This is a genomic window from Streptomyces alboniger (assembly GCF_008704395.1).
Lineage (GTDB): Bacteria > Actinomycetota > Actinomycetes > Streptomycetales > Streptomycetaceae > Streptomyces > Streptomyces alboniger.
In genome coordinates, this window is sequence record NZ_CP023695.1 from 2,559,742 (window position 1) to 2,616,270 (window position 56,529).

The window sequence follows — 56,529 nt, forward strand, 5'->3', positions numbered from 1 at the left end:
CCGTTCCGCCGTCTCCAGCATGGCCGTCCCGGCGGTGTAGCGGGCGTAGTCCGTCACGATCCCGCCACCGTAAGGAGCGATGGTCTCACTCTGCGTGCACAAGGGGAGACCGCGTCCGACGAGTTCGCTGCCGCGCGCGAAGAACTGCACGTCGACGTGGGAGAAGGGTTCGAGGCGCGCCCCGAACTTGGACTTGGTGCGCCGCACCCCGCGCGCCACCGCGCGTACGCGCCCGTGACCGCGCGTGAGCAACGTGATGATCCGGTCCGCCTCGCCCAGCTTCTGGGTGCGCAGCACGATGCCGTCGTCGCGGAACAGACTCATGGGGCCATTCTCGCGTACGGCGGGGGGTGCGGGATACGCCGTACGGCGGAGGGTGCGGGGTACGGCTGAACGTCAAGGCACCTCCCCCCGGCTCCGGGCGTTCGCGTACGCCGTCGCCGCGCGCAGGCGCTCCGCGGCGGTCGCCGTGCGGACGGCCTCCGGGTCGCAGTCCCATTCGCGGCCGCCTCCGTAGGGGCGCAGCTGGACGTACGGGCCCTCGTGACCCATCACCCTGCCGACGCGCCCGTTGCGGGTGTCGACGACGTACGAGCCGACGGGGAGGTTCGCGGGAAGGTTCACGGCGCACTCCTGAGCGCGGCGGCGAGGCGTGCCGCCACGTCGACGGAACATCCGCCCAATTCGATGCGCGGGCAGGGTGCCTCCCTCGCGATCGTCGCGGGGTCGATCCGCAGGGACGGCAAGGTAATTTCCGCTCGCGCGAGTGCGGCGCGCAATTCCCTCAATGTTTCCTCCGCCTGTTCGACGCATGCCACTGCGTGGCGCTTCGATTCCGCCGTCACGTGACTCCCCTTCGCTTCCGGATTTCACTCTTCGCACCCCTACGGTGACGCCCGGCGCCTACACTCGGCAGGGGTCTGCCCGCTACAACTGCGGGGCAGTGGAAGGCGGTTGGCCGTGGCCAATGGTTCACGACAGGCGGCGTGGGAGTTCTTCGGCGCGGAGCTGAAGCGGCGCCGCGAGGAGGCCGGGATGACCCAGTCGGCGCTGGGTACGCTGGTTTTCGTCTCCGGCGGTTACATCGGCCAATTCGAACAGGCTATTCGGAAACCGCAGTTGGATGTGGCGCAGCGGATCGACCAGGTTCTACAAACCGGCGGCATTTTCGAGCGGATGTGCCGGAAGCTGATCGACGACAACCGCTACGCGGATTACTTCGCTGCGGTCGTGGAGCTGGAGGCGCAGGCGACGCGCATCTGCGAGTTCGCGCCGACGCTGATTCCGGGGTTGTTGCAGACGGCCGAGTACGCCCGTGCGGTCACGGTCGCGGCCAACCCGTTCGTCACGGATGCGTACGTGGAGGACATCGTGACGGCTCGTCTTGAACGATCAGGGATCCTCAAGGACGCTACAAGGCCCGAGTATTGGGTGGTGCTGCACGAGAACGTGCTGTACATCCCGGTGGGTGGGCCGGCGACCATGGCGCAGCAGCTGGACCAGGTCGCGACGCTGATGCGTGAGCGGCAGGTGTTGGTGATGCTGCTTCCGTACGAGGCGGGGGCGCACGCCGCCATGCTCGGGGCGCTGAAGCTCATGGACTTCGAGGACGCACCGCCAACCGCCTATACAGAGACATCGTTTTCGGGAACCCTGCTCGACGATCCGGCAGTGGTGAAGCGCGCACAGCGCGCATACGATCTACTCAGGGGCGCCGCGCTGTCGCCGAAGGTGTCCCTCGCCCTGATCGAGTCGGCGGCTGAGGACTACAGACGATGCGCGAGTACGACCTGAGCAACGCCCGCTGGCGCAAGAGCAGCCACAGCAACGGCGAAGGCGGCGACTGCGTCGAAGTCGCCTACGACTTCGTGGGGGCCGCCCGCTGGCGCAAGAGCAGCTACAGCAACGGCGAAGGCGGTAACTGCGTCGAGGTCGCCGACGGAGTCCCCGGCGTCGTCCCCGTAAGGGACAGCAAGGTCCCCCAGGGCCCCGCCCTGATCATCGGCGCCCCCGCCTGGCAGGCATTCCTCACCGGCACGCTCAGGTCAGTTCCACGACCAGCATGACCACCGCCCCGACCAGCACCAACACGCCCATCGCCCGCTCGATCCGGTAACCGGAGCGATTGGGTTCGGTGGCCTCGTAGTCCTTCACGAACGGCTTCTGTAGAGGACGGTTCGCCTTCCACAGAAGCCGCGGCTTCACTACTTGGACCGCCGCCACCACGATGAACACGCACAGGAACGCCACAAGCATGAAGGGGACCTCTCTCCAGTCCTTCCGGGCTCGCACAGCCCGGTGAAGACCACGGTGCCCCCGATCAGGTCCCTGACACGCCGCAGCTGTCAGGAGAAGCTGTCGGACAGCGCCTGCGTGTCGGCGTAGGACGGGATGCCCGCCGGGAGGACCGCGCCGTCCCGCACCGCCTCGGCCGCCGCGACAGCGCCCCGCAGCGCCGCGCGGAACAGCAGCGACCCGCAACTGACGCGCCGCACACCGGCCGCGGCGAGTTCGGGGAGGGACGGCCCCTCGGGCGAGTGCAGGATGTTGAGAGGTGCGGCGAACTTCGAGGCCAGCCGGGTGATGACCCGCACGTCCCGCAGGCCCGGCACGAACAGGCCGTCCGCGCCCGCCTGTTCGTACGCGGCGAGCCGGTCCTCGGTCTGCGCCGCGTGGTCCCCCGTCAGCCAGTACGTATCCGTGCGGGCGTTGATGAAGAGGCGGCCGTCCGTCGCCTCCTTCACGGCCCGGAGCACCGCGCACTGCCGTTCGAGGTCGGCGAGCGTGCCGTCCGCGCGGCCGTCCTCGATGTTCACGCCCACGATCCCCGCGTCCGCCAACTCCACCGCGAGGGCGGCCACTTCCTCGGGGCGGTCGCTGAAGCCGCCCTCGATGTCGACGCTGACCAGGACGTCGAGGCGGGCGAGTCCGCGGGCGAGCCGGAGGGTCTCCTCGCGGGCGGCGCCCGACCCGTTCCCGTCGGGCAGCCCCGCCGCGGCGGCCACCCCGAGACTGGTCGTCCCGACCGCCCGGAACCCGGCGGCGGCCAGGGCGGCGGCCGACGCGTGGTCCCAGGCGTTGGGGAGCAGGAGGGGCGCGCCGGGCGAGCGGTGCAGGTCGCGGAAGTGCTCGTAGCGAAGTGTCATGGCCCGACCGTACGGGCGCGCCTCAGCGACCGGCGCCGAAACCGGCTCAGTAGCCGATCGTGAACCGGCGCTGGACGAACCGCGGCAGCTCCGCCTCGTCCACCAGCGCGACGGCGGCGTCCTCCACGGATATGCGGCTGCGCCCGTCCGCGTCGAGCACCGGCTGGTCGCCGCCCAGGCGGAATCTGCCGGTGCGCGGCCCGGGGGCGATGTCCTCGGCGGGACTGAAGTACGTCCACAGCCGGTTGGACATACGCAGCACGTTCAACGCGTCCCGGTGGCCGCGCACCGCCGCCGCGTAGGACCTGGGCAGCCCGAGCCGGTCGAGGCTCTCGTACAGATGCTCGTCGGAGTCGGCGTGGACCAGGCCGGGTTCGACCTCAAGGCTGCCGGCCCCGCCGATCACGATCAACCGGACGCGGGGGTGGCTCTCCAGTGCCTTCAGCAACGCCTGCGCGGCGGTCACGAAGACCGACGGGTCGGCGACCGAACGCTCCACGGTGGCGGCGAAGTCCGCAGCGGCGTTGCCGGGCTGATAACCGCTGATCAGTACGTCCATTCCGGGCAGCGCCGCGGCGATGCCCTCGGCGTCGAACACGTCGAGGCTCCGCCATGTGACGCCCGCCCGCTCCTCGCGGACCCGCGAGGCGTCACGGGTGAACGCCGTGACGTGGTGCCCGCGTTCGACGGCCTCGGTGACGACCCGGCTGCCAATGGTCCCGCTCGCTCCGATGACTCCGATGTGCATGGCTCTCCCTCTGCTTCACGTCGTGACAGCGATGACACCACAATGGTGGTGACGCCGTGCGGAAACTATACGGTGTGAAGTTTCAATACGCGTCACGTTTTCGAGACGCTGTACGGTGGCGGGTGTGGAGAGCGTGACGACAGGATGGACGAGCGGGACGGCGGGCCGCGCGAAGGGGCCGGGGCGCCGCGAGCGTCTGCGCGCCGAGACGACGGCGGAGATCAAGAAGGTCGCCCTCGAACTGATGGCCTCCGGCGGGCCCGACGCGATCACCCTGCGGGCCATCGCGCGCGAGATGGGCATGACCGCCAACGCCATCTACGGCTACTTCGCCACCCGCGACGACCTGGTCACCGCGCTCATCAACGACGTCTACACCGCGCTGGCCGACGCCGTGGACGCCGGCTGGGCCTCGGCCTCCGCCCAGGGCCCGGCCGACCGGATCCACGCGTGGGCGCACGCCTTCCGCGACTGGGCCCTGGCCAACCCCGAGGGCTTCCGCCTGATCTACGGCGACCCCGTCCCGGGTTACCGTGCGCCGGACGGCGGCGCGGCCCCGCAGGCCGCGCACCGGGTCTGCACCGGCCTCGCCGGTCTCGCGGACGCCGCCTGGCCCAACGCCCAACATCTCTACGCGGGCAGCGAGTTCGACTGGCCGGACTTCGATCCCGGCCTGCTCGCCAAGGTCCGCCCGGCCTACCCGGACCTCCCGCCCGCCGCCGTGGCCCTCGCGCTGCGCATCTGGGGCCACCTGCACGGCCTGGTGTCACTGGAGATCTACGGCCACCTGCGCACCCAGACCGTCAGCCCGGACAAGTTGTTCCGCGCGGAACTGGCCGCGCTGGTGCGGTCCCTGGACCTCCATGGCCCAAGATGCCCTCATGAAGAGTGACTTGTTCTCCAGTGACCACATGGCGCAGCCGGCCCTCGCCCCCGGAATGACCCTCCAGAACGCCAAGTCGATCAAATACGCCGTGCACGGCGAGATGCTCGCCCGGCAGGGCGCGATGATCGCCTACCGGGGCGATCTCCAGTTCGAGCGCAAGGGTCAGGGTGTGGGCGGCCTGCTCAAGCGCGCCATGACCGGCGAGGGGCTGGCGCTGATGGCCGTGCGCGGCCAGGGCGAGGCCTGGTTCGCGCACGAGGCGCAGAACTGCTTCATCGTCGACATCGAACCGGGCGACATCCTCACGGTCAACGGCCGCAACATCCTCTGCTTCGACGCGACCCTCTCGTACGAGATCAAGACGGTGAAGGGCGCCGGCATGACCGGAGGCGGACTGTTCAACAGTGTCTTCACGGGCTCGGGCCGCCTCGGCCTGGTCTGCGAGGGCAACCCCCTGGTGATCCCCGTCTCCCCGCAGCAGCCGGTGTACGTCGACACGGACGCGGTGGTCGGCTGGACCGCCGGCCTCTCCACGTCCCTGCACCGCTCGCAGTCCCTCGGTTCGATGATCCGGGGCGGCTCGGGCGAGGCGGTCCAGCTGATGCTCCAGGGCGAGGGACACGTCATCGTCCGCCCGAGCGAGGTGACCCCGCAGAAGGCGCAGCAGCACTGAGCGTGCTGCCGCGCCGAGGGCCGGTCAGGCGGCCTGGCGGGTCCGCTGCTCGTATCCGGCGAGGCGGACGCAGACGGTCAGGCCGTGCATGGCCTGCTCCAGGTCGGCGAGGCCGGGGTAGCTGGGGGCGATGCGGATGACGGCGTCGCGCGGGTCGTCGCCGTAGGGGTGCGTGGCGCCGGCCGGGGTGAGCACGATGCCGGCCTCCGCGGCACGGCGCACGACGTCCTTGGCGCAGCCCTCGGGGACCTGGAGGGTCACGAAGTAGCCGCCCCGGGGCGAGGTCCAGGTCGCGAGGCCGGTGCCGCCCAGCTCGGTCTCCAGGATCCGGGCGACCGTCTCGAACTTGGGCTGGAGCAGGGCGCGCTGGCGCTCCATGTGGGCCCGCACACCGTCGGCGTCCTTCAGGAACAGCGCGTGCCGCAGCTGGTTGATCTTGTCGGGGCCGATCGAGCGCTTCTGGTTGTTGGCGAGGAGCCACTTCACGTTGGCGGGCGAGGAGCCGAAGAAGGCGACGCCCGCGCCCGCGGCGGTGATCTTGGAGGTGGAGCCGAAGACGAACGCGCGGTCCGGGTTCCCGGCCTCGGCGCAGGCGCCGAGGAGGTCGGCGATCCCGGTGGGCTCGTCGGTGAGGTGGTGGACGGCGTAGGCGTTGTCCCAGAAGATCCGGAAGTCGGGGGCCGCGGTCTCCATGCGGGCGAGCCGGGCGACGGTCTCGTCGCTGTAGGAGACGCCGTCCGGGTTGCTGTACTTGGGCACGCACCAGATGCCCTTGACCGCGGGGTTCTCGGCGGCGAGCCGCTCCACGGCGTCCATGTCCGGGCCCTGCTCGGTCATCGGCACGGGGATCATGTCGATGCCGAACCGCTCGCAGAGCGCGAAGTGCCGGTCGTAGCCGGGCACGGGGCACAGGAACGCGATGGGCTCCTGGTCCACCCAGCGGGACTCGGCGCCGGGCAGCTTCCCGAGGAGGGCGTGCACGAGGCAGTCGTGCATCAGTTCCAGGCTGGAGTTGCCGAGCGCGAGCAGCTGCCCGGCGGGCACCTGGAGCAGCTCGGCGAAGATCTCGCGCAGCTCGGGCAGCCCCTGGAGGCCGCCGTAGTTGCGTACGTCGGTGCCGTCGGCGGCGGTGTGCCGCTCACCGGGCAGGCTCAGCAGGCCCTCGCTGAGGTCGAGCTGCTCCGGTGCCGGCTTGCCCCGGGTGAGGTCGAGGGAGAGCCCGCGCGCGGCGAGGGCCTCGTAGTCCTTCCGGGCCCGCTCCAGGAGCCCGTCCAGGGCCGGGGCGTCGGGGCTCAGCTCGGTGGTCATGGTGTTGCCTCTCGCAGGTACGGCTCGGGGGGCGCGTCGGTGGGGCCGCCACCGTGCGACCGGGATCGCTTCGTCGCGCCTGCCGAGAATACAAACCGGCCTCCCCCGCGCGCCCGGCCCGCCCGCTCCACGAGACGGGCGGCCCGGCCCGGACGAGACCGGCGGTGCCCCTGACCCGCCGGACGGCCCCACTCATCAATGGGGGTGAAATGCCGTGTGCGGGGCCTTGACCGGCCCCCCCGCCCCTCCTATGGTCGCCACGCCACCCACGACGTAGGACGTGGGATCTCTCAAGGGAGACAAGGGAGACACCGTGAGCGACCTGATCCCTCGAACCTCCGCGCGGCACGACCCCGGCCCGGACCGGCGGTCCTTCCTCAAGTACACCGGCGCACTGGGCGCGGCCGCCGCCGTCACCACCACGCTCTCCGCCTGTTCCTCGGGGCCCGAGTCCACCAACGAGTCCGGAGGCGGCGGCCAGGGCGGCGACTCCACGCTCACGGCCGTCATCGGCTACGGCAACGACGGCAGCTGGGACCCCACCCAGACGGCCTCCGCCTTCGCCATGGCGGGCAACGAACACATCTACGAGGGTCTGCTCGGCACCGACCCGATCACCCGTGAGCCCTATGCCGCGCTCGCCACCGAGGTCCCGGACGACCTCAAGGCGACCACGTGGCAGTTCGCCCTGCGGCCGGGCGCCAAGTGGCACGACGGGAAGCCCGTCACCGCCGACGACGTGGTGTTCGTCTTCGACCGGATCCTGGACCCGAAGACGCAGACCCTGGCCAAGGGGTTCTTCGCGAGCTGGCTGAAGGAGGTCAGGAAGGTCGACGCGACGAACGTGGAGCTGATCCTGAAGTTCCCCTTCCCCGACGGCGCCGCCCGCCTCTCCCTCGCGAAGATCATGCCGAAGCACGTCTTCTCCAAGCCCGGGGCCTGGGAGGACGCGACGAAGGGCAAGGCGGTGGGCTCCGGGCCGTACCGGCAGACCGCGCACCACCCGAAGTCGAACACCACCTTCGAAGCCTTCGAGGACTACAACGGCCCGCGCAAGGCCGCCTTCAAGAAGATGAACTGGCTGACGATCGTGGACGCCGCGCCGCGCGTCGCGAAGATCTCCGGGGCCGGCGCGGACGCGGAGATCGCCGACAACATCCCGTACGCCAACATCGGGCAGCTCAAGAAGAGCGGCATGACCGTCGAGGGCGGCGCCGGGATGAACAACCTCTTCCTGCTCTTCAACACCGCGCACAAGCCGTTCGACGACGTACGCGTACGCCAGGCGCTGCACTACGCCGTCGACCGCGACAAGATGATCGAGGCCGCCCTGAGGGGCCACGGCAAGGCGGCGACCTCGTTCCTCAACGAGGCCAACCCCTCCTACCGGCCCGCGAAGACCGTCTACGCGTACGACCTGGCGAAGGCGGAGAAGCTCCTGAAGGAGGCGGGGGTCGGCGATCTCAAGGTCAACCTCATGGCCGTGAACGTGAGCTGGATCGTCGACTGCCTGCCCACCATCCAGGACGGCTGGGAGAGGATCGGCGTCGAGGTCACCCTCGACCCGCAGGAGACGACCGCCGTCTTCACCAAGCTCGACCAGAAGAAGGACTTCCAGGTCGTCGCGGCCGCCTCGAACCCCAACCAGTTCGGGCTCGACGCCGACCTGATCATGCACTACAACTACGGCCCCGAGAACCTCTGGATGGGCTACGCCCGCTGGGCCCGGAACCCCACCGCCAAGAAGCTCTTCAAGGACATGGCACAGGCCACCCGCGAGCCCGAGGCGAGCCGCAAGAAGGCCATGATCCAGGAGTACATCGACGTGATCGCCGAGCAGGCGGTGCTCTACCCCGTCGTACACAACGAACTCATGACGGCCTGGGACCCCAAGAAGATCACCGGCGTCCGGGCCCAGCCGTACCCGGGGATCAACCTCCTCCAGGCCAAGTGGGCCTGACGTACGACCGGTTCGGGAGGCGCACGCCGTGACCGCAGTCCTCAGAATCCTCGCCCGCCGCATCGCCCTGCTCGTCCCGCTGCTGCTCGGCATCGTGCTCTTCGTCTTCCTCGTGATGCGGTTCTCGGATGTCGACCCGGCCTCCGCGTTCTTCCAGGGCGCCAACCCGACCCCCCAGCAACTGCACGATTTCCGCGAGGAGAACGGGCTCCTCGATCCACTGCCCGTGCGCTATGCGGCGTTCGTGGGGGACCTGCTCCAGGGCGACATGGGGATCAGCGTCCTCAACCGCTCCCCCGTCCTCGACCAGGTCACCACCGCCCTGCCGCTCACCATGCAGCTGACGTTCCTCGGGCTCGGCATCGCGGTCGTGCTCTCCCTCACCCTCGGCGTGACCGCCGCGATCTACCGCGACCGGCTGCCGGACCAGCTCATCCGCGTCGTCTCCCTGACCGGCGTCGCGGCGCCCGGCTTCTGGCTGGCGCTCCTGATGATCCAGTACCTCGCGGTGGACCTCGGCTGGTTCCCGACCGGCGGCTACATCAACCCCGCCGACTCCCTCACCGGCTGGCTCAGGACCATGACCCTGCCCGCCCTCGCCCTCTCCCTGCCGGTGGCGGCCGGCCTCACCCGCATCATCCGCACGGCCGTCGTCGAGGAGCTGGACAAGGACTACGTCCGTACGGCCATCGGCAGCGGCCTGCCCCCGGTGGTCGTCGTCGGCCGGAACGTCCTGCGCAACGCCCTCATCAACCCGCTCACCGTGCTCGGCCTGCGCGTCGGCTATCTGCTGGGCGGCGCCGTCGTCATCGAGACGATCTTCTCGCTGCCGGGCATGGGCAAGCTGATGATCGACGCCGTGAAGAACGGCGACCCGGCCGTCGTCCAGGGCGTCGTCATCACCACCGCCGTCGGCTTCGTCGTCGTCAACCTCGTCATCGACATCCTGCACCTCCTGGTCAACCCGCGCCTGAGGGGGACGAGTTGATGCTCATGTCGCGCAAGAGGCGCACGGACCGGCTCTCGGTCCCCGGCATCCGCCTGCGCTCGCTGCGCAAGCTGCCCGTCCTGTCCCGGGTCGCGGTCGGCGTCATCGGCGTCGTCGTCCTGGTCGCGCTCCTCGCCCCGCTCATCGCCCCGCACGACCCGCTCGACCAGCAGCCCCAGGCCGACGGCACCGGACACCCCTCCGCCCGCCACTGGATGGGCCAGGACAGCCTCGGCCGCGACATCCTCAGCCGGCTGATGTACGGGGCGCGCTGGTCGCTGGCCATCGGGCTCGGCGCGACCCTGCTCGCCCTGATCGTCGGCGCGCTGGTCGGCGCGGTCGCCGCGACCTCCCGCAAGGCCGTCGACGAGACGCTGATGCGCTGCCTGGACGTCGTCATGGCGTTCCCCGGCATCGCGCTCGCCGCCGTGCTCGTCGCGGTCTTCGGCGGCGGCATCACCGTACTGATCTGCGCGATCGCCTTCCTGTTCACCCCGCCGATCGCCCGGGTCGTCCGGGCCAACGTCCTCGACCAGTACGGCGAGGACTACGTCACCGCCGAACGCGTCGTCGGCGCCCGCACCCCGCACATCCTCGTCCGCCACGTCGCCGTGAACTGCGCGGCGCCCATCCTGGTCTTCTGCACCGTGCAGGTCGCCGAGGCCATCGTCTTCGAGGCCTCGCTCTCCTTCATCGGCGCGGGCGTCCGGCCGCCCGACCCGTCGTGGGGCAGCGTCATCGCCGACGGCAAGAACATGGTGCTGATCGGCGGCTGGTGGGCGACGGTCTTCCCCGGCCTCCTCATGCTGATCACGGTCCTCGCCCTGAACATCCTCTCCGAGGGCGTCTCGGACGCGTGGGCGGCGCCCTCCACCCGCGACGTGCCGGGCGCGGCCCGCGACGAGGACCCCCTCGAAGCCCCCGAACCGGGTACGGGCGAGGTCCTCGGACTCCCCGGCCTCGCCGAGGCCTCGGACCGGCTGCGGGAGCGGGCCCGGCCCCTGCCGTCCGGGGCGCCGGTCCTCGACGTGCGCGACCTGCGCATCGCCTTCCCCGGGCGGCACGACGGCGTGGACATCGTGGACGGCATCTCCTTCGACGTACGCCCCGGTGAGGTCCTCGGCCTGGTGGGCGAGTCGGGCTGCGGCAAGTCGCTGACGGCCCTGACCGTGATGGGCCTGGAACCCAGGGGCGCCCGCGTCCGGGGCGGCGTCACCTTCGACGGCCAGGAGCTGACCGGCCTGCCGACGCGGGCCCGGCGCCGCCTGCTCGGCCACCACATGGCGATGATCTACCAGGACGCCCTGTCCTCGCTGAACCCCGCGATGACGGTCCGTTCCCAGCTCAAGCAGGTCGTACGAAGAGGTGGCCGCCGCACGCCCGCCGCCCTCCTGGAGCTGGTCGGCCTGGACCCGGAACGGACGCTGCGCAGCTACCCGCACGAACTGTCCGGCGGCCAGCGCCAGCGCGTACTGATCGCCATGGCCCTCTCCCGCGACCCGAAACTGATCATCGCCGACGAGCCGACGACGGCACTCGACGTCACCGTGCAGGCGCAGATCATCCAGCTGCTGCTGAGGCTCCGCGAGGAGCTGGGCTTCGCACTGATCCTCGTCTCGCACGACCTGGCCCTCGTCGCCGACATCACCGATCGGGTGGTGGTGATGTACGGCGGTCAGATCGTGGAGACGGGCGTGACCGCCGACCTGGTGGGCGCCCCCTCGCACCACTACACGCGGGGCTTGCTCGGCTCGGTGCTCTCCCTGGAGTCGGCGGCGCAACGGCTCACGCAGATCAGGGGCGTGGTCCCCTCCCCCGTGGACTTCCCCCCGGGCTGCCGCTTCACGGACCGCTGCCCGATGGCGTCGGAGACGTGCCGGGAGGAGGCTCCGGCGCTGGCGGGCCCGGCAACCCACGAAACGGCGTGCCACCATCCGGCGCCCCGCAGCGGAGCGCCCCGCAGTGGAGCGCCCCGAAGGGGCGCGGGGAACTGCGCGCCCAGCCCCCACAAACCCGCACCCGGGGAGCACACGTGACCACCCCCCTGCTCTGGTTGAACGACGTGCACGTCACACACCGGGCCCGCTCTGGAGGGCTGTTCTCCCGAGACCAAGTCCACGCCCTCACAGGGGCAGACCTGACAATCGCCCCTGGCGAGACCCTCGGCGTGGTCGGCGAGTCGGGCTGCGGCAAGTCGACACTGGCGAAGGTCCTCGTAGGCGTACAGCGCCCCACCCACGGAACGGTGACCTTCAGAGGCAGGGACCTCTGGACGATGGCCCCCGCCAGGAGGCGGACGGAGATCGGCACCCGCACCGGCATGATCTTCCAGGACCCGTCGACCGCCCTGAACCGCAGACTGTCGATCAGACAGATCCTCCGCGACCCCCTGGACGTACACAGACGCGGCACACCTGCCGAACGAAACGAACGCGTGCGGGAGTTGATGGAGCTGGTCGGCCTGCCCAAGGCTCTCGCCGACGGCCTCCCCGGCCAACTGTCCGGCGGACAACGCCAACGCGTCGCGATCGCCCGCGCGCTGGCCCTCGAACCGGAGCTGGTGGTCGCCGACGAACCGACCAGCGCGCTCGACGTGTCCGTACGCGCCCAGATCCTCAACCTCCTCCTGGACCTGAAGGAACGCCTCGGGCTGGCCGTGGTCTTCGTCTCGCACGACATCCAGACCGTGCGCAGGATGAGCGACCGCGTCATCACCATGTACCTGGGCCGGATCGTGGAGGAGGCCCCTGCCGCCGAGATCCTGGACCGCGCCCGGCACCCGTACACGCGCGCCCTGTTCTCGGCCACGCCGGGCCTGCTCGACCCCATCGACCCGATCCCGCTGGCCGGCCCGGTGCCGTCCGCGACCCGGCCGCCGAGCGGCTGCCCGTTCCGTACGCGCTGCTGGAAGGCGGACGGCGTGTGCGCCGAGGTGATGCCGGACGCGGAGCCGGCGGGCGTCGGGCACCTGTTCCGTTGCCATCACCCGGTGGACGAAGGAGAGTCGACCCACGAACTCGCCACGCAGGCCGCCGCCACGGCTCAAGGCCCCGCCGCCACGGCTCAAGGTCCCGCCGCCACGGCCAAGGATCCAAGGGAGCGCCCATGACCCTGTCCACCCCGCTGACCGGTGTCGTCCCGCCCGTCTGCACCCCGCTGACACCGGACCGCGAGGTGGACACCGCCTCCCTCGTCCGGCTCGTCGACCATCTGCTGGACGGCGGCGTCGACGGTCTTTTCGTGCTCGGCTCCACCTCGGAGGTCGCATACCTGACGGACCGGCAGCGGGCCCTCGTCGTCGACACGGTCGTACGCCATGCGGGCGGACAGCTCCCCGTCCTCGCGGGCGCGATCGACATGACCACGCCCCGCGTCCTCGATCACGTGCGGGCGCTCACCGAGGCGGGCGCGGACGCGGCCGTCGTCACCGCGCCCTTCTACACGCGCACCCACCCGGCCGAGATCGCCCGCCACTTCCGGCTGGTCGCGAGCGCGTCCGCGGTGCCGGTCCTCGCGTACGACCTGCCGGTCTCGGTGCACACGAAGCTGAGCGCGGAACTGGTCCTCGAACTGGCCGCGGACGGCGTGCTCGCGGGCCTGAAGGACTCCAGCGGCGCCGAGGGAGCCTTTCGCAGCGTGCTCCTCGGCAGGCGGGCCGTGCCGGTCCCCTTCAGTGTGCTGACCGGTTCGGAGGTGACGGTCGACGCGGCGCTCGCGATGGGCGCGGACGGCGTCGTGCCGGGCCTCGGCAACGTCGACCCCGCCGGGTACGTGCGCCTCTACGCCGCCTGCCGCGAGGGCGACTGGGAGCGGGCGCGGGCCGAACAGGAGCGGCTGTGCGGCCTGTTCGGGATGGTGACGGCCGGCGACCCGGGCCGGATGGGCGGCAGCTCGTCGGCGCTGGGCGCCTTCAAGGCGGCGCTGCACCTGCGCGGCGTGATCGCCTGCCCGGTGACGGCGGAACCGCAGATCCCGCTGTCGCCGAGGGAGACGGAGAAGGTGGGCAAACACTTGGCGGCGGCGGGACTGCTCTGAGCCGGGCTCCAGGGGCCGCTTCCCGTGGCAGCGAAGGCGCCCTCACACCCCCGGCGCCACCAGCCCCGACTCGTACGCCACGATGACCAGTTGGGCGCGGTCCCGCGCGCCCAGCTTGCCCATGATGCGGCTCACATGCGTCTTCGCGGTGAGCGGACTCAGGCCCAGCGTCTCGGCGATCTCCGTGTTGTTCAGGCCCCGCGCCACCAGCGCGAGGACCTGCCGTTCGCGGTCCGAGAGGCCCTCGGGGCCGCCGGTCGCCCTCAGTCCGGGGGTGTCCGGCGACCGCAGCACCCGGGCGATGAGCCGCGAGGTGGGCCCCGGCGAGAGCAGGGACTCACCGGCGGCGACCGTGCGGATGGCCTCCAGGAGTTCGGCGGGCCTGGTGTCCTTGACCAGGAAGCCGGACGCGCCCGCCCGCAATGCGTCGACCACGTGCTCGTCCGTGTCGTACGTCGTCAGCATCAGCACCTTCACGCCCGCCAGGTCCTCGTCCGCCGCGAGCAGCCGCGTCGCCTCGATGCCGTCGAGGTCGGGCATGCGGATGTCCATGACGACGAGGTCGGCCCGCTCGGAGCGGGCCAGGTCGACCGCCGAGCGGCCCGTGCCCGCCTGGCCCACGACCTCCATGTCGGGCGCCGAGTCGACGAGCATCGCGAACGCCGCGCGCACCAGTGTCTGGTCGTCGGCGAGCAACACGCGGATGGTCATGTCAGGCCTCCCAGGGACGCGGGCGCGAGGGGCAGCACCGCGGACACCAGGAAACCGCCCCCGGGCCGCGGCCCCGCCTCCAGGGTCCCGCCTACGGTACGGGCCCGCTCCCGCATGCCGACGAGGCCGTAACCGGGGGTGCCCGCGGGCTCCTTGGCGCCGACGCCGTCGTCGGCGACCGTCACGTTCAGCGCCGCGTCCCCCGTGCTTATGTCCACCCGGACGGTGAGGTCGGGGCCCGCGTGCCGCACGGCGTTGGTCAGCGCCTCCTGCACGATGCGGTAGGCGGCGGCGCCCACGGCGGGCGGCGCCTGGCACTCGGCCACGTTCAGCTCGACGCGGGCCCCCGCGGTGCGGGCCGCGTCGGCGAGGTCGGGCAGGGAGCCGAGGCCGGGCAGCGGGCCCCTGGCCTCGTCGCAGCCTCCCTCGTCGGTGCCGGACCGCAACACCTCCAGGGTGGCGCGGAGTTCACCGCGGGCGGTGCGGCAGGTCTCGGCGACGTCGTCCAGCGCCTTGGCGACGGCCGCGCGGTCCAGGCGGTCCGGGTCGGCCGCCAGGACGTGCGCGGCGACGGACGTCTGGACGCCGACGAGGGTGATGCTGTGCGCCAGCAGGTCGTGCAGATCGCGGGCGACCCGCAGCCGTTCCTCGGCGACCCGGCGGCGCGCCTCCTCCTCCCGCGTGCGCTCGGCCCGCTCGGCGCGTTCGACGACGGAGGCGACGTACTGGCGGTGGATGCGGACGTACACGCCGAGCAGCAGGAAGGAGACGATCCAGCCGGTGATGCGCAGGGACTCGGCGCCCTCGGCCATGCCCTCGGAGAACTTGACGCTCAGCATGATGCCGATGACCCCGGCCCCGACGAGGACGGCGTTACGGGGCCGGGTGCGGGAGGCCACGGTGAAGAGGCCGGCCATCGAGACCGCCATGGGAGCGGTGTGGTTGGCGTCGAGCGAATGGTAGGTCAGCAGGATCGCCATCAGGACGAACATGACGCGTATCGGGGCGCGGCGCCGCCACACGATGGTGATGTGGGCGGCGAGCAGCAGCGCCCAGCCGAGCGGGCCGGGCGGGTCGCCGTTGTCCCGCACGACCCGCACGACGACGACGGCGCTCGCGGCCATGGCCAGCGCGAACAGGGCGTCGGTGCGCAGCCGTTCGCCGGGGGCGGCGGGGCCGAGGACGCGCTCGATGAGGCTGCGGCGGGCGGGGTCCTGCGCGGTGCCCTTGCCTATGGCGGGTGAGTCCACCGGCCCATCCTCGGGTACGCGGGCGCCCCTCCGGGAGAGGAGGGGCGCCCTCAGGAGGGACGGGATCAAGGCGAGGGCACCCGAACGCGGTCGGCCTCGGGTGCGGCGGGGGCCGCGGGGCGGGGCCGGGACAGCGGGCCGGGCCACCACACCTTGCGGCCGAGCGCCACGCTCGCGCTCGTCACCAGGTACGTACGCACCAGGAAGGTGTCGAGGAGTACGCCGACCGCGATGACGAAGCCCAGTTCGACGAGTTGGACGAGCGGCATGTTGGTGAGCACGGCGAACGTCGCGGCGAGGACGAGTCCCGCGGAGGCGATGACGCCGCCGGTGGTGCGCAGGGCGGTGAGCGCGGCCGCCCCCGGTTCGGCGCCCTTCAGGCTCTCTTCCCTCATCCGGTGCATCAGGAAGATGCCGTAGTCGACACCGAGGGCGACGAGGAAGACGAAGGAGAGCAGACCGAGCCCCGGGTCGGTGCCCTCGAACCCGAGGAGCGGTTCGAGGACGAGGCCCGCGATGCCCAGCGAGGCGCCCCATACGGCGACGACCGCGGCGAGCAGCAGCAGGGGGGCGACGAGGCTGCGCAGCAGGGCTACGAGGACCAGCAGCACGGCCGCGAGGACGAGCGGCACGACGAGGGCGCGGTCGCGGGAGTTGGTGTCCTTCAGGTCGAGCTGCTGGGCGCTGGATCCACCGACGTACGACCCGTCGAGTCCGTCCCGCAGCGCCTTGATGGTGGCGGTCTCCCCCGGGGTCTCGGGCGCGGAGGAGGCGAGGACGGAGATCTCGGTCCAGCCCTTGGCGGTACGTCCCTTCTCCGCGCCGACGACGCCCTTGGTGCCCCGGATCTCGGCGAGGGCGCCGAGGGCGTCCCCAGCCGGGGTCATGACGGTGATGGGCTGGGTGCCGCGTTCGGGGTAGGCGGCGGCGAGGGTCTCCATGGCCGCCACCGAGTCGGGGGTCTTGGTGAAGGAGTCCTCCTGCTTGAGGGAGCCCGGCAGGTTGAAGGCGCCGAGGGCGAGCGCGCCGAGCAGGACGGCTCCCGAGGCGAGGACGGTGAACGGCCTGCGTCCGGCCGAGCTGCCCATGGCGGCGAAGAGCGAGCGCCGCTGCTTGGGCGCGCTGCCGTAGGCGGGGATCAGCGGCCAGAACACGCGCCGGCCGAGGAGCACCAGGACGGCCGGCAGCAGCGTCAGCATGGCCACGAGCGCGCTCAGTACGCCGACGGTGCCGAGCGGGCCCATGCCCCGGCTGCTGTTGAGGTCGGCGGCGAGCAGGCAGAGCAGCCCGGCGGCGACGGTCCCGGAGGAGGCGAGCACGGCGGGCCCGCAGCCGCGCAGGGCGGCGACCATGGCGTCGTAGGGCTGTTCGATCCTGCGTAGTTCCTCGCGGTAGCGGGCGACGAGGAGCAGGGCGTAGTCGGTGCCCGCGCCGAAGACGAGGATGGTCATGATGCCGCTGCTCTGCCCGCTGACGGAGGTCCCGAAGGCCTGGTTGAGTCCGTAGGCGGCGGCCATCGCGAAGTAGTCCGCGACGCCGGCGACGGCGAGCGGTACGAGCCACAGGAACGGGCTGCGGTAGATGAGGATGAGCAGCAGCGCGACGACGCCTGCGGTGGTGTAGAGCAGGGGGCCGCCGAGCGCGTTGTAGACCTCGCTCGCGTCGGTGTCGAAGGCTCCGCCGCCGCCGACGTCGACGCTCAGCCCGCCTTCGTCCCTGGCGACGTCCCGCACGTCGTTGACGAGGGCGTCCCGCTTCTCCTCGTCCTGTCCCGGCTCGGTGGAGGCGACGGGGTACATCAGCGTGGTGCCGTCCTTGGAGGGCACGCCCTTGGGCTCGGCGACGAGCTTGTGGGCCCCCGCTATCTCGGCGATCTGCTTCCCCGCGGTCTCGCGGTCGGCGGGGGTCAGCCCGCCGTCCCGGTGATAGACGAGTACCAGTTCGGTGGCCTCGCCGCCCGGCAACTGGTCCTGGATCTTGGCGACTTCGGTCGAGTCCGCGCTCGCCGGGAGATAGTCGACGGGCCGGTCCTTCTGGACGTCGGAGAGCTTGGCGGCGAAGGGCGAGGCGAGCGCGAGGACGACGATCCACAGCCCCAGGAACACCCAGGGAACGGCGCGTCGCCGCCGGCGTGGTGTGGTGATGGACGGTGCGGCCCCCATGACGGGCCTCCTTCGGCAGGGGTGACGTGTTCGGGGTCAACCCTTCCGGGGAGCGGCCCCCGTGCCGTCGGGCGCGGGGCCGAGGTGGCGGCTACGCCGCGGGGAGGCCGGGGGCGGCGACTACTCCCGGCGGAGTACGCGCGGACTAGGGTGCGCGGACTGTGGCGCGCGGACTGTGTTGCGCGGCGTGTCAGGACGGCGTGCGCGCCGCCACCAGCAGGCGCGTCACGTCCTCCGCGCAGATCGTCAGCGCGCAGCCCGCCGTGGCGAGCACATCGCGCTCGGCGGGGGTGTAGGGCCCGTCGGCCAGGGCGATCCGCGCGCCCTGGAGGAGCAGCGCCTCACGTCCCGCGGGGGCGAGGTGCGGGGCCAGGGGGCCGAGCGCCTCGTGGAGTTCTATGGCGAGGCCGGGTCCGCAGTCGGGCTCGGTGGCGCGGCCGGTGTCGGCGGCGAGCGCGTCGACGAGGGCGACGAGCTGCTCGTCGGTGCAGTCCTCGTGGCCCGCGGCGCGCAGCGTGGCGACGGCCGTGTCGAGGGTGGGGCGCGAGGTGGTGCCGCCCGTGGAGAGGACGGCGATGACCACCGTGTGCACGGCGTCGCGGAGCATCGCGGAGAGCCGCGTGGTGGTGGGGTGGTCCAGGACGTCGGGGTCGAAGAGGTCCTGGCAGGCGGCGCACTGGACGACGGGGCCCGCGGCGCCGCGCGGCACCAGGGGCAGGCCGAGCAGGACGAAGCGGCGTCGGCCGGTGAGCCGCTGGTAGTTGCGGTCGCCGCCGCAGGCGGGGCAGAAGAACTCGCCGTCGCCGACGGCGTCCCAGGCGGTGTTCATGCCGATCACCCGCCTGCACAGGGCCCGCCCGCGGGATACCGGTTTGGCCGAGATGCGGGCCTGTCGGCCGTTTCGTCCATGATCTGGCAGCACCACGCACCTCCGTAACTCCCCGGCTGCATTGCCGTGTTGGCGTGATGTTAGCCACATCGGTGATGCGGCGTCAGCACCCTCGCACAGGAGAGCGAGCCGGAGGTGGCCGGGAGACGACGCGGCCCCGCCCGCCGAAGAGGCGGACGGGGCCGGTGGAGCACCGGGGTGCGGACTAGCGTGCCGCGCGGTTGACGGCGGAGACGACGGCCTTCAGGGAGGCGCGCGTGGTGTTGGCGTCGATGCCGATGCCCCACAGCACCTTGTCGCCGATCGCGCACTCGATGTACGAGGCGGCCTGCGCGGACGCGCCCTCGCTCATCGTGTGCTCCTGGTAGTCCAGCAGGCGCACGTCGATGCCGATGCCCTGGAGCGCGTCGAAGAACGCGGAGATCGGGCCGTTGCCGGACCCGGTCAGCACGGTGTCCGCGCCGTCCAGCGTGGCCTCGACGGTGAGGGTGTCGACGCCGTCCGTGTCGGTCGTCGTCTGACCGTTCTTGACCTGAATCCGCCCCCAGGGGTTCTCGGGGTTGGGCAGGTACTCGTCCTGGAAGACGCTCCAGATCGCGCCCGGGGTGACCTCGCCGCCCTCGGTGTCGGTCTTCACCTGGATGATCTTCGAGAACTCGATCTGCATGCGGCGCGGCAGGTCCAGCTTGTGGTCGTTCTTCAGGACGTACGCGACGCCGCCCTTGCCGGACTGCGAGTTGACGCGGATGACGGCCTCGTAGGAGCGGCCGACGTCCTTGGGGTCGATGGGCAGGTAGGGCACGGCCCACTCGATGTCGTCGACGGTCTTGCCCTGGCTCGCCGCGCGCTTCTCCAGCGCGTCGAAGCCCTTCTTGATGGCGTCCTGGTGGGAGCCGGAGAAGGCGGTGTAGACAAGGTCGCCCGCGTAGGGGTGGCGGGGGTGGACCTCCATCTGGGTGCAGTACTCGTACACGCGCCGCACCTCGTCGATGTCCGAGAAGTCGATCTGCGGGTCGACGCCCTGGCTGAAGAGGTTCATGCCCAGGGTGACCAGGTCGACGTTGCCGGTGCGCTCGCCCTGCCCGAACAGGCAGCCCTCGACGCGGTCGCCGCCCGCCATGACGGCCAGTTCGGCGGCGGCGACGGCGGTGCCGCGGTCGTTGTGCGGGTGGATGGACAGGCAGACGAACTCGCGCCGGGAGAGGTTGCGGGACATCCACTCGAAGCGGTCCGCGTGGGTGGAGGGCGTGGAGCGCTCGACCGTGGCGGGCAGGTTCAGGATGATCTCGCGCTCGGCGTCGGGCTGCCAGACGTCCATGACGCCCTCGCAGACCTCCAGGGCGAAGTCCAGCTCGGTGTCGGTGAAGATCTCGGGGCTGTACTGGTATCCGAACGTCGTACGGTCGTCCAGCAGCTTGTCGGCGTACTCCATGACCAGCCGGGTGCCGTCGACGGCGATCTGCTTGACGGCGTCGCGCGAGCCGCGGAAGACGACGTCGCGCCAGACGGGCGCGGTCGCGTTGTACAGGTGGACGGTGGCGCGGCGGGCGCCCTTCAGGGACTCCACCGTGCGCTCGATCAGCTCTTCACGCGCCTGCGTCAGGACGGAGATCGTCACGTCCTCGGGGATCGCGTCCTCGTCCTCGACGATCGAACGTACGAAGTCGAAGTCGGTCTGGCCCGAGGAGGGGAAGCCGACCTCGATCTCCTTGTAGCCCATGCGTACCAGCAGGTCGAACATGGCGCGCTTGCGGGCCGGGGACATCGGGTCGATCAGCGCTTGGTTGCCGTCGCGCAGGTCCGTGGAGAGCCAGCGGGGTGCGACCGTGATGCGGTTGTCCGGCCAGGTGCGGTCGGGGATGGCGACCTGCTCGTACCGGCCGTACTTGTGGATCGGCAGGGAGGTGGGGCGCTGGAAGTTCGGCATTTGCGGGGCTCCTCGGAAGTGTCCTGAAGGACGGCCGACGGTCTTAGCGCAACGCCGAACTCCGCGGGGAGGGGGTCGGCCTCGACTACAGGCCCTCGCCGCGGCAGCTAAGGAGAAGCAGCCCGAATCGCATGATGTGCCGCAGCCTAGCCGAGCCGCGCTCTGTGCGCGGGCCCGTATCAGTATGCGGGACCGCGCCGGATTAAACGCCTGGTGGTGATCTATCCCTCTATTTCAGCAATCATGGTGGCAGGTAGTGACAGCGGCATGACCCAGTGCCACATTGCCGCCATGACCGCCAACCCGACGGGCTTCGAGCCTGTCTTCTGCACCATCGTTCCGCCCCACGTCCTGGACGAGCTCGCCCGCAGCCAGGACCCCGCACTCGCCGTGCCCGCCCGCCGCACCCTGGAGCGGGACGCCGCCGAGCGCACCCACCGCCGGCTGACGACCGTCATCGGCGCGCCCGGCGTCGCCGCGCCGAAGGACGCCGCGGCGGACAAGCCGCACCGCACGATCCACGACGCCAAGCACCGCACGGAGCTTCCCGGCCGCAAGGTGCGCGCCGAGGGCGAGAAGCCCGGCAAGGACGCCACCGTCAACCGCGCCTACGCGGGGCTCGGCGCGACCTTCGAGCTGTTCCAGAAGTCGTACGAGCGCAACTCCATCGACGGCAACGGCCTGCCGCTCCTCGCGACCGTGCACTACGGCGAGGACTACGGAAACGCCTTCTGGAACGGCGAGCAGATGGTCTTCGGCGACGGCGACAAGGAGATCTTCCTGGACTTCACGATCCCCGTGGACGTCATCGGCCACGAGCTGACCCACGGCGTCGTGCAGTACACGGCGAACCTCACGTACTTCGGCCAGCCCGGCGCCCTGAACGAGTCGATGGCGGACGTCTTCGGCTCGATGATCAAGCAGTACACGCTCGGCCAGACCGCGCACGAGGCCGACTGGCTGATCGGCGCGGGCCTGCTCGCCCCGCGCGTCACCGGCAAGGCGCTGCGCTCCATGAAGGAGCCCGGCACGGCGTACGACGACGACGTGCTCGGCAAGGACCCGCAGCCCGCCGACATGGACCACTACGTGCGCACGGGCCGCGACAACGGCGGTGTGCACATCAACTCCGGCATCCCCAACCGCGCGTTCTACCTGGTGGCCGACGCGCTCGGCGGCCACTCGTGGGAGCGGGCGGGACACATCTGGTACGCGGTGCTGACCGGCGGCGAGCTGGCGCAGGACGCGTCGTTCGAGGACTTCGCGAAGCTGACGGTGGCCGCGGCCCGCCAGAAGTACGGCGACGGCGAGGAGCTGAAGGCCGTCGTCGACGCGTGGTCCACGGTCGGGGTACCGGCCACCAACGGCTGACGGCGCGCTACCGACCGCTCGCGCGGTGGAGTAGACAGGACCCATGCGTATCCAGGTGAAGCGCACAGGAGGTTTCGCGGGCATCGACCGGTACGCCGAGGTGGAGACCTCGACGCTGGCCGATGCCCCCGAATGGCACGCGCTGGCCGAACAGGCCTTGGCCGACGGCCGCGGCACGCCACCCCTAGGGGTGCCGGACGGCTTCAACTACCAGCTGACGGTGGACGGACGCACGGTGTACTGCTCGGACCCGCGGCTGACCGAGCCGCAGCGGAAGCTGATCTCCCGGGTCCTGAAGGAGGGCACGTAGCGGACCCGGCAAGAAACCTGAGCTTTGTTCATCTTCTCGGCGCACGCCCATTGACTTCCGTACTCGGCGGTACGGAGGATCCCGCCCATGGCAGCGACCGCGGCGAGCCCGATACCCCCCTTCCCCCGCGACTTCCTGTGGGGCGTGGCCACCTCGGCCCACCAGATCGAGGGCGCCGCCGCCGAGCGCGGCGCCTGCGTCTGGGACGCGTTCACGGCCGTGCCGGGGAACGTGAAGGACGGCACGACCGCCGCCGTGGCCTGCGACCACTACCACCGGTACCGCGAGGACGTGGCGCTCGTCCGCGGCCTCGGCGTGGGCGCCTACCGCTTCTCGGTCTCCTGGCCGCGCGTCCTGCCCACGGGCGCGGGCCCGGTGAACGCGGCGGGCCTGGACTTCTACGACCGCCTCGTCGACGAGCTGTGCGCGGCGGGCGTACGCCCCGTCCCCACCCTCTTCCACTGGGACACCCCGCTGGCCGTGCAGGAGGCGGGCGGCTGGCTGAGCCGTGACACCGCCGAGCGCTTCGCCGCGTACGCGGCCGTGGTCGCGGCCCGCATCGGCGACCGCGTCACGAAGTGGATTACCCTCAACGAACCCGCGGAACACACCCTGCTCGGCCACGCCCTCGGCGAGCACGCACCCGGCCGGCGGCTCCTGTTCGACGCGCTGCCGGCCGCCCACCACCAGCTGCTCGCGCACGGCCTCGCGGTACGGGCGCTGCGCGCGGCGGGCGCGCGGGACGTCGGGATCGCCAACTCGCACGGCCCGACCTGGCCCGCGTCGGCCGCCGACGAGGACACGGAAGCGGCCGGCCTCTACGACGTACTCCTCAACCGCCTCTTCGCCGACCCCCTGCTCCTCGGCCGCTACCCGGACGGCTTCGGTGAGTTGATGCCGTCGGACGACCTCGCAGCGGACCTCGACGTCATCTCGGAGCCCCTGGACTGGTACGGGATCAACTTCTACCAGCCGACGAAGGTGGGCGCCCCGCTCCCGCACCCCACCGAGTACTCCGGCCTCACGCTCCCGCCGGAACTCCCCTTCGCGCCACGGAGAATCGAGGGCTACCCCGTCACGGACTTCGGCTGGCCCGTCGTCCCCGACGCCCTCCCGGAACTCCTCACCGCCTTCCGCGACCGCTACGGCGACCGCCTCCCGCCGCTCGTCATCACCGAGAACGGCTGCTCGTACGAGGGTCTCGACGACCAGGAGCGGATCGCCTACCTGGACGGCCATCTGCGGGCCCTGCACCGGGCGCTGGAAGCGGGTGTGGACGTACGCGGCTACTTCGTCTGGTCGCTGATGGACAACTTCGAGTGGGCGGAGGGGTACCGACGGCGCTTCGGACTCGTCCACATCGACTACGCCACGCTGGAGCGCACCCCGAAGGCGTCCTACCACTGGCTGCGCGAGGTCCTGCGGGCGCAGCGCGCATGACCGCGGGGCGCTCGACGACCGCCACCGCCCTGCGGGAGCCCACCGAGCGGGTCGGCGGGGGCTGGACGGGCGCCCTGTCGCTGGCCAACGGCGCGATCTGGGTGGGCTGGTACGGCCCGCTCCAGATCCTGCTCGCCGTGCAGGCCGAGGAGCTGGCCCCGGCGGGCACCTCGAAGGAGACGGTGCTCGCCTGGGTCACCGGCGTCGGCGCGGTCGTCTCGCTCGCCGCGAACCCCCTGTTCGGCGCGGTGTCCGACCGCACCACCTCGCGCTGGGGCCGGCGCACCCCGTGGATCGCGGCGGGCACGGCGGGCGGCGCCGCCTCACTTCTGCTGCTCTCGGCGGCGGGCTCCCTGTGGGCGATGGCGGCGGGCTGGTGCCTGGTGCAGCTCACCCTGAACGCCGCGTTCGCCGCGGTCACGGCGGCCGTCCCCGACCGTGTGCCGCGCGGCCAGCGCGGCTCGGTGGGCGGCTGGCTGGGAGCGGCGCAACTGCTCGGCGTGGTCGTGGGGACGGGCCTCGCGACCCTGGCGGGCGGCACCGTCGCGGGGTACGCGGCGTGCGCGCTCTTCACGGTGGCGGGCGTTCTGCCCTACGTCGTACGCCACCGTGACCTGCGCCTGGCCGCCGCCGACCGGCCCCCGTGGAAGGGGCGGAGCTTCCTCGCGGGCTTCTGGCTGAGCCCCCGCCGCCATCCGGACCTGGGCTGGGCCTGGCTGACCCGCTTCCTGATCAACGTCAGCAACTCCCTGGTGCTGCTGTATCTCCTCTACTTCCTCCGGGACCGCCTGCACCACGCGGACCCGGAGGCGGGCGTGCTGATCCTGACCGCGGTGAACGGCGTGACGATGCTCGCGACCGTCGTGGCGGGCGGCGCCTGGTCGGACCGGGTGGGTCGCCGCAAACCGTTCGTGATCTGGTCGGGCACGCTGATGGCGGCGGCGACGGGGCTGCTCGCCCTCTGGCAGACCTGGCCGGGGGCGATCGTCGCGGCGGCGCTCCTCGGCGTCGGCTTCGGCGTCTTCACCTCGGTGGACTTCGCCCTGATGACGGACGTCCTGCCCAGGGCGGCGGACCGCGGCAAGGACCTCGGCGTCATCAACATCGCCAACTCCCTCCCCCAGGTGGCGGCCCCGGCACTGGCGGCCCCGCTGGTCACCCACCTGGGCGGCTACCGGGCCCTGTACCTGACGGCGGCGGTGCTCGGCCTGGCGGGGGCGGTGCTGGTGACGCGGATCAAGGGGGTGCGCTGAGCTAGAAGCCGAGCTTCCGCAGCTGCCGAGGGTCCCGCTGCCAGTCCTTGGCGACCTTCACGTGCAGGTCGAGGAAGACCGGCGTACCGAGAAGTGCCTCGATCTGCTTGCGGGACTTGATGCCGACGTCCTTGAGCCGCTTGCCCTTGGGACCGATGATGATCCCCTTCTGGCTGGGCCGCTCGATGTAGACGAACGCGTGGATGTCGAGCAGCGGCTTGTCCGCGGGCCGGTCCTCGCGCGGCAGCATCTCCTCGACCACCACCGCGATCGAGTGCGGCAGCTCGTCCCGTACGCCTTCGAGCGCGGCCTCGCGGATCAGCTCGGCCACCATGACCTGCTCGGGCTCGTCCGTGAGGTCGCCCTCGGGGTAGAGCGGCGGCCCCTCGGGAAGCAGCGGCACGATCAGATCGGCGAGCAGGCCGACCTGCTGGTCGCCCACGGCCGAGACCGGCACGATCTCGGCCCACTCGAAGCCCAGCTCCTTGCCGAGCTGGTCGATGGCGATGAGCTGCTCGGCGAGCGTCTTGCTGTCGACGAGGTCGGTCTTGGTGACGATCGCGATCTTCGGCGTCTTCTTGATGGACGCCAGTTCCTTGGCGATGAACCGGTCGCCGGGGCCGAGCTTCTCGTTCGCGGGCAGACAGAAGCCGATGACGTCGACCTCGGCCCAGGTGGTGCGTACGACGTCGTTCAGCCGCTCGCCGAGCAGCGTGCGCGGCTTGTGGAGCCCGGGGGTGTCCACCAGGATCATCTGGGCGTCGGGCCGGTGCACGATGCCGCGCACCGTGTGCCGCGTGGTCTGCGGCTGGTCCGCGGTGATCGCGACCTTCTTGCCGACCAGAGCGTTCGTGAGGGTGGACTTGCCCGCGTTGGGGCGGCCGACGAAGCAGGCGAAACCGGCGCGGTGGACGGCCTCGGACGGCTCGGCTGATGACGGGGTACGAACGCTCATGGCGCCCATTGTCCCTGATCCCGCGAGCCCCGCCGTACCGCGAGGGCGACGGGGCCGCCGAAAACGGCCTCAGCCCGCCGCGAGCCGCTCCCGCACCTCTCCGTCGGAGCCCGCCAGAAACACCGGCGTACCGGCCCCGCCGAGGTCCCGCACGGCGGCCAGATCCTCCGCGGGGAGCGCCTGCGCCCCGGAGACGACCGCCGCTGCCTCCAGCGACTCGGCCCCGGAGGCGACCGCCATCGCCACCGCGGTCCTGAGCGCGGAGAGCTGGAGGGACTCCAGAGCCACGGTCCCCGCCACGTACGTACGCCCCGTCTCGTCCCGCACGGCCGCCCCCTCGGGCACGCCGTTGCGGGCGCGGGCCGAACGGGCGAGGGTGACGATCTTGCGGTCCTCGGGACCGAGGTCGGTGCTCTGAGTCATGGCACGAGCATAAAGAGCACCCCGCCCGCCCCGGGAGTCACCCCGTGACCGAGCGGATGGTCTCGCGCCGCCCCTCCGCCGAGGCCAGCCACTCCAGCTTGGCCGCCGTGTCGGCCTCGGCGTGCGGCAGCGGGGTGTGCAGCACGATCGTGAGGTCGGGCCTCGCGGGCACCTTCAGCTGCGTCGACTCCAGGAAGAGCGTGCCGACGACCGGGTGCTCGATCTCCTTGGTGACCTGCCCGCCGGGCTTGACGTCCCGCCGCTCCCACAGCTCGGTGAACTCCGGGCTCGTCGCCTTCGCCTCGGCGATCACCGCGGCGAACCCGTCGTCGTCGGGGTGGTCCGAGCACGCGGCCCGGTACATCGCCACCACCTGCGGCGCGTTGCGCTCCCAACTGCTCGCGCGGGCGCGGTAGATGGAGTCGGCGAAGAAGGTGAGCAGACAGTTCTCGGAGGTCTCCGAGCGCATGCCGAGCACGGACGCGGCCGCGTCGTTGTACATGACGCAGTTCCAGTACGCGTCCATGATGTGCGCGGGGTACGGCATCCACGTGTCGATGAGCCGGTGCAGCCCCTCGCACATGTCCCGGTCGTCCCGCGCGACTTCGGGCGGCGGCGGGTTGAGTCCGGCGAGCACGTACAGATGGCGCCGCTCGGCGCCGTCCAGCTTCAGGACGCGCGCCACGGAGTCCAGGACCTGCGGTGACACGGAGATGTCGCGGCCCTGCTCCAGCCACTGGTACCAGGACGCGCCGACGCCGGCGAGCACGGCGACCTCCTCGCGGCGCAGTCCGGGCGTGCGTCGGCGGCCTCCGCCGCCGGGGAGCCCGGCCTCCGCGGGGGTGACCCGCGCGCGGCGGCTCATCAGGAACTCCCGCAGCTCCCCGAGTCTGCGCGCCTTGGAGGTGCCTGCGGGGTCCGCGGTGCCTGCGGTGTCCGCGATCGACGCTGATGACATATGGCGCTCCCCCAGGCCCTGACTGGTGTTCCGACCACCAGCATAAGTTCCCGCTCCCCACGGCCGTTTTGGCCGCCGCAAGCTCGTGACCATGGCGATCGACACCTCACCCGCTCCCTCCCCGCAAGCCGCTCCCTCCTCACCGGCCGCTCCCCCGGCGCCGCGTCCACAGAACCCCCGGCTCTCCTCCCGCGACAGACTCGTCCTGTTCGTCCTGTGCGCCGCGCAGTTCATGGTCGCGCTGGACTTCTCCGTACTGAACGTGGCGCTGCCGGTGCTCGGCGCCGACCTGGGGATGAGCCAGTCCGCACTCCAGTGGGCGGTCACCGCCTTCGCGCTGCCCTCGGGAGGCTTCCTCCTCCTCTTCGGTAGGATGGGCGACCTGTTCGGGCGGCGCAGGCTGTTCCTCGCCGGGCTCGCGCTCTTCGGCCTGTCCTCGCTCCTCGCCACGTTCGCGTGGGACCCGGCCTCGTTCCTGGCCGGGCGGGCGCTGCAAGGCGTGGGCGCGGCGGCCATCGTGCCGACCGGCATGTCCCTGCTGACCACGACCTTCCCGGAGGGCCCGCAGCGCGACCGGGCGCTCGGCATCTCCGGCACGCTGCTCTCGCTCGGTTTCACGATCGGCATGGTGCTCGGCGGCGTACTTACCGACACCCTCGGCTGGCGCTCCACGATGGGCCTGCTGACCCTCTTCGCGCTGATCGTGCTGCCGCTGGCGCCCGGCCTGCTGCGGGAGTCCCGCACCCCGGACCGCCCTCGCCTGGACGTGCCGGGGGCCGCGACGGTCACCGGCGGCCTGCTCGCCCTGATCTACGCCCTGTCCACAGCCGCCGAGCGCGGCTTCGGCGGCACCGACGTGATCGTCACGCTGGTGGCGGGCGTCCTGCTGCTCGCGGCGTTCGGATACGTCGAGACGCGCGCCGCGGCCCCGCTGGTCTCGCTGCCCATGCTGCGGCGGCGCACGGTGGCGTGGGGCAATCTGGGCGGCCTGGTCACCTTCTCGATGATGTCGACGGTCGTCTTCGTACTGACCCTCTACCTCCAGGAAGTCCTGCGCCTGTCGGCCTTCGAGACCGGCATGGTCTTCGGCGTGCAGGGCGTCCTCTCGGTGGTCGCCGGGGTCTACGCGCCGAAGGTCATCGGCCGCTTCGGGGCGCGCCGCACACTGGTCGGATCACTGCTCGGCCAGGGCGTGTTCGTGGCGGCGCTGCTCGGCATCGGCGAGAGCGGCTGGTCGGTGTACCTGGCCACGGCGGCGGTCTCGGTGGCGAGCATGTTCCACCTGGGCGCCATCGTCTCGTACGGAGTGACGGTCACCTCGGGGGTCCCCGACAGGGAGCAGGGCCTGGCGACGGGCCTGGTCACCTCCACGCAGCAGGTGGGCATCACGATCGGCATCCCGCTGCTGGGCGTCCTCGCGACCACGGCCCCGGACCTGCTGTCGGGCACCCGGACGGTCCTCGCGACCGACGCGGCGGTGGTCCTGGCGACCGCGGTCCTGACCGGCCTGGGCCTGCGCCGCGGCCGCGCCTGACACAGGCTCCGCGGCCGCGTCCGGCACAGGCTCTCAGGGGCGGTCCAGGCGCAGCCGCAGCGCCCGCGGCAGCCCCGCGACCACCAGGTCGTACGAGTCCTCGATGAGTTCCCCGAGCTGCTCGTCGGGGAGGTCACCGTCAGCCGTGACGGTGTTCCAGTGGCGCTTGTTCATGTGGTAGCCCGGCACGATCTCCGGGTGCGCGGCCCGCAGTTGGACCGCCAGGTCCGGGTCGCACTTGAGGTTGACGGTGAGGGGGCGCCCGCCGAGCGCCGAGAGCGCGAACATCTTCCCCGCCACCTTGAAGACCGAGGTCTCCGGGTTGAACGGGAAGTCCTCCACCACGTCGTTGAAGGACAGGCAGAACGCCCGCAGCTCCTCGGGGCTCATCCGGACTGCCCCTCCTCGGTCGAGCCCGCGGGCTCGACCGGCTCCACGAGCACCGTCACGATCTTGTTCCGGCGGCCCGCGGCGGACTCCGCGGTGAGCGCGAGCTCGCGGCCGTCCGGCAGCGGTACGACCGCCGAGGCGCCCGCGATCGGGACGCGGCCCAGCCGCTTGGCGAGCAGTCCGCCGACCGTCTCGACGTCCTCGTCGTCGAACTCGTCGAGGCCGAACAGCTCCCCGAGGTCGCCGATGTCGAGCCGGGCCGTCACGCGGTAGCAGCCGTCGGCCAGCTCCTCCACGGGCGGCAGCTCACGGTCGTACTCGTCGGTGATCTCCCCGACGATCTCCTCCAGGATGTCCTCGATGGTGACGATGCCGGCCGTGCCGCCGTACTCGTCGATGACCACGGCGACGTGGTTGCGCTCCTGCTGCATCTCGCGCAGCAGGTCGCCCGCGTTCTTCGTGTCGGGCACGAAGGTCGCCGGGCGCATCGCCGTCGAGACCAGCTCGGACTCGGCGTCGCGGTTGATGTGCGTCTTGCGGGCCAGGTCCTTCAGATACACCATGCCGACGATGTCGTCCTCGCTCTCCCCGGTGACGGGTATGCGCGAGAAGCCCGAGCGCAGCGCGAGGGTGAGGGCCTGGCGGATCGTCTTGAACCGCTCGATGGCGACCAGGTCGGTGCGGGGCACCATCACCTCGCGCACCAGGGTGTCGCCCAGCTCGAAGACGGAGTGCACCATGCGGCGCTCCTCGTCCTCGATGAGGGACTCCTTCTCGGCGAGGTCGACCATCGCGCGCAGCTCGGCCTCGGAGGCGAACGGGCCGCGCCTGAAGCCCTTGCCGGGCGTGAGCGCGTTGCCGATGAGGATCAGCAGGGGCGGGATCGGGCCCATGACACGGGCCAGCGGCAGCAGGACGTACGCCGCGGCGGTCGCGGTGTTCAGCGGGTGCTGGCGGCCGATGGTGCGCGGCGAGACGCCCACGGCGACGTAGCTGACGAGGACCATCACGCCGATGGCGATCGCGAGGGCCTCCCAGGTCTTGTCGAACTCCTTCAGGCAGGCGTACGTCACCAGGGCGGCCGCGGCCATCTCGCACGCCACGCGGACGAGCAGCGCCACGTTGAGATAGCGGGTCGGGTCGGCGGCGACCTGGGCGAGCTTCGCGCTGCCGCGCCGCGCGGAGCGGACGGCCTCGTCGGCGCGGAAGCTGGAGACGCGGGCGATGCCCGCCTCGGCGCAGGCCGCGAGCCAGGCCACGACGACCAGGGCGACGGCGCCCGCGATGAGCTGGAGGCTCATGGCGCTACGAGACGGTCGGCGCGGGAGAGGGGCCGGTCAGGCCCTTCTCCGCACGCCAGCCGTCGACGATGGCCGCCTGGAGGCCGAACATCTCGGCCTTCTCGTCGGGCTCCTCGTGGTCGTAGCCGAGCAGGTGCAGCACGCCGTGGACGGTGAGGAGCTGGAGCTCCTCGTCCATGGAGTGCTGCGTCGGGGCGTCCTTGCCCTGCTGGGTGGCGACCTCGGGGCAGAGCACGATGTCGCCGAGGAGGCCCTGCGGGGGCTCGTCGTCGTCCTTCATGGGCGGGCGCAGCTCGTCCATGGGGAAGGACATGACGTCCGTGGGCCCGGGCAGGTCCATCCACTGGATGTGCAGCTGCTCCATGGCGCCGGCGTCCACGACGATCACCGACAGTTCGGAGAGCGGGTGGATGCGCATCCGCGCGAGGGCGTAGCGGGCGATGTCGAGGATCGCCTGCTCGTCGACCTCGGTTCCGGATTCGTTGTTGACGTCGATCGACATGGTGGTGCTGGTCTACTTCCCGTCGCGGCTGTCGTGCTGCTCGTACGCGTCGACGATACGGCCGACCAGCTTGTGCCGTACGACATCGTGGGACGTGAGCCGGGAGAAGTGGATGTCCTCCACGCCCTCCAGGATCTGCTGGACCTCGCGCAGGCCGCTCTTGGTGCCGCCCGGCAGGTCGACCTGGGTGACGTCACCGGTAATGACGATCTTGGAGTCGAAGCCGAGGCGGGTGAGGAACATCTTCATCTGCTCGGCGCTGGTGTTCTGCGCCTCGTCGAGGATGATGAACGCGTCGTTCAGCGTGCGGCCGCGCATGTACGCGAGGGGGGCGACCTCGATCGTGCCCGCCGCCATCAGGCGCGGGATCGAGTCCGGGTCGAGCATGTCGTGCAGCGCGTCGTAGAGCGGGCGGAGGTACGGGTCGATCTTCTCGTACAGCGTGCCGGGCAGGAAGCCGAGGCGCTCGCCCGCCTCGACCGCGGGCCGGGTCAGGATGATGCGGTTGACCTGCTTGGACTGGAGCGCCTGGACGGCCTTGGCCATGGCCAGGTACGTCTTGCCCGTGCCCGCGGGGCCGATCCCGAAGACGATGGTGTGCTTGTCGATCGCGTCGACGTACCGCTTCTGGTTCAGCGTCTTGGGGCGGATGGTGCGGCCGCGGGAGGAGAGGATGTTCTGCGTGAGGACCTCGGCGGGGGTCTCCTCCGCGCCGCTGCCGCTCTCGTCCGCCCTCAGCATGGCGATCGAGCGTTCCACTGCGTCCTCCGTCATCGGCTGACCGGTGCGGAGCACCAGCATCATCTGGTCGAACAGGCGCTGGATGAGGGCGACTTCGTGGGCCGCGCCCACGGCGCTGATCTCGTTGCCCCGGACGTGGATGTCGGCCCCCGGGAAGGCCTTCTCGATCACTCGCAGCAGGGCGTCGCCCGAACCGAGGACGGTCACCATCGGGTGCTTCGCCGGAACGGCGAAGTGGGCTCGCGCCTGGTCCTGTGCGGCGGTGTGAGTTGTCGGTGTCTGAGTCATGGGCCGGCTCTGAAGGCCTGCTCATCCTCCTCGTACGGGGCTTGGTGGCCGCGTGAACCTTGCACTGCCAAGGGTACGACGCGGCACTGACAGAGCCGTAGGGCTTTTCTCTGCCGTCCGGGCTACGCGGCGCCGTCCCGGGCCACGCGGCGCCGTCCTGGGCTACGCGGATCGGAAGCCGATCGTCGGTACCGCCCTGCGCAGGGGCCACGGACGGCTCGCCGCCGGGAGCAGGGCCTCCAGGAAGCTGTACCGGCGCAGCGCCGCCGGGTCCTGCTCATCGAACTCCCGTACGCGTCGCCACCACGCCCCCACCTCGGCCCACCCGGGTGCGGACAGGGATCCGCCGAACTCCTGTACGGAGAGCGCCGCGGTGAGCCCGGCGAAGGCCAGCCGGTCGGCCAGCGGCCAGTCCGCCAGCGTCCCGGTGACGAAACCCGCCACAAAGACGTCCCCGGCCCCGGTGGGATCCAGCGCCTCCACCTCGATCGCGGGCACCTCCGCAGTCTCCCCGGTCCGCCCGTCCACCGCGTACGCCCCGTCCGCGCCGAGGGTCACCACGGCGAGCGGCACATGCTCGGTCAGCGCCCGAGCGGCCGCCCGCGGGCACGACGTACGGGTGTACCGCATGGCCTCCTGCGCGTTCGGCAGGAACGCCTCGCAGTGCTCCAGGTCGGGCAGCGCCGCGAGGTCCCAGCGGCCGGTGTCGTCCCAGCCCACGTCGGCGAAGATCCGCGTACCGCTGCGGGCGGCCCGCGCGATCCAGGGGGCGTGCGTGCCGGGCGTCAGCGAGGCGATGGCCGCACGCGCGCGTGGCGGGCAGGAGGGGGCGCCGCCGTCCGGTGCGTCGGCGTCCGGCGGCGGCTCGTGGCCGTGGCTGACCATGGTCCGCTCGCCCTCGTACGCCATGGAGACGGTCACCGGGGTGTGCCAGCCGGGCACGGTCCTCGACGAGGTGAGGTCGATGCCCTCGCCCCCTTCGAGGGTGTCCCAGCAGTACTCCCCGTAGTGGTCGTCACCGAAGGCGGCGGCCAGTGAGGTGTGCAGGCCGAGCCGGGCGAGCGCGGTCGCCATGTTGGCGACGCCGCCGGGGCTGGACCCCATGCCGCGCGCCCAGGACTCGGTCCCGCGCACCGGCGCGGAGTCGAGGCCGGTGAAGATGATGTCGAGGAAGACCGTGCCGGTGAGGTAGACGTCGCAGTCCGGGTCGCCGGCTCTGCGGGCCGCCTTCAGCGGGTCGACGGTGGGCTGTACGGGTACGACCATGCAGGCAACGTAACGGACGATCCCCGCCGGGGTCCGGGCTTACCGGCGGTGCCGCCGCGTCAGCGCCCCGTCACGGGCGCGGGGAACTGCGCGACCGGCCACGGCGACGCCGCGGCCGGTCAACAGCCCAAGCAGCGCGGCGCTAGAGCTCGGCCTCTATCAGGTCCGCCGCCCGCGAGGCACCTCCCTCGCCCCGCACCTCCGCCCTCAGCCGCGCGCAGCGTCCCGCGACCTCTGGATCCGAGGTCAGCCGCAAGAGCGCCGCCCGTAGCGTGTCCGCCGTGGCGTCCACGGTGTCGATCCTGCGGGCGACGCCCAGCTCCACCAGCCGGTCCGCGTTCAGCGGCTGCTCGGCCCCCTGTGGCACGGCGATCATCGGGACCCCGCAGTACAGCCCCTCGGAGCTGCTCCCCATGCCCGCGTGGGTGACGAACGCGTCGGCCTGCTCCAGGACGGCCAACTGCGGCACCCAGGAATGCACTTCGATGTTCGAGGGGATGTCCCCCAGCTCGACCGGGTCCACGTGCCTGCCGACCTGGAGGACGACATGCCAACCCGCCAGCCCCCCGAAGGCGCCCACGCACCGCCGGTAGAACTCGGGTTGCTCGGTGTACGCCGAGCCGAGCGAGACCAGCAGCACCTTTTCGGCGCCCTCCGGACGCGTCCAGCTCCCCTGCCTCGCGAGCCGGTCCCCGAGGCAGGGCCCGACGAAGTCGACGTGCGGGCCGACCGTTTCGGCATGCGGCTGCATGGCCCGCGGGATCGTGGCCAGCGCCCGCGGCGGTATGCCGGAGAACCGGGCGACGTCGAGCGTGGTGGCCCCGCACCCGGCGAGCCAGTCCTTGAAGCGGGCCTCCAGGGCAGCGGCCCCCGGAAGCCGCGCGAGGGCCGCGCCGATGTCCTCCTGGTACCCGCCCCAGGCCACGTAGGTCGGCGACAGCTGCACGAGCGGTCGCCCCTGGGCCTCGGCGAGCGCCCGGGCGACGTAGGCGCCGATGTCGTAGAGGTAGAGGTCCGCGGGATCGTCGTCGTACGCCGCGCGCAGCCGCGGGAGCACCGCCATCGCGTCGTCGAGGAAGAGCGCGCCGGTCTCGATGGGGTCGTCGGGCCAGATGTTGTCGCGGTGCGGGAGCGTCGAGTCGTACGGGACGAGTTCGGCGCCGGTGGGCTCGATCAGGTGGGCGACGGCCGGGTCGTTGGCGTACGTCACGCGGTGGCCGCGTGCGGCCAGCTCACGGACGATCTCCAGGCCGGGCAGCACATGGCTGACCATCGGGACGCCGATCATGGCGATATGGGCACGGCGGCGGGAGGGACCACGGGATGACATGAGGGATCCTTCGGCTACAGAAAGCTACGGGTGCGGACACGGCACGGCGGGCCGCCGCCCCGGCCCCGAAGGGCGGGCGGGGCCACGGGAGGCCGTGTCAGCCGTAGATCTGCGCGATGGTGTCCATGCCAGGACCGTAGCCCCGGGCCCGTCGGTCAGTCGAACGAATAAGCCTCGACCTCGGCGAGGTACCGCGCCCGCAGCGCCTCGTCCGCGGCGTCCCGGTCGAGGAAGGCCGCCTCGAAGGAGTTCCGCGCCAGGGTGCGCAACCGCTCCTGGTCGATGCCGAGCGCCTCGCGGACGGCGTGGAAGGTGTCGTCGACGTAGCCGCCGAAGTAGGCGGGGTCGTCGGAGTTGACCGTGCACATCAGCCCGGCGTCCATCATCCGCGCCAGCGGGTGCTCTTCGAGTACGTCGATGGCGCGCAGCCGGACGTTCGAGAGCGGGCACAGGGTGAGCGGCACCCGCTCGCGGACCAGGCGCTCGACCAGCTCCGGGTCCTCCATGCAGCGCAGGCCGTGGTCGACGCGCTCGACGCGCAGCACGTCCAGGGCCTCGGTGATGTAGGCGGGCGGGCCCTCCTCGCCGGCGTGGGCGACGAGCCGCAGCCCGAGGGCGGCGGCGGCCTCGTACACCTCCTTGAACTTGGCCGGCGGGTGGCCGACCTCCGCCGAGTCGAGGCCGACGCCGATGATCCGGTCGAGGTGGGGCCGGGCGGCGTGCAGGGTCTCCATCGCGGACTCGGCGGACTGGTCGCGCAGGAAGCACATGATGAGCCGGGTGGAGACGCCGTGCCGCTCCTCGCTCCGGTCCAGCGCGCGGGCCAGGCCCTCGATGACGGTGGCGATGGGGACGCCGCGCGCGATGTGCGCCTGCGGGTCGAAGAAGATCTCCGCGTGCCGTACGCCCTGGGCGGCGGCGCGCGCGAGGTAGGCGTCGGCGAGGTCCTCGAAGTCGGCCTCGGTGCGCAGCACGGCCATCAGGCCGTAGTAGAGGTCCAGGAAGGACTGGAGGTCGTCGAAGAGGTAGGCCTTGCGCAGCTCCTCGGTGTCGGCGTAGGGCAGTTCGACGCCGTTGCGCGCGGCGAGTTCGAAGGCGAGTTCGGGTTCGAGGGTGCCTTCGATGTGGAGGTGGAGTTCGGCCTTGGGGATCGGCATGGTGCGGTCTCGCTCGGGTCGTTCGGGTGGGGGGTTCAGGTCCGCTTGGGCAGCGGGACGCGCAACAGGTCGCGCGCGATGGTGAGTTCGCCGTCGAACCCGGCGGCGCGGGCCTGCTGTTCGTAGACGCCCGGGTCGGAGTAGCGCTGGCTGAAATGCGTCAGTACGAGATGCCGCACCCCCGCGTCGACGGCGACGCGCGCCGCCTGACTGGCCGTCAAGTGACCGTGGTCGATGGCCAGTTGCTCGTCCTCGTCGAGGAACGTCGACTCGATGACGAGCATGTCGCAGCCCTCGGCGAGCGCGTACACGCCGTCGCAGAGCCGGGTGTCCATCACGAAGGCGAACCGCTGGCCGCGCCGCACCTCGCTGACCTCTTCCAGCGTGACGCCGCCGAGGACGCCCTCCTTCTGGAGCCGCCCGACGTCGGGTCCCCTGATGCCGCGCTCGGCGAGCAGCCGGGGCAGCATGCGGCGTCCGTCCGGTTCGGTCAGGCGGTAGCCGTACGACTCGACGGGGTGGGAGAGCTTCATCGCGTCGAGGGTGTACGAGGGGGCGGCGGCCAGCGGCCCGTCGGCGGCGACCGGGGCCTCGGTGAGCGCCACGGTCTCGCGGTAGGCCGTGGCGTACCGCAGCCGGTCGAAGAAGCGCTGCCCGGAGGCCGGGAAGTGGGCGGTGACCGGGTGCGGGACCCGGTCGAGGTTGATGCGCTGGATCACCCCGGCGAGGCCGAGGGAGTGGTCGCCGTGGAAGTGCGTCACGCAGATCCGGTGCAGGTCGTGGGCGGCGACCCCGGCGCGCAGCATCTGCCGCTGCGTGCCCTCGCCGGGGTCGAAGAGGATGCCCTGGCCGTCCCAGAGCAGGACGTAGCCGTTGTGGTTGCGATGCCGGGTCGGGACCTGGCTGGCGGTGCCGAGCACCACCAGTTCACGTGCGGACAAGAGGTGGTGGCCCCGCTATCCGGGAGGCCACTGGAGGCCGCGGCCGCCCAGGACGTGCGCGTGCGCGTGGAAGACGGTCTGGCCGGCGCCCGCACCGGTGTTGAAGACGATGCGGTAGCTCTCCGCGCCCTCCTCGGCGGCGACCGCCTGGGCCTCCCGCAGCACGTCCGCGGCGATCTGCGGCTCGGCGGCGGCCAGCGCGGCGGCGTCGGGGTGGTGCGCCTTGGGGATCACCAGGACGTGGGTCGGTGCCTGCGGGTTGATGTCGCGGAAGGCGATGGTCGTCTCGGTCTCCCGCACCACGGTCGCCGGCACCTCACCCACGGCGATCTTGCAGAACAAGCAGTCGCTTCGCGCTTCGCCCGCCATGGGTCCGGCCTCCTCGTGAACAGTGATCGGTACGCACGGAATGCTATCCCTCGGCGCGACGCGGGGCCTATGGCGCCCCGGGGAGGTCCGGCGCCGTCCTGGCGGGGTGCTCCGCCAGCGCGGCGAGCGCGAGCCGCACGGCCTCGTCCAACTGCGGGTCGCGGCCCGCCGCGTAGTCGTCCGGGGTGGTCACGACCTCGACGTCGGGGGCGACGCCGTGGTTCTCGACGCCCCACCCGGGGCCCTCCATCCAGAACGCGTACTTCGGCTGTGTCACCAGCGTCCCGTCGACCAGGTGGTAGCGGCTGTCGATGCCGACGACGCCGCCCCAGGTGCGGGTGCCGACGACGGGGCCGATGCCGAGCGCCCTGATCGCGGCGTTGACGATGTCGCCGTCGGACCCGGAGAACTCGTTGGCGACGGCGACGACGGGGCCGCGCGGCGCGTCCAGGGGGTAGCTGAGGGGCCGTGAGCCGCGGGGCAGGTCCCAGCCGACGACGCGGCGCGCCAGCTTCTCCACGACGAGCTGCGAGGTGTGCCCGCCGCGGTTCTCGCGGACGTCCACGACCAGGCCCTCGCGGGCGACCTCGACGCGCAGGTCGCGGTGGATCTGGGCCCAGCCGGGCGCCTGCATGTCGGGGACGTGGAGGTAGCCGAGGCGGCCGCCCGAGCGCTCGTGGACATAGCGCCGCCGGTCGGCGACCCAGGCGTGGTACCGCAGCGGCTCCTCGTCGTCGACGGGGACCACCACGGCGTGCCGCGGGTCTCCGCCGCCCGACGGCGAGACGGTCAGCTCGACGGGCTTGCCCGCGGTGCCGACGAGGAGCGGCCCGGGGCCCGTGACGGGGTCGACGGGCCGGCCGTTGACCTCGATCACCGCGTCCCCCGGGCGGACCGCGACGCCGGGGGCCGCGAGCGGCGACTGCGCGGCGGGGTCGGAGGTCTCCGAGGGGAGGATGTGGTCGATGCGCCACTGGCCGTCGGCGCCGCGCGAGAGGTCGGCGCCGAGGAGGCCCTGGCGGTGGGCGGAGCCGCCGCCCCCGCCGGGGGTGACGTACGCGTGCGAGGTGCCCAGTTCGCCCTGGACCTCCCAGAGCAGGTCGACGAGGTCGTCGTGGGTGGCGACGCGGTCGAGCACCGGGCGGTAGCGGTCCAGTACGGCGTCCCAGTCGACGCCGCCCATGTCGGGCCGCCAGAAGTTGTCCCGCATGAGGCGGCCCGCCTCCTCGTACATCTGGCGCCACTCGGCGGCCGGGTCGACGGTGTGGCGGATCCGGGAGAGGTCGACGGTGATGTTGGACTCGCTGTCCTCGTCGCCGGAGGCGCGCCGGTCGCTGGGCACCACCTTCAGCTTGCCGTCGGTCCACAGCAGGACCCGCTTGCCGTCGCCGGTTACCGCGAAGTGGTCGGCGTCGGCGGCCAGTTCCTCCACGCGGCGCTGGGCGAGGTCGTAGCGCTCCAGCTCGGTGTGCGGCTCCGGGTCGGAGGGGGTGGCCCGGGAGGCGCCGAGCACGCCGCGCACCGGGTGGCGCAGCCAGAGCAGGCCGTCCTTGGCGGCGCGCAGCGTGGTGTAGCGGGCGGCCTCGACGGGGAACGGGACGATGCGGTCGGCGAGCCCGTCGAAGTCGATGCGGGTGACGGGCGCGCCCTCGCTGTCGGGTGTCTCGGCTCCTGGGCTGTCCTGCCCCTCGAAGGGCCTGCCGTGCCGCTGCGGCCCGAAGGGGGAGGGGGTGGCCGCGGCGAGCGTGATCAGGTAGGGCCGTGAGCCGCCGACGAAGGCGAGGTCGAACACGTGCTCGTCGTAGACCGGGTCGAAGGCGCGGGCGGACAGGAACGCGAGGTGCTTGCCATCGAGGGTGAAGGCGGGCGCGTAGTCACGGAAGCGCAGCGGGGTCGCCTCGGACACCGACAGGTCGGCGGTGTTGGCGAGTCTGAGCTGGCGCAGCGGGCGCGGGCCGGGGTGCGACCAGGCGAGCCAGGCGGAGTCGGGCGAGAAGACCAGCCCGGTGACCTCGCCGTCCTCGCTGCGGTCGACCTCGCGGACCTCGCCGCTCTCCCGCTCGACGAGCAGGACGCGCCCGTCGTGCGAGGCGACGGCGGCGCGGCCGCCGTCCGGTGACATGGCGAGCGAGAGGACCCGGCCGAGCTGTCCCGCGGCGAGCCTGCGGGGGGTAGCGCCGGGCGCGGGGCCGGTGGCGGGGGCGAACTCCAGCGCCTCGTCGCCTTCCGCGTCGGTCACCCACACCACGTGCTCCTCACCGGCCACGCGGAAGGTGCGGGGCAGCCGGGCGCGCACCCCCGGCGTGGCGGCGAGCGCGCGGGCCGGTCCCTCGCGGTGGGTGATCCAGTGCACGGAGCCGCGCACGGAGACGGCGCTGCCGCGGCCGGTGTGGTCGGGCGCGGCGGCCCCGAACCATCGGGCGGCGGACACGGGGTGCGGCTGGAGGTCGGCGCGCTGGCCGCCGAGCCGGATGTCGAGGCGGCGCGGCTCGGCGCCGGACAGGTCGTCGAGGAGCCAGAGCCGACCGGCGCTCGTATAGATCACACGGGTGCCGTCGGTGGCGGCGTGCCGGGCGTAGAAGCCGTCGATGGGCGTGTGGCGGCGCAGGTCGGAGCCGTCGGGCAGCGAGGAGTACAGGGCGCCGACGTCTTCGTGGTCGGAGAGGAAGGCGACGCGTTCCCCCACCCACAGCGGGTACTCGATGTTCCCGTCGAGATCCGCGTGCAGGCGTACGAACTCGGCGTCCGCCGCCTCGCGGATCCACAGCTTGCCCGCGGTGCCGCCGCGGTACCGCTTCCACCAGGCGGCCTCGCGGCCCATGGGGGCGGAGAGCAGCAGGACCTGCCCGTCGGGGCCGTGCGCGGCGTCGCCGACCGGGCCGTAGGGCAGGGTGGCCGCGGGGCCGCCGTCCAGCGGCACGGCCCGCGCCCAGCTGCGGCGCAGGGAGGCCTGGCCCGCGGCGCTGACGGCGAGGACCTGCCCGTCCGGGGTCCAGCCGCGCACGCCCGTCTTCCATGTGCCCCAGTACGTCAGCCTCTTGGAGGGGCCGCCGTCGACGGGCGCGATGTGCACCTCGGGCGCCCCGTCGCGGCTGGACGTCCAGGCGACGGTCGTGCCGTCCGGGGAGAAGCGGGGGTGGTTCACGGGCATGTTGTCGGCACTCACCCGCCAGGCGCGGCCCCCGTCGAGGGGGGCGACCCAGACGTCGTCCTCAGCCGTGAAGGCGGTCAACTCGCCGTGGATGTGCGGATACCGGAGGTACGCAGTCTGAGTCACACCACCCAGCCTAGGCAGGCGGCGGGCGGCCCGGCAGCGGTTTGGATCACTTCGTCCCCGGCCGCCGCCGGTGCCCGCCGGTCACTTCCCCGGGGCGCAGTCGCAGGTCGCGGGCGGCGGGTGCGGAGTGACGGTCACCGTGACGGTCGTGGTGGGGCCGGGCTCCGGCTCGTCGTGGGAGGGCGGCGGCTGGGAACCGGGCGGCGGGGAGGGCTTGCCGCCACCGTCGCCGTCGTCCGCCCCGCAGTTGCCGAGGACGTCGACCTGGAACCACTCCTTGCCCTCGACCTTGGCGGTGAGGTTGCCGCGTACGCACTTGCCGTCGACGACGGCGCGCACCTTGCCCGTGATGGTGATGTCCTTGCCGTCCTCGGACTCGCCCTGACAGTCCACCTCGACGACGGACTCGGGTGTCGGAGCGCCGCTCTTGGGCGTCACCCGGTCCTGGTAGCGGGCCGTGCAGCTGATCCACGCCACGTCGAGACGCTGCCGCTCCAGCTCCTTGGTGCCCATCTCGTCGACGGTGAGCGCGACCGCGGAGGTGTTCAGATCACCGCCTACGGGCTCGCACGCGCCTGCTCCCAGCGCGGCGACACCGACGAGCCCGACGGCGCCCAGGATGGGCCTCCGCCGTTTCCATACGTTCCGCTGCTGTAACCGCCTCAATGCCCCCATAGGCGGCAGGGTGCCACCCCGTGCGCCGGTGCGGTAGACCGCTTGCGGCCATCTGTCGACCCGCGCCCGCCGCGGCGGGCGTCAGGACCAGCGGCCGGTGCGGCCGAGGAGCAGCGCGGTCGCCGCGGTCCCGGCGGTCGACGTGCGCAGCACGCTGCGCCCGAGGCGGTACGGCTTGGCGCCCGCCTCGGCGAAGGCCGCCAACTCGTCCGGGGAGACGCCCCCTTCGGGCCCTACGACGAGAACGATCCGCCCGCTCGCCGGCAGTTCCGCGGTGGCCAGCGGCTCGCTGCCCTCCTCGTGCAGGACGGCCGCGAAGTCGGCGCCCGTGAGGAGGGCGGCGACCTGCTTGGTGGAGGCCGCGTCCGCCACCTCCGGGAAGCGCACGCGGCGCGACTGCTTGCCCGCCTCGCGCGCGGTGGCCCGCCACTTGGCCAGCGCCTTGAGGCCGCGCTCGCCCTTCCACTGCGTGATGCAGCGCGACGCGGTCCACGGCACGACCGCGTCGACGCCGGTCTCGGTCATGGTCTCGACGGCGAGTTCACCGCGGTCGCCCTTGGGCAGCGCCTGGACGACGGTGATCCGCGGCTCCGCCTCGGGCTCCTCGGCCACGGAGCCCATCGTCACGACGAGCCGGTCCTTGCCCTCCGTCTCCAGGACCACGCACTCCGCCCACCGTCCGGCGCCGTCGGTCAGGACGACGTCCTCACCGGCGCGCAGCCGCTTCACGGAGACGGCGTGCCGCCCTTCGGGCCCATCGAGTACGTACCGTCCGCCGCCGCGCACATCCCCGTCGAACCGTTCGACGACGAACACGGGGGCGGTCACGCCGCACCGTCCCGCGTCGACGCGCCCTGGGCCTCGGCCAGTTCGGCCGCGAGGACCTCCACGAGCTGTCCGGCGGGCAGTTCCCTGGCGAGCCGGTGGCCCTGCCCGGCCCAGAGCGCCATGCCCTGCGCGTCACCGGCCTTCGCGGCGGCCTTGCGCAGGCCGCTGGTGAGGTGGTGCACCTGGGGGTAGGCGGCGGGCGCGTACGGGCCGTGCTCGCGCATGAACCGGTTGACGAGGCCGCGCGCGGGCCGTCCGGAGAACGCCCGGGTCAGCTCGGTCCGCAGGAACATCGGATTGGTCATGGCCCGCTTGTGCAGGAGGTTGGCGCCCGACTCCGGGGTGACCAGGAACGCCGTGCCGAGCTGGGCGGCGTCCGCACCGGCCGCGAGCACCGCGGCGATCTGCGCGCCGCGCATCAGGCCGCCTGTCGCGACGATGGGAATCTGCACGGTCTCGCGGACCTGCGTGATGAGGGAGAGCAGCCCGATCCCCGCACCGTCGGCCTCGGGGTTGTCCTTGTGGGTGCCCTGGTGCCCGCCCGCCTCGATGCCCTGCACACAGACGGCGTCGGCACCGGCCCACTGGGCGGCCTGGGCCTCCTCGGGCGTGGTGACGGTGACGACGGTGAGGGTGCCGACGCGCGCGAGGGAGTCGAGGACGTCGCGGGTCGGGCAGCCGAAGGTGAAGGAGACGACCGGCACCGGGTCGTCGAGCAGGATCGCGAGCTTGGCGTCGTACCCGTCGTCGCGCCCGCTGTCCGGGTCGCCGAGCTGCGTCTCGTACCAGGTGGCCTCACCGGCGAGCTGGCTGCGGTACACGTCGACGGCCGCGGCGTCCGCGTACTCGGGCTGCGGCATGAAGAGATTGACGCCGAAGGGCCGCGAGGTCAGGCCCCGCAACTGCTTGACCTCCTGGTACATCCCGTCGGCGGTCTTGTACCCGGCGGCGAGGAACCCCAGCCCACCGGCCTCGGAAACGGCCGCGGCCAACTGCGGACAGGAGGCACCGCCCGCCATGGGGGCCTGCACGATCGGAAGGCGACACAGCTCGGTCAGCACGGAGGACATAACGGCATCGTGCCACGCCCCCACCAGCCAACCGAATCGCACCCCGCAAGGGGCGCGAACAAGCCCCGTAAGGGGCGCGGGGCCGTGACACAAGCGGCTCCGCCGCGGGGCGCGAACAAGCCCCGTAAGGGGCGCGGGGAACTGCGCGAGCAACCACAACGCACCCGCGGGAAAGACAACAAAGCGCCCCCGGCACGGGAAGACCCCGCGCCGGGGGCAAGCGGCACCACCCAAGGCGCTACCGCCCGTTGAACGCATCCTTCAGCCGAGAGAAAAGCCCCTGCTGCCCCGGCTGAAACTGCCCCGTGGGCCGCTCCTCGCCCCGCAGCTGCGCAAGCTCCCGCAGCACCCGCTCCTGCTCGGGATCGAGCTTCGTCGGCGTGAGCACCTCGACGTGAACGATGAGGTCACCGCGCCCACCGCCCCGCAGATGCGTGATGCCACGCCCGTGCAGCGGGATCGACTGCCCGGACTGGGTGCCGGGGCGGATGTCGACCTCCTCCATGCCGTCGAGCGTCTTCAGCGGCACCTTCGTGCCGAGCGCCGCCGCCGTCATCGGGATGGTGACCGTGCAGTGCAGGTCGTCGCCGCGCCGCTGGAAGACGTCGTGCGGCAGCTCGTGGATCTCGACGTAGAGGTCACCGGCGGGCCCGCCGCCGGGCCCGACCTCGCCCTCGCCCGCGAGCTGGATCCGCGTGCCGTTGTCCACACCGGCGGGGATCTTCACCGTCAGCGTCCGGCGCGACCGGATGCGGCCGTCACCGGCGCACTCCGGGCACGGCGTCGGCACGACCGTGCCGAACCCCTGGCACTGCGGGCACGGCCGCGAGGTCATGACCTGGCCGAGGAAGGACCGCGTGACCTGCGACACCTCACCGCGACCGCGGCACATGTCACACGTCTGAGCGGACGTCCCCGGCGCGGCACCCTCACCGCTACAGGTCGTACACACCACGGCGGTGTCGACCTGGATGTCCTTGGTGGTCCCGAAGGCGGCCTCGTCGAGGTCGATCTCCAGCCGGATCATGGCGTCCTGGCCGCGACGCGTGCGCGAGCGCGGTCCGCGCTGCGACGCCGTCCCGAAGAACGCGTCCATGATGTCGGAGAAGTTGCCGAAGCCACCGGCGCCGAAGCCGCCCGCGCCTCCGCCGCCCGCCTGGGACAGGGGGTCGCCGCCGAGGTCGTAGACCTGCTTCTTCTGCGGGTCCGACAACACCTCGTACGCGGCGTTGATCTCCTTGAAGCGCTCCTGAGTCTTCGGGTCCGGATTCACATCCGGGTGAAGCTCACGCGCCAGCCTCCGGAAGGCCTTCTTGATCTCGTCCTGGGAAGCGTCGCGGCGCACGCCGAGTACGGCGTAGTAGTCCGTGGCCACTTACGACTCCGCCAGGATCTGTCCGACGTAACGTGCCACTGCGCGTACTGCTCCCATCGTTCCCGGATAGTCCATGCGGGTCGGTCCGACCACGCCTAGTTTCGCGACTGCCTCGCTCCCCGAACCGTAGCCGACCGAGACCACGGAGGTGGAGCTGAGGCCCTCATGGGCGTTCTCATGACCGATCCGTACGGCCATGCCCGAATCCTGCACCTCACCAAGCAACTTGAGGAGCACGACCTGCTCCTCAAGGGCTTCGAGAACGGGCCGGATCGTGAGGGGAAAGTCATGTCCGAAGCGGGTGAGATTGGCGGTCCCGCCGATCATCAGCCGCTCCTCGGTCTCCTCGACGAGTGTTTCGAGGAGGGTGGAGAGGACCGTCGCGACCGTACCGCGGTCCTCGGTCTCGAAGCTCTCGGGCAGGTCCTGCACCAGCTGCGGCACATCCGCGAAGCGGCGGCCCGCGACCCTGCTGTTGAGGCGCGCCCGCAGATCCGCGAGCGACGTCTCGCCGAAGGGCGCCGGACAGTCGATCATCCGCTGCTCGACCCGGCCCGTGTCCGTGATCAGTACGAGCATCAGCCGGGCCGGCGCGAGCGAGAGCAGCTCCACGTGCCGCACCGTCGACCGCGTGAGCGACGGGTACTGCACGACGGCGACCTGCCGGGTCAGCTGCGCGAGCAGCCGGACCGTGCGCCCCACCACGTCGTCGAGGTCGACGGCGCCGTCGAGGAAGTTCTGGATGGCGCGCCGCTCGGGCGCGGTCATCGGCTTGACGCCCGCGAGCTTGTCGACGAAGAGGCGGTAGCCCTTGTCCGTCGGGATGCGCCCGGCGCTGGTGTGGGGCTGGGCGATGAACCCCTCCTCCTCCAGCGCCGCCATGTCGTTGCGCACCGTGGCCGGGGAGACGCCGAGACTGTGCCGCTCGGTGAGCGCCTTGGAGCCGACCGGCTCCTCCGTCCCGACATAGTCGTGGACGATGGCGCGCAGCACTTCGAGCCTGCGTTCACTGAGCATCGCGCACACCTCCAGCCGTCATCCGTCGCGGTGGTCCCCTGCCTGGCACTCAACGCGGGTGAGTGCCAGCCTGTCAAAAGGTCAGTGTACGGCCGTCGGGTACGGCCCCGGCAAGGCCGGACGCCACCGGACCCCATCGAGCCGTCCGGGCCCGCCCGAGCGGCCGTGCCGAGGCGCACCACAGCGGCTAGCGTCACCGTATGGATGTGGAACCGGCATGGGAAGCCGCGGGCTGGGAACGGCTCGCGCCGCGGGTGGGGCGGTGCCGCCTGCCGGTCTGGGACTGCACGGCGGGCCTCGTCGTCGGCGACGACGCCGCTCTGATGATCGAGGCGGGGTCGAGCCTGGCGGAGGGCGCGGCGCTGCGGACGCGGGCCGGGGAGATCCTCGGCGGGGGCCGCCGCGTGACGCATCTCGCGTTGACGCACCCGCACTTCGACCACGTCCTCGGGGCCGCGGCCTTCGCGGGGGTGGAGGTGTACGGCGCGGTGGGCATCGACACGGTGTTCGCCAGGGGCGCCGACGAGCTGCGGGCGGACGCGGTGCGGCACGGCGTGGACCCGGAGGCCGCGGCGGAGGCGGCGGACCTCCTCGTCCACCCGCGCCACTTGGTGTCCGGCGAGTGGACGCTCGACCTCGGCGGCGGCGTGCAGGTCCTCCTCGCGAACGTGGGCCCCGGCCACTCGGGCCACGACCTGGTGGTCCTGGTGGCCGGTGGCGACGGCGGGCGGGAGATCGTCTTCTGCGGTGACCTGGTCGAGGAGTCGGGGGAACCGCAGGCCGGTCCGGACGCGGTGCCCTCGCAGTGGCCGGCGGCGCTGGACCGGCTGCTCGGCCTGGGCGGGGAGGACGCGCGGTATGTGCCGGGGCACGGTGCGGTGGTGGACGCGGCTTTTGTCCGTGCGCAGCGCGCCACACTGGCGGCCCGCTTCGGCGTGTCGTAGCGGGCGGTCCGCGCCTTTTTCCTATCGTCGCCGGAATGCGCCCACCCGTCTCCCGCCGCCACCCCTCCGAGGGCCCTCCGGGCCCGCAGCGCCGTATGTACTCCGCCGATCTCACACCACCTTGGAAGAAGCCGAAGCCCGTACCGGAGGTGGCGGCGGACGCCGGCCTCGTGGTGGAGGAGCTGAGCACCGGTTTCTGCGGGGCGGTGATCCGCTGCGAGAAGACGGCGCAGGGCCCGACGGTGACGCTGGAGGACCGCTTCGGCAAGCACCGGGTCTTCCCGATGGAGCCTCGGGGTTTCCTCCTGGAGGGCAGGACGGTCACGCTCGTGCGCCCCTCGACGGCTCCGGCTTCCCCCGTACGTCCTTCTCGCACCGCGTCCGGCTCGGTGGCCGTGCCCGGGGCGCGGGCCAGGGTCGCCCGAGCCGGCCGCATCTACGTGGAGGGCCGCCACGACGCGGAGTTGGTCGAGCGAGTATGGGGTGACGACCTGCGCATCGAGGGCGTGGTCGTCGAATACCTGGAGGGCATCGACGACCTGCCCGCGATCGTCGCGGAGTTCTCCCCGGGCCCCGACGCGCGCCTCGGCGTCCTGGTGGACCACCTGGTCCCCGGCTCCAAGGAGTCCCGCATCGCGGCCCAGGTCACCGGCGCGCACGCCCTGGTGGTCGGCCACCCCTACATCGACGTGTGGGAAGCGGTGAAACCGTCCTCGGTCGGCATCGACGCGTGGCCCAGGGTGCCGAGGGGGCGGGACTGGAAGACGGGCGTGTGCGAGGCGCTGGGCTGGCCGTCGAACACGGGGGCGGCGTGGCAGCGGATCCTGGGCTCGGTGCGCAGCTACAAGGACCTGGAGCCGGCGCTCCTCGGCCGCGTCGAGGAACTGATCGACTTCGTCACGCTCCCCTAGGGCCTGTCCGATAGATCAGTGGCCGGGGTGTGAACCGGGTTCCCCCACATGGCCGCTGCGGAAAGGTTTCGGCGTTCGCGAACGGGTGAAAGCTCGCTGCTCCCCGTCTTGAGTCGGTGGTGGCATGGACAGCCTGGGGAGGAATCCACCCCTCCGTCTAAGGATGCCCTCATGCGTTTCCGTACTTCCCTCGCCGCCGCCCTGGGCGCGCTCGCGCTCGTCGTCACCCTGCCCACCTCCGCCAACGCCGCGACCGGCCAGTTCGTCTTCACCTACAACCGCGACGGCAAGACCATCGAGGCCAGGCTCAACGACCCCAAGGGCCGCGAGTGCATCGACCTGGCCGAGGTCGCCGACCCGAGCGCGACTCCCGCGCACTCCCCGCGTAACCGCACCAACAGCATCGTCACCGTCTATAGCGACCTCGAATGCGAGGGCGAGTCCTTCTCCCTGAGGGCGTACAGCGGCTTCGGCGGCGAGGGCCTGAAGTTCCGCTCCGTCATCTTCAACCAGTAGCCCCGCCGCCGACGGCCCTTCCGGCTGCTCCAGTCTCAGTGGGTGAGCGACGGCTGGAGGGGCCCGGTGCTGCACCCAGCAGACGCTTCTTAGACATCGGCCCACCTGATCAGGGACGAATCCAAAGGCGTACGGAAGCGACGGTCACGCTGCCATGGAACACGTACGCTCTCTTGTCGAAGCGGGTGGCCACGGCCCGATAATTCTTCAACCGGTTGATCAGCCGCTCCACCTCGTTGCGACGCTTGTAGACCGTAGTGTCGAAGCCGGTGGGCCTGCCGCCCGCGCTGCCGCGCCGCTTCCGGCTGGCCCGTTGGCCCTTTCGCCCGGAAATGGTGTGCTTGATCTGCCTGCGCCGCAGATATCGGCGATTCCGGAGCGACGAGTAGGCTTTGTCGCCGCCCAGATGACCGGGGCGAGTACGAGGACCGCCACCGGCCGGCGATGCACCCTCACTCGCTTCCAGGACCGGAGCCATCTCCGGCGCGTCACCCCCCTTGCCCCGGAGTGACCAGCGTGGCCAACGGCCGCAATCCGCCCTCACCGACTACGGGGATCTTCGCCGTCAGCCCGCCCCGGGAACGGCCCAGGCCCTCGTCGGGACGGTGCTGCACCGGACGGCTGCCCTTCCCCGGAGTGCGTGGCGCCTCCCTGCGAGCGCCCGCGGCATGCTGGTGAGCCCGGCACACCGTGGAGTCCACGCTCACCATCGACCAGTCGATACCGCCGGTCGCGTCGGCATCAGCCTGGACAGCCCGCAGAACCCTCTCCCACGTGCCATCAGCATCAGTCAGATCGCCTCGCCCCACGCTGAGATGAACGATCAAGACACAAGCCAGTCACACGACCCACCGGACAGGCCCTAGCGGGACCTGGCCTCGGGGCACTTTCACGGCCTCTCCCACCCACCCGCCCGTTTACCCCGCATCAACCACTCCCGCAGAGCCCACCCGGAGACCGAGCGGGCGGGCTGGTGGGAGAGTGAGCGCCGGGCGCCCCCGACGGGCAGAGGCGGTGGAGGCGCAGAGCTAAAGCCGCAGCCTCAGGCGCCCCGCCCGCATCAGTCGACCAGGTCCCGTACCACCCCGTCCGCCAACAAGCGCCCCCGCAACGTAAGCACCGCACGCCCGCCCGCGTAGGGCCCAGGCTCCAGCAGCCCCTCCGCCAGCGCCCGGCGCGCAGCCGCGAGCCCCGCCTCCTTGAGGAGGGAAAGCGGGCAGCCCTCGCGGAGCCGCAGCTCCAGCAGGATCCGCTCGACCCTGCGGTCCTCCGCGGACAGCACCTCTCGCCCGGCCCCCGGCGACCGCCCCGCCGCGAGGGCCGACGCGTACGCCCCGGGATGTTTCACGTTCCACCAGCGCACGCCCCCGGCGTGGCTGTGCGCCCCGGGCCCGGCCCCCCACCAGTCGGCGCCCCGCCAGTACAGCTCGTTGTGCAGGCACCGCCCCGCCTCGGAGGTGGCCCAGTTGGAGACCTCGTACCACTCGAAGCCCGCGGCCCCCAGCACCTCGTCCGCGATCAGGTACCGGTCCGCGTGGACGTCGTCGTCCGTCATCGGGACCTCGCCGCGCCGGATCCGCCGCGCCAGCTGCGTACCCTCCTCCACGATCAGGGCGTACGCGCTGACGTGGTCAGGACCGGCCCCGATCGCCGCGTCCAGCGAGGCCCGCCAGTCCTCGTCCGTCTCCCCCGGCGTGCCGTAGATCAGGTCGAGGTTGACATGGTCGAAGCCCGCCGCCCGCGCCTCGGCGACGCACGCCTCGGGCCGGCCCGGCGTATGGGTACGGTCGAGCACCTTCAGCACGTGCTGTCGCGCGCTCTGCATACCGAAGGAGACGCGGTTGAAGCCTCCCTCGCGCAGCTCACTCAGATACGCCGTGTCGACCGACTCCGGGTTCGCCTCGGTCGTGATCTCCGCGTCGTCCGCGAGCCCGAACTCGTCCCGGACTGCCGCCAGCATGCGTACGAGATCCCCCGCGGCCAGCAGCGTCGGCGTACCGCCCCCGACGAACACGGTCCGCACGGGCCGCGGGTCGTCGCCGAGGACCTTGCGGGCGAGGCGCACCTCGTCCACGAGGGTGTCCGCGTAGTTGTCGCGCGAGGCGAGCACACCGCCGGAGCCGCGCAGCTCGGTCGCGGTGTAGGTGTTGAAGTCGCAGTAGCCGCAGCGCGTGGCGCAGTACGGAACGTGCAGGTAGAAGCCGAGGGGGCGGGAGGCCGCGCCCTCCAGGGCGGACGCGGGCAGCGCGCCGTCCTCGGGCATGGGCTCACCATCGGGCAGTGCGGAAGGCATACGTCGATTGTCCCGCACCGCGGGACACCCCCCCACCCGGTCCGCCGCGGAACAAGCCCCACCAGTGCGCCTGAAGCACCAGCAGCTAGTCCGCCTGAAGCACCAGCAACGCCATGTCGTCGTCCGGCGGCCGCTCCGAGAACTCGTGCACGAGCCGCCGGATCCGCTCCGCCACGAGCGCCGCGTCGAGCCCCGCGCAGTCGGCGAAGGCCTGCGCCAGGCCGTCGCCGTCGTCGAACTGGAGCCGCCCCGAGCGCCGCTCGGTCACGCCGTCCGTGACGCACAGCAGCGTGTCGCCGGTCCGCAGGTCGAAGCTCTCGCTCGTGTACGTCTCGTCGTCGACGACCCCGAGCAGCATCTGCGGGGACGCCGCCGCCCGCACCTCCCCCTCGGGCGACAGGAGCAGCGGCAGCGGATGCCCGGCGCATGCGATGGTGCAGCGCACGCCCCCTTCGTACGGGATCAGCTCGCCGTAGAGGAGGGAGAGGAAGCGTGAGGTGGCCCCGTCGGACGGCACGCCCCGGCCGCCCGCGACGGCGACGACCGCGGCCGCCGCGTCCGCCGCCTCGGTCGCGTCGTCGAGGAGCAGTTGGTTGAGGCGGTCGAGGACCTCGGCGACCTGGTAGCCCTCGCGGGCGAGCAGCCGCAGCCAGGGCCGGGCGAGGCCGATGACGACGGCGGCCTCGGGCCCCTTGCCCTGGACGTCGCCGAGCGCGAAGCACCAGCGTCCGTCGCCCGCCTGGAACACGTCGTAGAAGTCGCCGCCGGGCCCGCCCTTGTCCCGCGGCTCGTACACGAGAGCGCTCTGTACGCCGGGGATCTGGGCGACCTTGCTGGGCAGCAGGCCGCGCTGGAGGACCTGGCTGATGTTGGCCTGGCGCTGGTAGCGGCGGGCGGTGCTGACGGCGAGGGCGACGCGGCGGCTGAAGTCCTCGATGAGGCCGGTGACCTCGTCGGGGAAGCGGATCAGTCCGATCCTGCCGATCAGCAGCGTACCGAGCGTGCGGCCGCCCGCGGTCAGGCGGTACGCGAGTGCCGTGCCGGGCATCCCGCCCGCCGACGTGTCGCCGGGCCAGGGGACGGGGCAGGCGCCCGAGCCCGCCGCTTCGGGCAGCCGGGGCGGGTCCTTCTCCAGGACGCGGCGCAGCTCCTCCATGCGGTGCTCGCTGGTGTGCCAGACGCGGGCGAGCCGGGCGCCCGGTGCGCCGGGGACGGCGCGGGACGGGCCCTCCGAGGCGTCGTCGAGCCAGACCGCGCACCAGTCGGCGAGCCGCGGCACGAGCAGCTGTCCGGCGAGGGCGGCCACCAGGTCCTCGTCGAACTGCCCGGCGAGCAGGTCGGACGCCTCCGCGAGGAAGCTGAGCGCGCCGCGGTTGACCGACTCCATGTCGTGGGTGACCCGCTTGGGCAGCGGCGCGAGGATCTCCGCGGCACACAGCCCGCGCTGGAGGGTCTGCTCGCTCGCGTACGGCTCCGGTTCGTGGCCGGCCCGGACGCCCTCGACGGGCAGCCGGGCCCAGACGGTCTTGGTGCCCGTGCGGTAGGTGATGCCCCAGGACTCGGAGAGGGTCGCGACGAGTTGCAGCCCCCTCCCGTACTCGGGGGTGCCGCTGGACAGCGGCTTCGGCTCGCCGCGCACGGCGCGGGAGGGGTGGTGGTCGGAGACCTCGATGACGAGGGCGTCCGTGTCCTCACCCGGCCCGGCCTCGTCGAGCCGGCACAGCAGTTCGACGTCCGTACCCGCGTGCACGACGGCGTTGGTGACCAGCTCGCTGACCAGCAGCACGGCGTCGTCGGTGACACGGGCGGTGAGACCGGCCGCCGCGGGGACGCCCAGCTCGGACCAGTCGGCGAGGGCCGTGCGTACGAACTGGCGTGCGTCGGCCGGTGTCTCCGGGTTTCCGGGCAACGACGTACCCACCACCGCCGGCGGCCCGGAGCCTTCCGGGTCCTTGGCGGAGGCACGGAATTCGGCCTCCCCTTGCATGGGAAAGAACCCCACGGTACGGCTCCTGAGCAGTTCGGGCGAATACGCCTCAGGCGACACCGACAGGGTGACAGACTGGCCGCGCCCATAAGCACCGAGTCACCGAAGTGGGCCGCTATGAGTGAGAACAGTGCTACGCCCGCGCTCGGACCCGGCCGGATTCCGGCCCCGGCGCCTCCCCCGCCCTCCGCCGGGGCGGCAGAGCCCGCCCCGGCCACCGACCACGATCTGCGCACCTTGCTGGCCGCCATGCGCGCCGCGCGGGACGGGGACTTCACGAAGGTGGCGCCGGCCGGCGAGGGCGTCACCGCCGAGCTGTACGCGGTCTTCAACGAAATGCTCGACCGCTCACTCCACTTCGACGGTGAACTGGTCCGCGTACGCCGGGAGATCATCCGGCACGGCCGCCTGGACGAACGGTTCACCGCGAGTCCGGGGCAGGGCAGGTGGGCCGCCCGCATCCAGGAGGCCAACTCCCTGCTCGACTCCCTGGTGGCCCCGGCCGCCAACGCCACACGGGTGCTCAACGCGGTGGCGGGCGGCGACCTCACCCAGCGCGTCGACCTGCACGACGGCAGCCGTGAGCTGCGGGGTGATCTGCGCCGCCTGGGCCGTGCCGTCAATACGATGGTCGACCAGCTCTCCCTCTTCACCGGCGAGGTCACGCGCGTCGCCCGCGAGGTCGGCACCGAGGGGCGGCTCGGCGGGCGCGCCAAGGTGCGGGGGCTTTCGGGCAGTTGGCGCGACGTGACGGAGGCCGTCAACACGATGGCGTCCCGGCTGACCGCCCAGGTCCGGGACATCGCCCTGGTGACCACGGCGGTGGCGCAGGGCGACCTGACGCGCACGGTGACGGTGGAGGCGACCGGCGAGCTGCTGGAGCTGAAACTGACCGTGAACACCATGGTCGAGCAGTTGTCCGCCTTCGCCGCCGAGGTGACCCGGGTGGCGCGCGAGGTCGGCACGGAGGGGCAGCTGGGCGGCCGGGCGCAGGCGCGGGGCGTGTCCGGCGTGTGGAAGGACCTCACCGACAACGTCAACTTCATGGCGTCGAACCTCACCTCGCAGGTCCGCAACATCGCCCAGGTGACCACCGCCGTCGCCAACGGCGACCTGAGCCAGAAGATCACCGTCGACGCCCGGGGCGAGATCCTGGAGCTGAAGTCGACGGTGAACACGATGGTCGACCAGCTCTCCGCCTTCGCCGACGAGGTCACCCGCGTCGCCCGCGAGGTCGGCACCGAGGGCAATCTCGGCGGGCGGGCCCAGGTGCGGGGCGTGTCCGGCGTATGGAAGGACCTCACCGACAACGTCAACTTCATGGCCGACAACCTCACCTCCCAGGTGCGGAACATCGCGCTCGTGTCGACGGCCGTCGCCCAGGGTGACCTCGGCAAGAAGATCACGGTGGAGGCGAAGGGCGAGATCCTGGAGCTGAAGTCGACGATCAACACCATGGTCGACCAGCTCTCCGCCTTCGCCGACGAGGTCACGCGCGTCGCCCGCGAGGTCGGCACGGAAGGCAATCTCGGCGGGCAGGCCCAGGTGCGGGGCGTGTCCGGCGTATGGAAGGACCTCACCGACAACGTCAACTTCATGGCGTCGAACCTCACCTCGCAGGTCCGCAACATCGCCCAGGTGACCACCGCCGTCGCCAACGGCGACCTCTCCAAGATGATCACGGTCACCGCGCGCGGCGAGATCCTGGAGCTGAAGGACACCGTCAACACGATGGTGGAGCAGCTGCGCGCCTTCGCCGACGAGGTGACGCGCGTGGCCCGCGAGGTCGGCACGGACGGGCGGCTCGGCGGCCGAGCGCAGGTCCTCGGCGTCTCGGGCGTGTGGAAGGACCTCACGGACAACGTCAACTACATGGCGGACAACCTCACGGGCCAGGTCCGCAACATCGCGCAGGTCGCCACGGCCGTCGCCCAGGGCGACCTCTCCAAGAAGATCGACGTGGACGCGCGCGGCGAGATCCTGGAGCTGAAGACCACCATCAACACCATGGTGGACACGCTCTCCTCGTTCTCCTCCGAGGTCACGCGCGTGGCCCGGGAGGTCGGCTCCGAGGGCCAGCTGGGCGGGCAGGCCCGGGTCGAGGGGGTCTACGGCACGTGGAAGCGCCTGACGACGAACGTGAACGAGCTGGCGCTGAACCTCACCACCCAGGTCCGCGCGATCGCCGAGGTGGCCTCCGCCGTGGCCCAGGGCGACATGACCCGTGCCATCACCGTCGAGACGCGCGGCGAGGTCACGGACCTCAAGGACAACATCAACCTCATGGTCTCCAACCTCCGCGAGACCACCCGCGCCAAGGACTGGCTGGAGTCCAACCTCGCCCGCCTCGCGGGCCTGATGCAGGGCCACCGCGATCTGATGGAGGTCGCCGATCTGATCCTGCGGGAGCTGACCCCGCTGGTGAACGCCCAGTACGGCGCCTTCTTCCTGGCCGACCCCGACACCGCGGAGAGTCCGGCGCCCACCCAGGTGACGGCGAAGGGCCTCGCCTTCATCGCGGGGTACGGCGCGGCGCAGGACTCGGTGATCGACACCGGGGGGATGCCCGCGCAGGGTCTGGTGCGCCAGGCGGCGCTGGAGAAGAAGCGCATCCTCGTGGAGAACGTCCCGCCGGACTACATCAAGATCCACTCGGGGCTCGGCGACGCGGCCCCCGCCACCGTCGTGATCATCCCGATCCTCTTCGAGGACAAGCTGCTCGGCGTGATCGAGCTGGCCACGTTCTCCCGCTTCTCCGACGTCCACCTGGCCTTCTTCGACCAGTTCGTGAACACCATCGGCGTCGCGATCAACACCATCATCGCCAACTCCCGTACGGAGTCCCTCCTCGGCGAGTCCCAGCGCCTGGCCACCCAGCTCCAGGAGCGCTCGGACGAACTCCAGCGCCAGCAGGCCGAGCTGCGCCGCTCCAACGCCGAACTGGAGGAGAAGGCGGCGCTGCTCGCCACCAGCTCCCAGTACAAGTCGGAGTTCCTGGCGAACATGTCGCACGAGCTGCGTACGCCGCTCAACTCCCTGCTGATCCTGGCCCGGCTGCTCTCCGACAACCCGGACGGACACCTGTCCGACCAGGAGGTGCAGTTCGCGACGACGATCCACCGCTCGGGCTCCGACCTCCTCCAGCTGATCAACGACATCCTGGACCTGTCGAAGATCGAGGCCGGCCGGATGGACGTACGCCCCAAGAAGCTCCCGCTGATCAAGGTTCTCGACTACGTCCACGCGACGTTCCGCCCGCTCACCCTGGACCGGGGCCTGGCCTTCGACGTGTCGGTCGGCGAGGACGTCCCGCGCGAGATGTTCTCGGACGAGCAGCGTCTCCAGCAGATCCTGCGCAACCTCCTGTCGAACGCGGTCAAGTTCACCTCGGCGGGCAGGGTCGAACTGCGGGTCAGCCGTGTCACCAACACCGCGGGCGACCGGCTGCTCCACGACAACGACGACCTGCTCTGCTTCGCCGTCAGCGACACCGGCATCGGCATCCCGGCCGAGCAACTGCCGGTGATCTTCGAGGCGTTCCAGCAGGCCGACGGCACCACCAACCGCAAGTACGGCGGCACCGGCCTCGGCCTCTCCATCAGCCGTGAGATCGCCGGCCTGCTCGGCGGCCGCATCACCGCCGAGAGCAACCCCGGCCAGGGCTCCACCTTCTCGCTGTACGTGCCCGTGGTGCACCCGGGCCACGGCGCGGCCGCCATCGCGTACGCCGCGTCCCACATCCAGCACCTGCCGAAGCCGCAGGAGCACGCCGTGCAGCGGCCGCACACCAGCCTCGAACCCGACGACAGCTGGCCCACCCCCACCAAGCTGGAGGAGTGGAAGGAAGGCCGCGCGGGCCGCTTACTGCCGGGCCGCCGGGTGCTGATCGTCGACGACGACATCCGCAACGTCTTCGCGCTCACCCACGTACTGAGCCGCGTCGGCATGCCCGTCCTGTACGCGGAGAACGGCCGCGAGGGCATCGAGACCCTGGAGCGCAACCCTGACGTCGACATCGTCCTGATGGACATCATGATGCCGGAGATGGACGGCTACGAGACCATGGCCGCCATCCGCCGCAGTCCCCGCTGGCGGGGCCTGCCCATCGTGGCCCTCACCGCGAAGGCCATGCCGGGAGACCGCGAGAAGGCCATCTCCCAGGGCGCCACCGACTACGTCCCCAAGCCCGTGGACGTGGATCAGCTCCTCGGTGTCGTCTGCACCCTGCTGGATCCGGAGAGCGCGACCACCGGTGAACGGTCCGTGCCCCCCGATCCGGCCTCCCCCGCCCCGGAGCAGGCCGGCTCTCCAGGAGAGAGCGCCGCTTCGCCGGCAACCGATTGAGACACCCTTGATATGAGTGCAGAGCCCCTGACCGACCACCGAGCGAGCATCCTCCTTGTCGACGACATGGAGGACAATCT

Annotated in this window: 51 protein-coding genes and 1 pseudogene (2 of these 52 cut by a window edge); 19 read left to right on the plus strand and 33 right to left on the minus strand. The window is 71.8% G+C overall.

Annotated features, from left to right (window positions below):
- From recO to CP975_RS11260, 3 genes are all read right to left on the minus strand, one after another.
- Positions 1 to 324, minus strand: the 5' end (the start) of a protein-coding gene (recO, locus tag CP975_RS11250; protein WP_055527876.1) for a DNA repair protein RecO. Its footprint begins 426 nt before the window's first position; the window shows 324 of its 750 coding nt (coding positions 1-324); it begins with the start codon at positions 322 to 324; its stop codon lies beyond the left edge, outside the window.
- A gap of 72 nt (positions 325 to 396) precedes the next feature.
- Positions 397 to 624, minus strand: coding sequence for a hypothetical protein (locus CP975_RS11255; RefSeq protein WP_030783606.1), 228 nt, complete (start codon positions 622 to 624; stop codon positions 397 to 399).
- Complete coding sequence (locus CP975_RS11260) at positions 621 to 845, minus strand: hypothetical protein (protein WP_150476832.1); 225 nt, start codon at positions 843 to 845, stop codon at positions 621 to 623. Before CP975_RS11260 ends, CP975_RS11255 begins: the two co-directional genes overlap by 4 nt.
- 115 nt (positions 846 to 960) lie before the next feature.
- Between CP975_RS11260 and CP975_RS11265 the strand changes: the two genes are divergently transcribed.
- A complete protein-coding gene (locus CP975_RS11265; RefSeq protein ID WP_055527874.1) occupies positions 961 to 1,794 on the plus strand; it encodes a helix-turn-helix domain-containing protein in 834 nt (277 codons plus the stop codon).
- Entirely contained in the window at positions 1,776 to 2,066 is a 291-nt protein-coding gene (locus CP975_RS11270) for a DUF397 domain-containing protein (protein ID WP_055527872.1), read from the plus strand. Before CP975_RS11265 ends, CP975_RS11270 begins: the two co-directional genes overlap by 19 nt.
- On the opposite strand, the gene CP975_RS11275 is transcribed toward CP975_RS11270, so the two are convergent.
- The 3 genes from CP975_RS11275 to CP975_RS11285 all read right to left on the minus strand — a co-directional run bounded on the left by CP975_RS11275 (position 2,041) and on the right by CP975_RS11285 (position 3,894).
- Positions 2,041 to 2,256 (minus strand): DUF6199 family natural product biosynthesis protein, encoded by a 216-nt coding sequence (locus CP975_RS11275; protein WP_055527869.1) that lies wholly within the window; start codon positions 2,254 to 2,256, stop codon positions 2,041 to 2,043. The genes CP975_RS11270 and CP975_RS11275 overlap by 26 nt on opposite strands.
- A gap of 89 nt (positions 2,257 to 2,345) precedes the next feature.
- Entirely contained in the window at positions 2,346 to 3,146 is an 801-nt protein-coding gene (locus tag CP975_RS11280; RefSeq protein ID WP_055527867.1) for an isocitrate lyase/PEP mutase family protein, read from the minus strand.
- A gap of 46 nt (positions 3,147 to 3,192) precedes the next feature.
- Positions 3,193 to 3,894, minus strand: a complete 702-nt coding sequence (locus CP975_RS11285) for an NAD(P)-dependent oxidoreductase (protein ID WP_055527865.1) — start codon at positions 3,892 to 3,894, stop codon at positions 3,193 to 3,195.
- A 133-nt stretch (positions 3,895 to 4,027) separates the two neighbouring features.
- Between CP975_RS11285 and CP975_RS11290 the strand changes: the two genes are divergently transcribed.
- Together CP975_RS11290 and CP975_RS11295 are read left to right on the plus strand one after the other, a co-directional pair.
- The gene (locus CP975_RS11290) at positions 4,028 to 4,786 is read left to right on the plus strand and encodes a TetR/AcrR family transcriptional regulator (RefSeq protein ID WP_055527904.1); all 759 of its coding nucleotides are present in this window, start codon (positions 4,028 to 4,030) and stop codon (positions 4,784 to 4,786) included.
- Complete coding sequence (locus CP975_RS11295; RefSeq protein WP_055527863.1) at positions 4,776 to 5,453, plus strand: AIM24 family protein; 678 nt, start codon at positions 4,776 to 4,778, stop codon at positions 5,451 to 5,453. The genes CP975_RS11290 and CP975_RS11295 overlap by 11 nt, the downstream gene beginning before the upstream one ends.
- A 24-nt stretch (positions 5,454 to 5,477) precedes the next feature.
- Here CP975_RS11295 and CP975_RS11300 read toward each other — a convergent pair whose 3' ends face one another.
- On the minus strand, positions 5,478 to 6,761 hold the full coding sequence (locus CP975_RS11300; RefSeq protein ID WP_055527861.1) for an aspartate aminotransferase type Ic: 1,284 nt from the start codon (positions 6,759 to 6,761) through the stop codon (positions 5,478 to 5,480).
- 313 nt (positions 6,762 to 7,074) lie between these two features.
- Between CP975_RS11300 and CP975_RS11305 the strand changes: the two genes are divergently transcribed.
- From CP975_RS11305 to CP975_RS11325, 5 genes are read left to right on the plus strand one after another with little or no spacing between them, the layout of a single operon-like run.
- Positions 7,075 to 8,721, plus strand: a complete 1,647-nt coding sequence (locus CP975_RS11305; protein ID WP_246201471.1) for an ABC transporter substrate-binding protein — start codon at positions 7,075 to 7,077, stop codon at positions 8,719 to 8,721.
- Positions 8,722 to 8,749: 28 nt separating this feature from the next.
- Entirely contained in the window at positions 8,750 to 9,709 is a 960-nt protein-coding gene (locus tag CP975_RS11310) for an ABC transporter permease (RefSeq protein ID WP_055527859.1), read from the plus strand.
- Positions 9,709 to 11,745 carry a dipeptide/oligopeptide/nickel ABC transporter permease/ATP-binding protein gene (locus CP975_RS11315; protein ID WP_150476833.1) on the plus strand — a complete coding sequence of 679 codons (2,037 nt, stop codon included), beginning with the start codon at positions 9,709 to 9,711 and terminating at the stop codon, positions 11,743 to 11,745. Before CP975_RS11310 ends, CP975_RS11315 begins: the two co-directional genes overlap by 1 nt.
- Positions 11,742 to 12,818 (plus strand): ABC transporter ATP-binding protein, encoded by a 1,077-nt coding sequence (locus tag CP975_RS11320; protein WP_055527857.1) that lies wholly within the window; start codon positions 11,742 to 11,744, stop codon positions 12,816 to 12,818. Before CP975_RS11315 ends, CP975_RS11320 begins: the two co-directional genes overlap by 4 nt.
- Positions 12,815 to 13,744 (plus strand): dihydrodipicolinate synthase family protein, encoded by a 930-nt coding sequence (locus tag CP975_RS11325; RefSeq protein ID WP_055527851.1) that lies wholly within the window; start codon positions 12,815 to 12,817, stop codon positions 13,742 to 13,744. Before CP975_RS11320 ends, CP975_RS11325 begins: the two co-directional genes overlap by 4 nt.
- A gap of 42 nt (positions 13,745 to 13,786) precedes the next feature.
- Here the strand turns inward: CP975_RS11325 and CP975_RS11330 are convergent, their stop codons facing one another.
- The 5 genes from CP975_RS11330 to leuA form a co-directional block, all read right to left on the minus strand.
- The gene (locus tag CP975_RS11330; RefSeq protein ID WP_055527849.1) at positions 13,787 to 14,455 is read right to left on the minus strand and encodes a response regulator; all 669 of its coding nucleotides are present in this window, start codon (positions 14,453 to 14,455) and stop codon (positions 13,787 to 13,789) included.
- Entirely contained in the window at positions 14,452 to 15,705 is a 1,254-nt protein-coding gene (locus CP975_RS11335; RefSeq protein WP_425474243.1) for a sensor histidine kinase, read from the minus strand. The genes CP975_RS11330 and CP975_RS11335 overlap by 4 nt, the downstream gene beginning before the upstream one ends.
- A 65-nt stretch (positions 15,706 to 15,770) precedes the next feature.
- A complete protein-coding gene (locus CP975_RS11340) occupies positions 15,771 to 17,867 on the minus strand; it encodes an MMPL family transporter (protein WP_055527847.1) in 2,097 nt (698 codons plus the stop codon).
- A gap of 190 nt (positions 17,868 to 18,057) precedes the next feature.
- Positions 18,058 to 18,789 carry a TerB family tellurite resistance protein gene (locus CP975_RS11345; RefSeq protein ID WP_055527845.1) on the minus strand — a complete coding sequence of 244 codons (732 nt, stop codon included), beginning with the start codon at positions 18,787 to 18,789 and terminating at the stop codon, positions 18,058 to 18,060.
- A gap of 172 nt (positions 18,790 to 18,961) precedes the next feature.
- Positions 18,962 to 20,683, minus strand: coding sequence for a 2-isopropylmalate synthase (gene leuA, locus CP975_RS11350; RefSeq protein ID WP_055527843.1), 1,722 nt, complete (start codon positions 20,681 to 20,683; stop codon positions 18,962 to 18,964).
- A gap of 291 nt (positions 20,684 to 20,974) precedes the next feature.
- Here leuA and CP975_RS11355 point away from each other — a divergent pair, with 291 nt between their 5' ends.
- The 4 genes from CP975_RS11355 to CP975_RS11370 all read left to right on the plus strand — a co-directional run bounded on the left by CP975_RS11355 (position 20,975) and on the right by CP975_RS11370 (position 25,057).
- Positions 20,975 to 22,054 (plus strand): M4 family metallopeptidase, encoded by a 1,080-nt coding sequence (locus tag CP975_RS11355; protein WP_055527898.1) that lies wholly within the window; start codon positions 20,975 to 20,977, stop codon positions 22,052 to 22,054.
- Positions 22,055 to 22,097: 43 nt separating this feature from the next.
- Positions 22,098 to 22,364 carry a protealysin inhibitor emfourin gene (locus tag CP975_RS11360; protein WP_055527840.1) on the plus strand — a complete coding sequence of 89 codons (267 nt, stop codon included), beginning with the start codon at positions 22,098 to 22,100 and terminating at the stop codon, positions 22,362 to 22,364.
- A gap of 87 nt (positions 22,365 to 22,451) precedes the next feature.
- On the plus strand, positions 22,452 to 23,804 hold the full coding sequence (locus CP975_RS11365) for a GH1 family beta-glucosidase (RefSeq protein WP_055527838.1): 1,353 nt from the start codon (positions 22,452 to 22,454) through the stop codon (positions 23,802 to 23,804).
- On the plus strand, positions 23,801 to 25,057 hold the full coding sequence (locus tag CP975_RS11370; RefSeq protein WP_055527836.1) for an MFS transporter: 1,257 nt from the start codon (positions 23,801 to 23,803) through the stop codon (positions 25,055 to 25,057). Before CP975_RS11365 ends, CP975_RS11370 begins: the two co-directional genes overlap by 4 nt.
- A gap of 1 nt (position 25,058) precedes the next feature.
- On the opposite strand, the gene era is transcribed toward CP975_RS11370, so the two are convergent.
- From era to CP975_RS11385, 3 genes are read right to left on the minus strand one after another with little or no spacing between them, the layout of a single operon-like run.
- Positions 25,059 to 26,021 carry a GTPase Era gene (gene era / locus CP975_RS11375; protein ID WP_030783523.1) on the minus strand — a complete coding sequence of 321 codons (963 nt, stop codon included), beginning with the start codon at positions 26,019 to 26,021 and terminating at the stop codon, positions 25,059 to 25,061.
- A gap of 60 nt (positions 26,022 to 26,081) precedes the next feature.
- On the minus strand, positions 26,082 to 26,435 hold the full coding sequence (locus CP975_RS11380) for a hypothetical protein (RefSeq protein WP_055527834.1): 354 nt from the start codon (positions 26,433 to 26,435) through the stop codon (positions 26,082 to 26,084).
- Between the two features lie 37 nt (positions 26,436 to 26,472).
- Positions 26,473 to 27,393, minus strand: coding sequence for a helix-turn-helix transcriptional regulator (locus CP975_RS11385; protein ID WP_055527832.1), 921 nt, complete (start codon positions 27,391 to 27,393; stop codon positions 26,473 to 26,475).
- Positions 27,394 to 27,484: 91 nt separating this feature from the next.
- On the opposite strand from CP975_RS11385, the gene CP975_RS11390 reads away from it, so the two are divergent.
- Positions 27,485 to 28,927, plus strand: coding sequence for an MFS transporter (locus CP975_RS11390; RefSeq protein WP_055527829.1), 1,443 nt, complete (start codon positions 27,485 to 27,487; stop codon positions 28,925 to 28,927).
- A gap of 33 nt (positions 28,928 to 28,960) precedes the next feature.
- On the opposite strand, the gene CP975_RS11395 is transcribed toward CP975_RS11390, so the two are convergent.
- From CP975_RS11395 to hrcA, 15 genes are all read right to left on the minus strand, one after another.
- Positions 28,961 to 29,317, minus strand: coding sequence for an MmcQ/YjbR family DNA-binding protein (locus CP975_RS11395; RefSeq protein WP_055527827.1), 357 nt, complete (start codon positions 29,315 to 29,317; stop codon positions 28,961 to 28,963).
- Positions 29,314 to 30,618 carry a hemolysin family protein gene (locus tag CP975_RS11400; RefSeq protein ID WP_055527825.1) on the minus strand — a complete coding sequence of 435 codons (1,305 nt, stop codon included), beginning with the start codon at positions 30,616 to 30,618 and terminating at the stop codon, positions 29,314 to 29,316. The genes CP975_RS11395 and CP975_RS11400 overlap by 4 nt, the downstream gene beginning before the upstream one ends.
- 4 nt (positions 30,619 to 30,622) lie before the next feature.
- Positions 30,623 to 31,120, minus strand: a complete 498-nt coding sequence (gene ybeY, locus CP975_RS11405; protein WP_030783511.1) for an rRNA maturation RNase YbeY — start codon at positions 31,118 to 31,120, stop codon at positions 30,623 to 30,625.
- A gap of 12 nt (positions 31,121 to 31,132) precedes the next feature.
- Complete coding sequence (locus CP975_RS11410) at positions 31,133 to 32,149, minus strand: PhoH family protein (protein ID WP_030783507.1); 1,017 nt, start codon at positions 32,147 to 32,149, stop codon at positions 31,133 to 31,135.
- A 162-nt stretch (positions 32,150 to 32,311) separates the two neighbouring features.
- Entirely contained in the window at positions 32,312 to 33,415 is a 1,104-nt protein-coding gene (locus CP975_RS11415; RefSeq protein WP_055527823.1) for a carbohydrate kinase family protein, read from the minus strand.
- Between the two features lie 142 nt (positions 33,416 to 33,557).
- The gene (locus CP975_RS11420) at positions 33,558 to 34,745 is read right to left on the minus strand and encodes a macrolide family glycosyltransferase (RefSeq protein ID WP_055527822.1); all 1,188 of its coding nucleotides are present in this window, start codon (positions 34,743 to 34,745) and stop codon (positions 33,558 to 33,560) included.
- Positions 34,746 to 34,900: 155 nt separating this feature from the next.
- Positions 34,901 to 35,902, minus strand: coding sequence for an adenosine deaminase (locus tag CP975_RS11425; protein ID WP_055527820.1), 1,002 nt, complete (start codon positions 35,900 to 35,902; stop codon positions 34,901 to 34,903).
- Between the two features lie 35 nt (positions 35,903 to 35,937).
- The gene (locus CP975_RS11430; RefSeq protein WP_055527819.1) at positions 35,938 to 36,843 is read right to left on the minus strand and encodes a ribonuclease Z; all 906 of its coding nucleotides are present in this window, start codon (positions 36,841 to 36,843) and stop codon (positions 35,938 to 35,940) included.
- Between the two features lie 15 nt (positions 36,844 to 36,858).
- Positions 36,859 to 37,212: a histidine triad nucleotide-binding protein gene (locus tag CP975_RS11435; protein WP_030783491.1), complete on the minus strand. Its 354-nt coding sequence runs from the start codon at positions 37,210 to 37,212 to the stop codon at positions 36,859 to 36,861.
- A 67-nt stretch (positions 37,213 to 37,279) separates the two neighbouring features.
- On the minus strand, positions 37,280 to 40,489 hold the full coding sequence (locus tag CP975_RS11440; protein ID WP_055527816.1) for a S41 family peptidase: 3,210 nt from the start codon (positions 40,487 to 40,489) through the stop codon (positions 37,280 to 37,282).
- A gap of 81 nt (positions 40,490 to 40,570) precedes the next feature.
- Positions 40,571 to 41,164 carry a hypothetical protein gene (locus tag CP975_RS11445; RefSeq protein ID WP_150476835.1) on the minus strand — a complete coding sequence of 198 codons (594 nt, stop codon included), beginning with the start codon at positions 41,162 to 41,164 and terminating at the stop codon, positions 40,571 to 40,573.
- An 81-nt stretch (positions 41,165 to 41,245) separates the two neighbouring features.
- Entirely contained in the window at positions 41,246 to 41,992 is a 747-nt protein-coding gene (locus CP975_RS11450; RefSeq protein ID WP_055527814.1) for a 16S rRNA (uracil(1498)-N(3))-methyltransferase, read from the minus strand.
- Positions 41,989 to 43,062, minus strand: coding sequence for a nitronate monooxygenase (locus tag CP975_RS11455; protein WP_055527812.1), 1,074 nt, complete (start codon positions 43,060 to 43,062; stop codon positions 41,989 to 41,991). The genes CP975_RS11450 and CP975_RS11455 overlap by 4 nt, the downstream gene beginning before the upstream one ends.
- Positions 43,063 to 43,300: 238 nt before the next feature.
- Positions 43,301 to 44,437 carry a molecular chaperone DnaJ gene (dnaJ, locus tag CP975_RS11460; RefSeq protein ID WP_055536253.1) on the minus strand — a complete coding sequence of 379 codons (1,137 nt, stop codon included), beginning with the start codon at positions 44,435 to 44,437 and terminating at the stop codon, positions 43,301 to 43,303.
- On the minus strand, positions 44,438 to 45,454 hold the full coding sequence (gene hrcA, locus CP975_RS11465; RefSeq protein WP_030783472.1) for a heat-inducible transcriptional repressor HrcA: 1,017 nt from the start codon (positions 45,452 to 45,454) through the stop codon (positions 44,438 to 44,440).
- A 200-nt stretch (positions 45,455 to 45,654) separates the two neighbouring features.
- Between hrcA and CP975_RS11470 the strand changes: the two genes are divergently transcribed.
- The 3 genes from CP975_RS11470 to CP975_RS11480 all read left to right on the plus strand — a co-directional run bounded on the left by CP975_RS11470 (position 45,655) and on the right by CP975_RS11480 (position 47,825).
- Positions 45,655 to 46,398, plus strand: coding sequence for an MBL fold metallo-hydrolase (locus tag CP975_RS11470; protein ID WP_055536254.1), 744 nt, complete (start codon positions 45,655 to 45,657; stop codon positions 46,396 to 46,398).
- A gap of 35 nt (positions 46,399 to 46,433) precedes the next feature.
- Positions 46,434 to 47,309 carry a DUF3097 domain-containing protein gene (locus CP975_RS11475; protein WP_055536255.1) on the plus strand — a complete coding sequence of 292 codons (876 nt, stop codon included), beginning with the start codon at positions 46,434 to 46,436 and terminating at the stop codon, positions 47,307 to 47,309.
- 171 nt (positions 47,310 to 47,480) lie between these two features.
- On the plus strand, positions 47,481 to 47,825 hold the full coding sequence (locus CP975_RS11480; RefSeq protein ID WP_030786578.1) for a peptidase inhibitor family I36 protein: 345 nt from the start codon (positions 47,481 to 47,483) through the stop codon (positions 47,823 to 47,825).
- Between the two features lie 109 nt (positions 47,826 to 47,934).
- On the opposite strand, the pseudogene CP975_RS11485 reads toward CP975_RS11480, so the two are convergent.
- The 3 genes and pseudogenes from CP975_RS11485 to CP975_RS11495 all read right to left on the minus strand — a co-directional run.
- Positions 47,935 to 48,610, minus strand: a pseudogene (locus CP975_RS11485) (IS5 family transposase); the annotation flags it as partial.
- Positions 48,611 to 48,885: 275 nt separating this feature from the next.
- Positions 48,886 to 50,118, minus strand: coding sequence for a radical SAM family heme chaperone HemW (hemW, locus tag CP975_RS11490; protein ID WP_055531618.1), 1,233 nt, complete (start codon positions 50,116 to 50,118; stop codon positions 48,886 to 48,888).
- A gap of 85 nt (positions 50,119 to 50,203) precedes the next feature.
- The gene (locus tag CP975_RS11495) at positions 50,204 to 52,120 is read right to left on the minus strand and encodes a SpoIIE family protein phosphatase (protein ID WP_425474244.1); all 1,917 of its coding nucleotides are present in this window, start codon (positions 52,118 to 52,120) and stop codon (positions 50,204 to 50,206) included.
- A gap of 234 nt (positions 52,121 to 52,354) precedes the next feature.
- Here CP975_RS11495 and CP975_RS11500 point away from each other — a divergent pair, with 234 nt between their 5' ends.
- A complete protein-coding gene (locus CP975_RS11500) occupies positions 52,355 to 56,449 on the plus strand; it encodes a HAMP domain-containing protein (RefSeq protein WP_150477856.1) in 4,095 nt (1,364 codons plus the stop codon).
- Between the two features lie 12 nt (positions 56,450 to 56,461).
- On the plus strand, positions 56,462 to 56,529 hold the 5' end (the start) of the coding sequence (locus tag CP975_RS11505) for a response regulator (protein ID WP_030783457.1). Its footprint extends 517 nt past the window's final position; 68 of the gene's 585 nt are visible here — the first part of the coding sequence; the start codon lies at positions 56,462 to 56,464; its stop codon lies off the right edge, out of view.

What these genes read in the sequence shown, in the direction of transcription:
- ybeY (WP_030783511.1), bottom strand. Translation starts at nt 31,120, where the DNA reads ATGTCGATCGACGTCAACAACGAATCCGGAACCGAGGTCGACGAGCAG.
- CP975_RS11390 (WP_055527829.1), top strand. Translation starts at nt 27,485, where the DNA reads ATGGCGATCGACACCTCACCCGCTCCCTCCCCGCAAGCCGCTCCCTCC.
- CP975_RS11280 (WP_055527867.1), bottom strand. Translation starts at nt 3,146, where the DNA reads ATGACACTTCGCTACGAGCACTTCCGCGACCTGCACCGCTCGCCCGGC.
- CP975_RS11455 (WP_055527812.1), bottom strand. Translation starts at nt 43,062, where the DNA reads ATGTCCTCCGTGCTGACCGAGCTGTGTCGCCTTCCGATCGTGCAGGCC.
- CP975_RS11425 (WP_055527820.1), bottom strand. Translation starts at nt 35,902, where the DNA reads ATGCCGATCCCCAAGGCCGAACTCCACCTCCACATCGAAGGCACCCTC.
- CP975_RS11395 (WP_055527827.1), bottom strand. Translation starts at nt 29,317, where the DNA reads ATGAGCCCCGAGGAGCTGCGGGCGTTCTGCCTGTCCTTCAACGACGTG.
- CP975_RS11435 (WP_030783491.1), bottom strand. Translation starts at nt 37,212, where the DNA reads ATGGCGGGCGAAGCGCGAAGCGACTGCTTGTTCTGCAAGATCGCCGTG.
- CP975_RS11470 (WP_055536254.1), top strand. Translation starts at nt 45,655, where the DNA reads ATGGATGTGGAACCGGCATGGGAAGCCGCGGGCTGGGAACGGCTCGCG.
- CP975_RS11380 (WP_055527834.1), bottom strand. Translation starts at nt 26,435, where the DNA reads ATGACTCAGAGCACCGACCTCGGTCCCGAGGACCGCAAGATCGTCACC.
- hemW (WP_055531618.1), bottom strand. Translation starts at nt 50,118, where the DNA reads ATGCCTTCCGCACTGCCCGATGGTGAGCCCATGCCCGAGGACGGCGCG.
- era (WP_030783523.1), bottom strand. Translation starts at nt 26,021, where the DNA reads ATGGGCGCCATGAGCGTTCGTACCCCGTCATCAGCCGAGCCGTCCGAG.
- CP975_RS11475 (WP_055536255.1), top strand. Translation starts at nt 46,434, where the DNA reads ATGCGCCCACCCGTCTCCCGCCGCCACCCCTCCGAGGGCCCTCCGGGC.
- leuA (WP_055527843.1), bottom strand. Translation starts at nt 20,683, where the DNA reads ATGCCGAACTTCCAGCGCCCCACCTCCCTGCCGATCCACAAGTACGGC.
- CP975_RS11300 (WP_055527861.1), bottom strand. Translation starts at nt 6,761, where the DNA reads ATGACCACCGAGCTGAGCCCCGACGCCCCGGCCCTGGACGGGCTCCTG.
- CP975_RS11365 (WP_055527838.1), top strand. Translation starts at nt 22,452, where the DNA reads ATGGCAGCGACCGCGGCGAGCCCGATACCCCCCTTCCCCCGCGACTTC.
- CP975_RS11500 (WP_150477856.1), top strand. Translation starts at nt 52,355, where the DNA reads ATGCGCGCCGCGCGGGACGGGGACTTCACGAAGGTGGCGCCGGCCGGC.
- CP975_RS11480 (WP_030786578.1), top strand. Translation starts at nt 47,481, where the DNA reads ATGCGTTTCCGTACTTCCCTCGCCGCCGCCCTGGGCGCGCTCGCGCTC.
- CP975_RS11330 (WP_055527849.1), bottom strand. Translation starts at nt 14,455, where the DNA reads ATGACCATCCGCGTGTTGCTCGCCGACGACCAGACACTGGTGCGCGCG.
- CP975_RS11420 (WP_055527822.1), bottom strand. Translation starts at nt 34,745, where the DNA reads ATGTCATCCCGTGGTCCCTCCCGCCGCCGTGCCCATATCGCCATGATC.
- CP975_RS11275 (WP_055527869.1), bottom strand. Translation starts at nt 2,256, where the DNA reads ATGCTTGTGGCGTTCCTGTGCGTGTTCATCGTGGTGGCGGCGGTCCAA.
- CP975_RS11370 (WP_055527836.1), top strand. Translation starts at nt 23,801, where the DNA reads ATGACCGCGGGGCGCTCGACGACCGCCACCGCCCTGCGGGAGCCCACC.
- CP975_RS11400 (WP_055527825.1), bottom strand. Translation starts at nt 30,618, where the DNA reads ATGAGCCTCCAGCTCATCGCGGGCGCCGTCGCCCTGGTCGTCGTGGCC.
- CP975_RS11385 (WP_055527832.1), bottom strand. Translation starts at nt 27,393, where the DNA reads ATGTCATCAGCGTCGATCGCGGACACCGCAGGCACCGCGGACCCCGCA.
- CP975_RS11295 (WP_055527863.1), top strand. Translation starts at nt 4,776, where the DNA reads ATGAAGAGTGACTTGTTCTCCAGTGACCACATGGCGCAGCCGGCCCTC.
- CP975_RS11410 (WP_030783507.1), bottom strand. Translation starts at nt 32,149, where the DNA reads ATGACTCAGACACCGACAACTCACACCGCCGCACAGGACCAGGCGCGA.
- CP975_RS11285 (WP_055527865.1), bottom strand. Translation starts at nt 3,894, where the DNA reads ATGCACATCGGAGTCATCGGAGCGAGCGGGACCATTGGCAGCCGGGTC.
- CP975_RS11340 (WP_055527847.1), bottom strand. Translation starts at nt 17,867, where the DNA reads ATGGGGGCCGCACCGTCCATCACCACACCACGCCGGCGGCGACGCGCC.
- CP975_RS11415 (WP_055527823.1), bottom strand. Translation starts at nt 33,415, where the DNA reads ATGGTCGTACCCGTACAGCCCACCGTCGACCCGCTGAAGGCGGCCCGC.
- CP975_RS11360 (WP_055527840.1), top strand. Translation starts at nt 22,098, where the DNA reads ATGCGTATCCAGGTGAAGCGCACAGGAGGTTTCGCGGGCATCGACCGG.
- CP975_RS11315 (WP_150476833.1), top strand. Translation starts at nt 9,709, where the DNA reads ATGCTCATGTCGCGCAAGAGGCGCACGGACCGGCTCTCGGTCCCCGGC.
- hrcA (WP_030783472.1), bottom strand. Translation starts at nt 45,454, where the DNA reads ATGCTCAGTGAACGCAGGCTCGAAGTGCTGCGCGCCATCGTCCACGAC.
- CP975_RS11270 (WP_055527872.1), top strand. Translation starts at nt 1,776, where the DNA reads ATGCGCGAGTACGACCTGAGCAACGCCCGCTGGCGCAAGAGCAGCCAC.
- CP975_RS11445 (WP_150476835.1), bottom strand. Translation starts at nt 41,164, where the DNA reads ATGGGGGCATTGAGGCGGTTACAGCAGCGGAACGTATGGAAACGGCGG.
- CP975_RS11325 (WP_055527851.1), top strand. Translation starts at nt 12,815, where the DNA reads ATGACCCTGTCCACCCCGCTGACCGGTGTCGTCCCGCCCGTCTGCACC.
- CP975_RS11355 (WP_055527898.1), top strand. Translation starts at nt 20,975, where the DNA reads ATGACCGCCAACCCGACGGGCTTCGAGCCTGTCTTCTGCACCATCGTT.